The organism is Roseateles sp., assembly GCF_039929605.1.
Lineage (GTDB): Bacteria > Pseudomonadota > Gammaproteobacteria > Burkholderiales > Burkholderiaceae_C > Pelomonas.
Genome location: NZ_JBDSQX010000191.1, coordinates 1 through 47372 on the forward strand (window position 1 = coordinate 1; position 47372 = coordinate 47372).

Genomic DNA, 47372 nt, shown 5'->3' on the forward strand with positions numbered 1-47372 from the left:
TGCCCGACAAGCCCAAGGCGCGCAAGGCCGCCAAGCCGGACCTGGAGGCGCTGGCGCAGTTGCCGCCGTTTGCAGCTTGCCCGCATGGCGCGTTGCTGGCGCTGGGCTCGGGGTCCAAGCCGCAGCGTCACCGGGCGGCGCTGCTGGCGCATGACGAGGCGGGCGGGCTTGAGCCTACGGTGTGCGAGATCGACCTGGCGCTCTTGTACGAACGGCTGCACGCGCAGTACGACAAACTCAACATCGAAGGCGCCTTTGTCAGCGCTGGCAGCTTCTGCCTGCTGCAGCGGGGCAACAAGGGCGACGCATCCAATGCGTTGATCCAGTTCGATTGGCCGGCGGTCCAAGCCTGGTTGAGCGACACCGGCCCGGCACCGCAGCCGGTTTCCAGCACGCCGTATGTGCTTGGCGACATCGACGGCGTGCCGCTGTGCTTCACCGATGGCGCTGCGTTGCCTGGCGGCGGCTGGGTGTTCTGCGCTGCGGCGGAGGCGACCGATGACAGCTACCTGGACGGGCCTTGCCGGGGCTCGGCCGTCGGTGTCGTGGCGGCCGATGGTCGGCTGCTCGGCTTGCTGCCGCTGTCTTTGCCGTGCAAGGCCGAAGGCATCGCCGTGACCGTGGTGAACGGCGCGCTGCATCTGCTGCTCGTGACCGACCCGGATGACCGCGACGAGCCGGCTCTGCTGCTCTCGGCGACGCTGGCCGTTGACTAGGATCGCAGCGCCCCACTCCACGCTTCAATCATGGCCTCCAAGAACGCTCTCGTTGCCGCCACGCTGGCCGCCGCCTGCCTCACCGCCTCCGCCCAACTCCAGCCCGTCGACGCAGCCGACCCGGTCGCCCCGCTCGTCAACCAGCTCGACCTGGACAAGTACAAGGCCACCATCAAGGGCCTGACGCAGTTTGGCGACCGGCGCCAGGGCACGGCGCGCAACCGGGCGGCGCTGGACTGGATCGAGGCGCAGCTGAAAAGCTATGGCTGCATGAACACCGAGCGGCTGCGCTATGACTTCACCGAGCCGGTCAAGCGCGGGCCGGTGCAGTTGCAGCCGGTGCGCGCGGGTGGGCCGGCGGCGCAGGGCGGCGGCACGCTGTTCGGCAAGCGCGCGCCGATCGGCGTGAACACCGACCCGATGGCCCAGCCCGACGAAAAGCTGCGCTCTCTCAACACTGAGCAAACGCCGCCGGGCACGTCGCCGCGCGAGAGCGTCTATTGCACGAAGGTGGGCACGACGCGGCCGGACGAGATGTTCATCGTCTCCGCCCACATGGACGGCATCGGCTTCGGCGAGGCGGCCAATGACGACGGCTCGGGCACGGCGCTGGTGATGGAGCTGGCGCGTGTGTTCAACGCGCCGGGCGTGGCGACGGAGCGGTCCATCCGCTTCATCCTCTGGAACAACGAGGAGACCGGCCTGAACGGTGCTTATGCCTACGTGGCCCAGCGCAAGGACCTGCAAGGCATCGAGTCGCCCAAGGGCTCGGGCCGGTATCCCGAGCCGACCTGGCTGGGCATGATCCAGCACGACATGCTGCTGTTCGACCACGGCATGCCGGTGCCCAAGCTGGACGCCGCCGGAAAGCCGGTGCTCGACGCGCGCGGCCAGCCGGTCTACACGGCGCCGAAGGACCAGCGTGCCGAGGCCGACGTGAACATCGAGTTCCAGGTCAACGCCAAGCAGGCCGACGGCGCGGCCAAGCTGGCCTGGGCCCTGCGCGCGGCCAACGAGAAGTACGCGACGGACTACCCGGCCGCCGTGGGCAATCGCATGACCAACACCGACTCGACACCCTTCATGGATTGGGTGCCGGCGGTGTCGCTGCGCGAGAACGAGCGCGGCATGCAGATCGGCGCCGGCTGGAACCCGCATTGGCACCAGCCGACGGACCTGTATTCGACCTATTCGGACAAGGATTTCCTGCTCGGGCTGAACGCCGCGCAGACCACGCTGGCCGCCGTTGCACAGCTGACAGGAGCCAAGGGCAAGCCCTGACCCCAGCGACCTGCGCACTACTTCACGAACTGCTCACGGCGATCCCGTGTTTTCCCGCATTCGCGGGGATGTGGGTAAGTTTCACCTCGATACAGTTGCGTTCACTGCACGGTGCTAACGGCTTCCGGCGCAGGCCAGAGATGACGCGGGGCTTAAGGCAACGCTGAACAAGTCCCTCGCGCGCAGCGCATCCCTGCTTTGGGCGGCCTGCAGCGTTGCAAATCCTCGCCATAGCCAAGCTATGGCAGCGGTTTGCGCCTTGCAGTCCATCCCAAACCAGGGCGCGCTGCATCGCGGGGACTTATTCAGCGTCGCCTCAGGCCCACAGCGCACGCAGGGGGAGCGAGGCCGTTGGGACATTGCGTCCATTGGCCGTTTCAAGGGTCCATCTCGGTGGGCTTATCCAAGTTCCTGATGTCGTGCGGACACGCCGGTGCCATTGCTCCAAGCAGCGGTGCCGCAGCCGTCGCGGTGTCCTTTCGCCTACCGCCTGCCGACTACTGCCGCCCCGTGGAAACAAACACTGCTCTTGCCCCTTTCTATGCCGAAGCGCCCGACTCGGCGCGCGAACCCGCCGCCCGTGATGCGGCAGACATGCTCGTCGAAGCGCTTGAAGCCCTCGGCGTGGAATACGTCTTCGGTGTGCCCGGCGGCGCCATCGAGCCGCTGTACAACGCCCTCGCACGCAGTGGCCGGCGCGGTGGCCCGCAGGCCGTCGTGGCCCGCAACGAGCAGGGTGCCGCCTACATGGCCGACGGCTATGCCCGCGAGACCGGCAAGATCGGCGTGTGCATCGCCACCTCGGGGCCGGGCGCCACCAACCTGATCACCGGCGTGGCCTGCGCCTACGACAACAACGTGCCGATGCTGGTCATCACCGGCCAGCCGCCGATCAAGAACTTCGGCAAGGGCGCGCTGCAGGAGTCCAGCTGCACGGGCATCAACACGATGGCGATGTTCCGCCCGTGCACGCGCTACAACTCGCTGGTCTCGCACGCCGAGCAGCTGCCCATCAAGCTCTTCAACGCGCTGATGCATGCCCAGCGCACGCCGAGCGGCCCGAGCCATTTGTCCATTCCCGTAGACATCCTGCGCCAGCCGCTGCCCGACGATCTGGAGACGCCCGACTTCGCCGGCCTGCTGCGCCGCGCGCCCGCGCTGGTGGACCTGCCCGCCGTGCGCCAGCTCGCGCGCCTGCTGTTCTCGGCCCAACAGCCGGTCTGGCTGATTGGCGACGGCTGCGGCGAGGCTGCCAGCGAGCTGATGCAGTTGGTGCAGCTCACCGATGGCCACTTCATTGCTACGCCGGACGGCAAGGGCTTCATCAACCCGCGCCACCCGCGCTTTCGCGGCGTGTTCGGCTTTGGTGGCCATTCAAGCGCGGCGGAGTTGTTGTCCAGCCAGCCCGATCTCGTCATCGCCCTGGGCACGGGCTTTGGCGAGTTCAACAGCGGTGGCTGGTCCACCAACCTGCTGAACAGCCGCCTCGTGCACGTGGACGACAGCGACGAGAACCTGATGCGTTCGCCGACGGCGCGGCTGCATGTGCGCGGCCACATCAAGTCGGTGTGCGAGCAGCTGATCGCGCTGCTCGCGCCGTCCAACAACGGGCAGGACGCCACGGTGCTGCCCTTCCTGCATCCGCAGGTGGCGCGCCAGGCCTACGAGGCCATGGTGGACAGCCCGCAGGCCATTCGCAGCGACAGCGCGCCCGTGAAGCCGCAGCGCCTGCTCGCCACGCTGGGCGAGCGCTGCCCGCCGCAGACGCGCTTTGTGGCCGACGCCGGCAACAGCGCCGCCTGGGCCGTGCACTACCTGGCCCCGCACGACAAGCGCAGCGGCCGCCTGCCGGGCACCTCGTATCTACCGGCGGGGCAGGAGCGGCGCACGCGCCCCTCCAGCTGGCTGCGCGTGACGATGGACTTTGCGCCCATGGGCTGGGCCATCGGGTCGGCCGTGGGCATCGCGCTGGCCAACCGCCGCTGCCCGGTCGTCTGTCTGACGGGCGACGGCAGCTACCTGATGAACGGGCAAGAGATCACCGTGGCCGCCGAACTGGGCCTGCCGGTGCTCTATGTCGTGCTCAACGACGGCGCCTTAGGCATGGTCAAGCACGGCCAACGCCTGGCCGGCGCCGAGCCGATCGGCTTCGCGCTGCCCAAGGTCGACTTCGCCATGATGGCCGCCGCCATGGGCATCCCGGGCCATGTGATCCGCTCGCCGGCTGACCTCGATGCGCTGGATTTCAAAGCGATGTTGTCGCGCGGCGGGCCGACGCTGCTGGACGTGCGCATCGACGGCGAGGAAGTGCCGCCAATGAATCTTCGAATGAAAACCCTCGGGACTGCGAAATGAGCGAAATGACGAACATGGGATCACTGCTGGGCAAGACGGCCCTCATCACCGGTGGCAACAGCGGCATCGGCCTGGCCACGGCCAAGCTCTTCATGGCGCAGGGCGCCAGCGTGATGATCACGGGCCGCGACGAAGCGACGCTGGCGGCGGCGCGCGATTCGCTGGGGCACGACCTGCTGGCCGAGCGCAGCGACGCCGGCAAGCTGGACGACATCGACCGCCTGATGGCGCAGGTGAAAGCCAAGTTCGGCCATCTGGACGTGCTGGTGCTGAACGCCACGGGCGGCTCGCCGATGCCCATCGAGTTCATGAGCGAAGACCAGTTCGACGCGATGAACAACGTCGCCTTCAAGGGCGTGTTCTTCGCCATCCAGCGCGCGCTGCCGCTGCTGCGCCCGGGCGCGTCCATCGTCGTGACGACCTCCATCGCCAACCAGGTTGGCGCGCCGGGTTTCTCGGCCTACGCGGCCTGCAAGGCGGCGGCGCGTTCGCTGGTGCGCAGCGCGAGCCTGGAGCTGGCCGCGCGCGGCATCCGCGTCAATGCCGTCAGCCCCGGCCCCATCGCCACGCCCGGCTTCGGCCGTTGGGACGGCGTACCCCGCGAGGCAGTGAACGCCGCGCGCGCCGACCTGACGCAGCGCTCGCCCAGCCAGCGCTTCGGCACCGCCGAAGAGGTCGCCAACGCGGTGCTGTACCTCGCCTCGCCGGCATCGTCGTATGTCGTCGGCACCGAACTGGTGGTGGACGGTGGCTTCAGCCAGCTGATGTGATGGAGCAGGTCCGCACCCGCATCTGGCGCGAGGAGGCCGAGCCCGCCGACCGCTTTGCCACGCGCTCCGCGCACTGCCGTGGCTACGACGTCTACGGCGACATGCTAGGCCGCGCCCGCTGGGTCGACATGCTGTGGCTGCTGTTCCGCGAGGAGGCGCCGACCGAGGCGCAGGCCCGCCTGCTGGAGGCGCTGGCCGTGGCCCTGGCCAACGCCGGCCCGCGCGATGCGGCGGTGCATGCGGCGATGTGCTCGGGGCTGGGCCGCTCGCCGGCTGCAGCCGCCTTGATGGCCGCGCTGGCCGTGGGCGCCGGCCGCCATGGCGGTGCGCAGGAGGTGGCTGCGGCCATCACGCTGTGGACCGACGCGCCAGGGGACGCTGAATCCTTCGCCACGCATTGGGTGTCGTCTGCGGCGCCGGTTGCGGCGATCTGGCCGGAGGCCGACCACCCGCCGGGCTTCGAGCCCAATGGTGTGGTGACTGCGGGCATCGTCTGCGCGGCCTTGCAGCGGCTGGCGGACATCGGCGATGGCCCGCGCTTGAGCTGGCTGGCTTCGCAGCGCGCCGCAGTCGAGGCCGCTGTGGGCTTGCCGCTGGCCATGTCGGGCGTCGCTGCGGCGGCGCTGGCAGACCTCGGCTTCAGCCCGGAGCAGGGCGAGATGCTGCACCTGCTGCTGCGCCTGCCCGGTGCGGCGGCCCATGCGCTGGAACAGCGCGCCGGCAGCTACAAGGACTTTCCGTTCTTTGCGCTGGACCTGCAGGACGATCCGTTGACGGAGGCGGCATGACCCGCATCTCTCCGCTTGAAGAACACGCCGGCCGCTTGCGCACCCGCATGGGCGGCGCGTTCGTGGGCCAGCGCGCCGTGTTCCGCGGCCACGACCTGCATGCCGAGCTGGCCGACATGGACTGGCTGGCGCTGTATGTCTTCGGCATCACCGGCCAGCGCTACACGCCGGCGCAGATCAAGGTGCTGCATGCCATCTGGGTTTGCACCAGCTACCCGGACGCGCGCATCTGGAACAACCGCGTGGCCGCGCTGGCCGGCAGCGCGCGCAGCTCGGGCACGCTGGCCGTGGCGGCGGCGCTGGCCGTGTCTGAGGCCGAGATCTACGGTCGCGGCATCGACATCCGCGCAGCCAGCTTCATCCAGCGGGCGCAGCAGGTGATCGCCTCGGGGTCAAGCCTTGACGACTGCGTGCGCGACGAGCTCAAGCGCCACCGCGCCATCGCCGGCTACGGCCGGCCCATCGCGGCGGGCGACGAGCGCATCGCGCCCATGCTGCGCTTGGTCGAGCGGGAAGGCCTGGCGGGCGGCGCTCACGTGCAGGCGGCGCTGGCCGTCGAGAAGCACCTGCAGGAGGGCCGCTGGCGGCTGCGTATGAACTACGCCGCGCTGACGGCCGCGCTGACGTCGGACATGGGCTTCACGCCGCGCCAGCACTACCAGTACGGCTTCCCCGCCTTCCTGGCCGGCATGCAGCCCTGCTACATCGAGGCGAGCGAGCAGCCGGCCGGCGCGCTGCTGCCGCTGGCCTGCGACAACGTGACGTACGAAGGCCACGCGCCCCGAACCTGGGGCGAGGGCCTGGTGGTACCAGGGCAGTAGGCCCTAGAACCGGTAGACCAACTGCACGTCCACCGCACGGCCCGCCATCGGCAGGTCGTAGGGCACGCCGGTGCTGGCCAGGCTGGGTTCGCGCACATCGGCGTCCAGCAGGTTGCGCACCGACAAGGCCAGGTCCCAGCCCGACTGGCGCAATGAGGTGCGCAGCGTCACGTCGGCGCTGGTGTAGTCGGGCAAGGGCGGCCGGGCGTCGCCCGCCGCGCGCAGGCGGCCCGCCACGCGCTTGACCTGGCCGCTCAAGGCCCAGCCCTTGTCGAAATGCCAGTCGGCGCGCACAAAGGCCATCTGGTGCGGCGCATAGCCCGCGTCATGGCCGGTGCTCTCGTCGACGGCGCGCTGGTAGGCGTAGTGGCCCGCCAGGCGCAGGTTGCGCGCCACATCGGCCACGAGTTCCAGCTCGACGCCATGGCCGCGTTGCGTGCCCAGGTTGGTGTATTCGCTCGTGCCGCCGCCGATGCTGGCCGCCCGGATGATGTCGGTCATCGTGTAGCGGAAGGCGCTGGCCTGCAGCTGCACCTGGGCGCTCAACTGCCAGCTGAAGGAGGCCTCGGCCGTGCGGATGCGCTCCGGCTTCAGCGCGGGGTTGCCGCGGATGACCGGGTTGTTGATGCTGTATTCCTCCGAGAACGACGGCGCCCGGAAGGCGTGGCCAATCAGCAGCTTGGCGGTCATGTCCAGGCTGGCGTCCCACACCAGCGCCAGGCGCGGGTTGGTGGTGGCGCCGAAGTCGCTGTACTCGTCGCGCCGCACGCCGGCCGTGAGCGTCCAGTCCGGCGCGACGCTCCATTCGTCCTGCACATAGGCATAGCTCACACGGCGCCGCTGCGGCGTCGCAAAGGACATGTCGACCGGGAACTCGACCAGCTGCCCGCCCGGCGTCGGCAGCGGCAACCCCTTGGCCGGCCCGGAATCAATGATGGTGAAGTTCTTCAACTCCTGGGTGCGGTACATGTCCAGGTCGTCATGGCCCACGCCGAAGCGCAGCTGGTGGCCGGCCCAGCCGGTGTAGCCCAGCACGGCGGCCACGCGCGTCTGCCGCTCCCAGGTGTTGGGCGCGCCGAACATGCCCTGCGGGAAGCTGCCGCCAAACGCGCCGGGCGGAAAGATCTGCAGGATTTGGGTGAACTGATTGACCAACTGGAAATAGCTGCCGGTGAGGTTGAGCAGCAGCTTGGGCGCGAGCTCGAGCTCGGACAGCGACACGCTGGCGTTCCAGCGCTGGTTGCGACCCTTGCCGACCGGGTCGAGCGCGCCACCGGCCCCGGCGCCGGTGCCGACGTCATCCCTGAGCGTGTAGCCGGCACGCATGCGCAGCTTGCCGTAGTTGCCCTCGACGTGCGCGTCCACCGCGTCGTGCCCGGTGTTCACCGGCCCCGGGGCCAGGCTGGCGTGGGTGCCGAACAGCGCATCGAGGCCGGTCTGCGCGTCGGCCTCGACGGTCTCCTTGAATCCGTCGGTGCGGCCGGTGCGCAGGTAGGCGGCCACGGCCAGCGGGCCCAACGCGCCGCCGTATTGCATCCAGGCATCGCGGGCGCCGAACGAGCCGGCACGCAGGCCCAGCTCCAGCCCCTGCAGGTCCGCCGGACCCTTGGTGACGATGTTGATGACGCCGGCATAGGCGTCGGCGCCATACAGGGCCGAGCCCGGGCCGCGGATGACCTCGATGCGCGCGATGTTGGCCACCGGCATGCCCGCCCAGATCGTGCCGCGGTTGCCGATGAACATGGTTGTCATCGGCACGCCGTTGTAGAGCACCAGCGTCTGCGCATTGAACTCGCTGTAGATGCCGCGAACGATGTACAGCGGGTTGTAGCCCTGGTTGTTGCGGCCCACATGGATGCCGGGCACCGTGGCCAGCACCTGGTCGATGTCCGTCGCGCCCATCATGGCGATGTCCTGCGCCGTGATCACCGTGGCCACCGCAGGCGCGCGGCGCAGCGACTGCGCGGCGCCCGTGGCGATGCTGACGGTCGCCTTGTCGCCGTAGACCTGGGCGAGCTCCTCTTCTTCGCTCGGCGCTTGCGCAAGGGCAACGGGCAGCCCGGCTGTCGAGAACACGCTGCCCAGAAGCATCAGGCCAAGGATTGGTCTCATTGACAGCTTCTCCGAGTGGGCGGTGACGGGCGTGTATTGTGCTGTCGCCCCGGTGCCGCCAAAAGGAGTGAAAACGGCGGGCGAGGTGCCAATTCGTGAACTAGTTCCACCGCTCGGGCACAGACGCGATGGGGTTGACCAGAACCGGTAGGCCGCCTGCACATTGAGGGAGCGCCTCGCCGGCGGGATGTCCTTGGGCAGCCCAGCCTCGCCGGGGGCGGCATCGTGCACGACCTCCCGTTGCATCCGCGCGCCGCGTATCTGCAAGCCAGGTACCGTTGCTGACCCGGCTCCTTTGCATAATGCCGCCCACCCGTCCTGGCCTACCCCGGCCCTTTTACGCAGCACTCCCCACTTGACTGAGCCCGGTTGCCCCACGCACGCCACGCGCCGCGCCTTGTTGCGACAGGCCTTGGGCGGTGCCGTGGCGCTGGCGGCGGGCGGGGTTGCTGCGGCCGAGCTGGGCCGCTCGCTGGCCGTCGTCTACCCGGAGCTGGGCGAACCCTTTCGCCAGGTGTTCGCCAGCATCCTCGAAGGCATCGAGGACAAGCTCGGCGGCTCGGTGGCCAGCTTTGCAATGGCCAGCAACGCCAACCCGGCCCAGGTGGCCGAGGACATCCGCAAACGCGACCCGCAGGTGCTCATCGGCCTGGGCCGTGGCGGCATGCGCATCGCCAGCGCGATGGCCGGCGAGATGGCCGTGATGGTGGGCTGTGTCGTGTCGGTGCAGGAGGCCGAGGCGCGCAGCTTCCCCGTGCACACGCTGGCGCCAGACCCGGCCCTGATGCTGGCCCGTCTGAAACGCCTGCGGCCCGGCACACGGCGCGTGCACCTGGTGTACGACCCGCGCGTGAACGCATGGCTCGTCAAGCTGGCGCGTGAAGCCGCACGCGCTGAAGGCCTGGAGCTGCTGGCCCAGGAGGCCACCGACCCGGCCGAGGCCTTGCGCGCCTACACGCTGCTGCTCACCGCCGTCGACCCGGCCCGCGACGCCCTCTGGCTGCCGCAAGACCCGACCACCGTGGACGACAACGCCGTGCTCTCGCTGGTGCTCAGGGAGGGTTGGAATCGCAACATCGCCGTGTTCTCCAGCCATGTCGCCCACGTGAAGCGCGGCGCGCTGTTCTCGCTCTACCCCGACAACCGCGAACTCGGCCGCTCGCTGGCCACGGCGGCCCAGCGCCTGGCTGCCGCGCCCAAGGCGGCCGTGGCCGGGGTGTTCCCGTTGCGCCAGGCCCTGGCCGCCATCAACATCCGCACCGCGGCGCATCTGGGTATCGATGTGGCTACCGTGCAGCCGAGTTTCGACCTGGTCTATCCCTCGAACTGATGAAAATGCCCCCACGCTCGCATTCGCTCGCTGCCCCCCGAGGGGGCGCTCAGCGGCTTCGGACGGCCGGGCGCCACTGAAATGCCCAACCACCCCATCGACAGCCAATCGCCGGTCAGCATCCTGCCCGGTGAAGTGCCGGCGCCGCCTGCGCCGCTGCCGCGGCCGTGGTTGCTGCGTGTCTATGTGCGCTGGTTGCGTGAGACCTCATTTCGCCGCCACCTGAGCATGGCCGTCGCCTTGGGCGGGCTGACCCTGGCGCTGCTGATGGCCGCCGTCAACGCCTGGCAGGGCGGCCGCCAGGTGCGCGCGATGCTGCTGGATCAAGGCGGGCGCGTGGCGGGCACGCTGGCTTCCAACAGCTCTCTGGCGCTGATCTATGCGGCCGCCGACAACGCCGAGGAAGCCGTGCGCGCGTCGCTGAGCTTCCCCGACGTGACCGGCATCGAGATCCGCGACACCAGCGGCCGGCTGCTGCTGGCACTCGGGGCCGGGCGCGACGGCCTGCCCGCAGCCTTGCCCCCGGCCCGCGCCGCCAGCGAGCCCTGGCTGGACGAGGAGACCGAAGACAGCTGGGCCTTCGCCGCACCGGTCTGGACGCGGCCCGAGCCCTCGCCCTTCGACGTCACGCTGCGCCCGGCCCAGTTGCTGGGCCATGTGCGTGTCATCCAGAGCAAGGCGACGCTGCACCGCACCCAGACTTCGCTCTTCATCGCCAACTTCGGCGTGGCCTTGCTGTTCGCAGCGCTCTTCCTGCTCGCCATGCGCTACCTGGCGCTGCGGCTGACGCGGCCGCTGGCGGCGCTGTCCGACGCGATGGACAAGGTCGAGGGTGGTGACAGCGACGCCCGCGCGCCGGCCGGCGGCCCACGCGACATCGCGGCCATGGCCCACACCTTCAACCGCATGATCAGCGCGCTGCAGGAGCGCGAGACCGAACTGGGTGCTCACCGCGACCATCTGGAAGAGCTGGTGCACGCGCGTACGCTGGAGCTCAGTGACGCCAAGGAGCGCGCCGAGGTGGCCAACGGGGCCAAGAGCCAGTTCCTGGCGCGCATGAGCCACGAGCTGCGCACGCCGCTGAACGCCGTCATGGGCTATGCGCAGATCCTGAAGATGGACGCCGGGCTCACGCCGAAGCAGCGCAACGGGCTGGACATCATCCACAGCAGCGGCCAGCACCTGCTGACACTGATCGTCGACATCCTGGACCTGTCCCGCATCGAGGCCGGCAAGGCGGAGTTGCGCCTCGGGCCGGTCAAGCTGGCCACGCGCATGAACGCCGTGGCGGACATCGTGCGCGTGATGGCCGTTGACAAGCAGATCTCGCTGGACCTGCATCTCGATCCAGCGCTGCCCGCTGTGGTGCTTGCCGACGACAAACGGCTGAGCCAGATCCTGCTCAACCTGCTGGGCAATGCGGTGAAGTTCACCCACGTCGGCGGCGTCACGCTGCGGGCGCTGACGCTGCCGTCGGTCGAGACGCTGCCGAGCCACGTGATGCTGCGCTTCGAGGTGGAAGACACCGGTGTCGGCATCGCAGACGACCAGGGCGACCGCCTGTTCGAGCCCTTCGAGCAGGCCGGCAACGCCGAGCAGCGCGTGGGCGGCACGGGCCTGGGCCTGGCCATCAGCCGCCAGCTCGTGCGCATGATGGGCGGCGAGATCCGGCTGGAGAGCCGGCTGGGGGAGGGCAGCCGCTTCTGGTTCGACCTCAGCGTGCCGACGCAGGACGCCGTGTAGCCAACGCGCGCAGTCGCTGTCCTACAAACGCACGCGCCTCGTTACACCTGCCACGCACCCGCCGGGCCTACACCGGGCCCTGCTTGCAGGGCGCAAAGTGACAGCCATGTTGTCGTCACTCTCAGTGGAGGTCGCGATGTTCTCGATACCGAACCCAACCGCTTCCCGTGCCAATGCCGCCAAGCCGACGCACCTGCTGCACTTCGAACCGCTGACGGTTGGCGATGCCGGGCTGGACGTCCCGTGTGACCCGCAAGGCCGCGTCGGCCTGGATGCACTGGGCGACAAGCTGCGCAACGACTACTTCTTTGCGCGCACGCTGATCGGTCGCCTGTTCGCCGCACCGACCGTGCGCCACGCGCGCTAGCGCGCAACACCACACTTGCGGCCCCGTCCTACGCTCGCGTGGCGACGCGCCTTATCACGGTTGTCACATGAGCTTTGCATGATTGCGCCCCATGTCCAAGAACCCGCCTTCCTTCATGCTGCCGCTGCAAAACCTGCCGGTGGCCTTCGATGACATCGTCGACGCCGACCTTGATGTGCGCCTCACCACCCCGTCCACCGTCGTGGTGAATGCCCGGCTGGAAGTCGAGGCTGCCGATGCCAGCGGCCCGAGCAGCCTCGATCTCGCCCTCGTCATCCCGCGCTCGCACTGCCGGGGTGACCGGCCCAGCCGGACCGCGCTGCTCGATGCCGCCCGCGCCGCCGTGGACCGCGCGCTTCACACCGGCACGACGCCGTTGCTGTTCCTGCCAAGGCGTGTCGTCACGCTGGTGGCCGGCCGGCCTCATCTGATCCCTGTGTTCGGCTAGTCCTTGTTCAACCGTAGCGCCCGCGCCAGCGGCGCCAACGTCGGCCCCTGGATCAGCAGCGACAGCAGCACCACCAGGAAGGCCACGTCGAACAATCGCCATGCGCCCGGCACGCCGGCCAGCACCGGGTAGGCCGCGAGCACGATGGGCACGCCGCCGCGCAGGCCCGACCAGGCCACAAAGCACTGCGAGCGCCAGTCGAAACCCAGCGGCGCCAGGCACAGCACGACGGCCGCCGGCCGCGCCAGCAGCATGAGCCCAGCGGCCACCGCAAGACCTGGCCCCGCCAGCTGCCACACCTCATGCGGCGTGACGAGCAAGCCCAGCAACAGGAAGAGTGCCGCCTGGGCCAGCCAGGTGTAGCCGTTCAGCCCCGGCAGGCTCATCACCGTGGCGCGCTCGGCGCGATGGCGCACCAGCAGCCCGGCGAGGTAGACGGCCAGGAAACCCGAGCCGCCGAAGCTGTTGGTTGTGGAGAACAGCAGCAGCCCGACCGCCGCCATCAGCAGCGCGGCCAGGCCGTCGTGGTCGTCCGTGATGGGCAGGCGGCGCAGCCAGGCCGAGACCAGCAGCCCGCCGCCCATGCCGGCCACCAGGCCCAGGCCGAGCTGCCGGCCCAGCAGCGGCACCAGCATGGCCAAGCCTGAAACGGTCTGGGCGGCGGGAGCGGCATGCGCGGCCTCGGTGCCTTCGCCGCTCATCCAGGCGATCAGGCCCACTGTCAGCACCAGGGCCACCGGGTCGTTCATGCCCGACTCGACCTCGATGGTCGCCGCCAGGCGCGGTTCCAGCTTGAGCTTGCTGGCGCTGAACTGCGCGAATACAGCGGCCGCGTCGGTCGACGACACGGCGGCGCCTAGCAGCAGGCCCTGCGCCCAGGGCACCTCTAGCACGACGTGCGCGAGCGTGGCCACCAGGCAGGCCGTGGCGGCCACGCCGACGGTGGCCAGCAGCCCGGCCGCGAGCATGCCGTCGCGCACCATGCCCCAGCGCGTGCGCAGGCCGCCGTCGAACAGGATCAGCGCCAGCGCCAGGTTGCCGACGTGAACGGCCAGGGAGTAGTTGTTGAAGGGCAGGCCGAGCGGCCCGTCGACACCGGCCAGCATGCCGACGACCAGGAACACCAACAGGTGCGACAGGCCGAAGCGGTGCGTGTAGAGCGCGCCAGCGATGGCGACCAGCACCAGCGCGGCGACGGCGGCTGTGAGCAGGTCAGCGCCGGCCGTGCCGTGCACGATGGGCCTCAGCCGGCCGCGATGTGCGGATAGGGTCGGCGGTCGTGTCATGGCCGTCATCCAGCGAGGTGTTGGTGCGCCGTGACAGCACGCGCAGCCGCTGCACGGTCAGTCCGAGGCCGACCTTGCTGACGAGGATGGTGACGATGCCTGCGAGCACGGCCGGCAGCACGTCGGTCCAGCCCACGTTCGGCCAGAAGGCGGCGGCGCGGTCGATCAATTCGTTCCAAGTCATCTCAAAACTACCAAGGCGGTACCCAACGAAGGTAGCCGCCCGCCTGGCAAGCGTCTGTCAGCCGGCGGCGCGTCGGCCTTGTGGGCTTGGGCCGACAGAGCCGCCCCGGGCGCGGCTACGCAGGCGGTCCCGCAACTGCAGGCAGGGGCGCTCCACGGCGTAGTGCAAGGCCGCGCCGACAAGCGCGATGGCCACCACGTACACGGCGAACAGGCCCAGGCCCTGCAGCGGCAGCGCCGGCGCCAGCCATTCCTGCACCGCGTGCATGACGAGCTTGTGGCTCAGGTAGAGGCTGTACGACGCGGCGGCGAGCCAGCCCGCGCCCGGCACCGCCCAGCGCCCCAGCCAGCCGCGCGGCGCGGTGGCCGACAGCACCAGCAGCCCGAAGCCGAACGACAGCAGCGGCCAGCCCACGGCATTGGCCACCAGGCCGGTACGGTTGCGGAACAGAAACAAGGCCAGGCCTGCGGCGGCGACGCCGCCCAGCAGCAGCCACGTCGAGCGCGCCTGCAGCCGCGCCCACAGCGCCGGCCGGTAGACGCACAGCGCAGCCAGCACGACGCCCATCAGCAGGCCGTCCAGCCGCATCCACGTCGGGTAGTAGATGTCTTCGATGTACCAGTTGCGCGGCGGCTGCGCGGCGTCGTTGTGCAGCCAGACGCCGCTGCGCAGCGCGATGCCGAGCAGCACCAGGGCCGCGCACAGGCCGAGGAAGCGCGCCGTTGATGGCCGCCGTGTCACCCACCAGGCGAGCAGCGGGAACAGCAGGTAGAAGTGCTCCTCCACGCAGAGCGACCAGGCATGCGAGAAGGCTTGGTTGTGGCCGTAGTCGACCAACAGGTTCAGCGTGAACGTGGCGAACTGCCACCACGGCGCCAGCCCGGGTGCCTCGCGCAGCACGGGGAAGGCCACATACACCGTCAGCATCACGGCGAAGGCCGGCAGGATGCGCCAGGCCCGGCGCCAGTAGAAGTCACGCAGCGACAGCGGCTCGCCGCGCTGCAGCGTGCGCAGCAACTGCGAGCCGATCAGGAAGCCGCTGAGCACGAAGAAGATGTCCACGCCCGCCCAGCCGAAGCGCGACAGCCACGCAAAGTCCGGCCCGAGGCCACCGACGAGAAAGGAGTGGAAGAGCATCACCCAGACGATGGCGATGCTGCGCAGCAGGTCGAGGCCGGGGAGGCGGTGCATGAGGGCGGGGTGGGACAAGGAGATTTCGCAGTGTGGGCGGCGAGGGGGCTCCAAACAATGGAGGTCGTCGGTCTCGGCTGCCGCCCGTTTCCGCTTGAGGCCGGGTGCAGTCAATTGTCATGCGCGCGCGACAGGCGCTTGCCGACCCACAGGGTTCAGGGCGAGAACTCGTAGGCCAGCGAGGTGAGGTTGCCGACGAAGTAGGGCTTGCGCCCTTGCGGGCGCAGCCAGGCGGCCTCGCCGACGGTCGGCACCATCATCCCGTCGCGCAGCTGGTAGCTGCAAACGCTGCAGTCCCAGGGGAGCATGACCATGTCCTTGCCCACCCCGGCGCCACGCGCATCGGCGTGCACTGATGCGATCAGCCCGGCCTCGTCGAACTTGAACAGCAAGGTCAGCGTGATGGGCCCGTCCACCAGCGTGGCCTTGGCCGAGCGATCGTCCACCGCTGCCCAGCGCACGCCCTGGCTGGGCAGCAGTGCGGTGGGGTACCAGGCCATCTCGGCGAAGTAGCGCATCAGTTCGCCGCGGGCGATCTCGCCGCCACCCTGCACCTCGGCCACTGTGACCAGGCCCAGCACGGCCGCGTGCAGCGCGCCCACCCCGGCGATGTAGCTGTCGTGCACATGTGCGGCCAGGGCCGGCAGCATGGCCACGCGGCCGTTCCACAGGAAGCCCGGGCGGTGGGTGACGGCCCGCTGCGTCGACGTGAAGGGCTTCCATTGCTCAGCGGTGGCCGACAGATTGATCGTGCCGGCGAGCTCGAAGGTTGCGGCGGCGACGAAGCGCTGACCGTCCTTCAGCGCCGCGCGGAAGTAGCGCTGAACCGGTGCGGGCAGAGCGTCGATCTCACGCGCGTCGTAGCGGCCCGCAGGCGCCCGCACCCGGGTGGCTTCGAGCCGCGCCATCTGCGCGCGTGTCGACGCCCGCCAGCGCAAGCTTCCGAGCGCGATCAGCCCGATGCCGGTGACCACCACGAAGCCCACGCCCCATGCCGCCCAGGCCGCCCATGCCAAGCCGTTCACCGGGGCGTCACTCTCAACGCCGCAGCCACAAACAGTCCCACCGGGTGGCGCATGGGGGTAGCCCCGGCCGTCAGGCAACGACTGCCTGCACCGGCCGCCGCATCGACAAGGGCATGGCGGGGCCACGCCCGAAGCGCACCACCAGATCGGGCCGCTGGTGGCTTGCGATGCCCAGCCACGCAGCGAACTGCGGCCGGATCGCGGCGACCTCGACGGGCTGGTTCAGGAACGCATTGCGGATGCCCAACGCGGTGGCCTGCAGCGCGAATCGCTCGTAGCAGCGGCCCGCCTCGACCCAATGCGCCTTGTCACTGCGCTCGGAGACGAATACCGCGATGCCGGCCGAATTGCGGATCTGCCGCGCGTAGCGCTCGTTCTCGGACTTTGGGGTGAAGAACAAGCCCATCATCCGGCTGCCCAGCCACCGCGGCAGTGCGGGGTTGCCCGTGGCGCCGGCGAACAGGCCGTCACGGGTGCGAAGCGCCTCGTCGGCGCCGAAGCGGATCCATGCCTTGAGTTCTTCGACGAACGCGGCGTCGTTCATCTGGGCCGTGTTGGCCGCGACGACGTATTCCAGGACACCCTCCAGGGCCGGGCGAGCGGTCAGCAGGCGCACGTGGACGCCATCTCCTGTGCCGGCCTGTTCCAGCTGCAGCAGCTCGGCCGGTGAAATCGATTGGCCGTCGTAGTCGCCGCGGGTGCATTGCCGCTCGGCGATCGCCTGAGACAACGGCGAGATGCGCTTGCGTGTCGCCTCGAGGTTGACCGTGATGACCCCGTCGCCGCTGGGATCGAAGCGTGGGTCGGCGTGGAGCCCGGCGGCCAGCGCGGCGTGCACCATGTTTTCCGCCGCGCAACCGAGCGAGACGAACAGATGATGGTCGTCGGGATCGACAACGGGGCATCGACGCTTCAGGTCGGGCGCGATGGAGATCGACTTCTCGGCGATCTGGAAGCGCCAGCATTGCGTGTTGTGGCTCGACGGCGCCAGGACGGCCTGCCGCACCAGGTCATGCATGGGGAAGTTGGCCGTGCCCGAAGACGGCAGCCCCGGCGTTCTCAGGGCGCGAGCGGCGCTTTGCTCGGCGTCGCCTGATGAACAAGCCGTCAATGAGGGCGAGGCCGTGACACAGGCAGCCGCCAGAAGCAGTTGCCTTCGGGATGGGGCTTTGGGTTTGGCCGTTGAGCTGTTCACATCGTGTATCGCAGTGCGTCACACCATGCACGATCCGTCCAAACCAGTCTGTTCGCTTCCGAACGCAGCACCAAGGCATTCCGTCGCTTCGTGTCCGCCGATCACGCCGCCAGCAGCTGCCGCAACACGAACGGCAGGATGCCGCCGTGGAAGTAGTAGTCCACCTCGATGGCGGTGTCGATGCGCAGCGTCAGCTTGACGGCGATCTGCGAGCCGTCCGCGCGCGTGATCGTCATCACCGCGTCGTCCTGCGGCTTGATCTCGTCGGCGAGCGTGATGTCGATGGTTTCCGCGCCCGTCAGGCCCAGGTTCTCCCAGCTGAAGCCCGTCTTGAACTGCAGCGGCAGCACGCCCATGCCGATCAGGTTGCTGCGGTGGATGCGCTCGAAGCTCTTGGCGATGACGGCCTTGATGCCCAGCAGTTGCGTCCCCTTGGCGGCCCAGTCACGACTTGACCCGGTGCCGTACTCCTCGCCCGCAAAGATGACGGTCGGCGTGCCCTCGGCGATGTAGGCCATGGCGGCGTCGTAGATGGTGGTCTGCTCGCCGTTCTTCAGCGTGTAGCCGCCTTCCGGCCGCGAGCCGTCGGTGCCGGCGGGCAGCATCAGGTTCTTCACGCGCACGTTGGCGAAGGTGCCGCGCATCATCACGTCGTGGTTGCCACGGCGGGCGCCGTAGGAGTTGAAGTCGGCCTTGTGCACGCCATTGGCGATGAGGAACTTGCCGGCTGGCGTCGTCTCCTTGAAGGAGCCGGCCGGGCTGATGTGGTCCGTCGTGATCGAGTCGCCGAACAGCGCCATGACCTTGGCGCCCTTGACGCCGGACACCAGCGTCTTCGGCTCCATCGTGAAGTTTTCGAAGAAGGGCGGCTGGGCGATGTAGGTGCTTTTGGGCCAGTCGTAGACCTGGCCCTTCGTACCCTTGATCGCCTTCCACAGCTTGCCGGGCTCCGTGGCCACCTTGTCGTAATTGGCCTTGAAGGCGTCGCCGTCCATCGCGTACTTCATGAGCGCGTAGATCTCGTCGCTGGTCGGCCAGATGTCGCCCAGGTAGACCGGCTGGCCTTGCTTGCCAAAGCCGACCGGCTCGGTCATCAGGTCGCGCGTCACGTTGCCGGCAATAGCGTAGGCCACCACCAGCGGCGGGCTGGCCAGGAAGTTGGCCTTCAGGTTGGGATGAATGCGCGCCTCGAAATTGCGATTGCCCGACAGCACCGCCGCGCAGACGAGGTCGTTGTCCTGGATGAGGCGGTTCAGCTCAGGTGTCAGGTCGCCCGCGTTGCCGATGCAGGTCGTGCAGCCGTAGGCGGCGACGTTGAAGCCGAGCTTCTCCAGATAGGGCAGCAGGCCGGCCTTCTGCAGGTACTCGGTGACGATGCGCGAGCCCGGCGCGAGCGAGGTCTTGATGTGGGGCGCCACCTTGAGCCCCGCCTCGACCGCCTTCTTGGCTAGCAGGTCGGCGGCCAGCAGCACGCCGGGGTTGCTGGTGTTGGTGCAGGAGGTGATGGCGGCGATCAGCACGTCGCCGTTCTTGACCGGCAGGCCGGAGTCGGTGACGTAGGGCCGGGTCAGCTTTTCGGCCGGCTGGTTGAAGCCGTTCTCGGCGATGGGCTTGCTGAACAGCTCGCCAAACTTGGCTGACAGGTCGTTGATGGCGATGCGGTCCTGCGGGCGCTTGGGGCCGGCGAGGCTGGGCACGACGGTGCCGAGGTCCAACGTGACGACCGAGGTGTAGTCGATGTCGCCGGCCTTGGGCACGCCGAACATCGCTTGTGCCCGCCAGTAGCCCTCGAAGGCATCGATCTCGGCCTTGCTGCGGCCCGTGCCCTTGAAGTAGTCGATGGTCTTCTCGTCCACCGGGAAGAAGCCCATCGTCGCGCCGTACTCCGGCGCCATGTTGGCGATGGTGGCACGGTCGGGCAGGGCGAGGCTGGCCGTGCCCTCGCCGAAGAACTCGACGAACTTGCCCACCACCTTGTGCTTGCGCAGGATCTCGGTGACGGTCAGCACCAGGTCGGTGGCCGTCACGCCTTCGCGCAGCTGGCCGGTCAGCTCGAAGCCGACCACGTCGGGCGTCAGCATGTAGACCGGCTGGCCCAGCATGCCGGCCTCGGCCTCGATGCCGCCTACGCCCCAGCCGACGACGCCGATGCCGTTGATCATGGTGGTGTGGCTGTCGGTGCCGACCAGCGAGTCAGGATAGAAGACGCCGTCCTTGTTCTTGTGCACGCCGCGCGCCAGGTATTCCAGGTTCACCTGGTGGACGATGCCGAAGCCCGGGGGCACGACGCCGAAGGTGTCGAAGGCCTGCATGCCCCACTTCATGAACTCGTAGCGCTCGCGGTTGCGCTCGAACTCCAGCTTCATGTTGAGGTCCAGCGCCTGCTTGGTGCCGTAGTAATCGATCATCACGCTGTGGTCGACGACGAGGTCGACCGGCACCAGCGGCTCGATGGCCTTGGGGTTCTTGCCCATCGCCGCAGCCACGTTGCGCATCGCGGCCAGGTCGGCCAGCAGCGGCACGCCGGTGAAGTCCTGCAGCACGACGCGCGCGACGACGAAGGGGATCTCGTCCACGCGTGCGGCCACCGGCTTCCAGTTCGCGAGCTGCTCCACATGCTCGGCCGTCACCTTCTTGCCGTCGCAGTTGCGCAGCACGCTCTCCAGCACGATGCGCATGGAGATGGGCATGCGCAAGACGTTCGGGAAGGACTTGGCCAGTTCAGGCAGCGAGAAGAGCCGGCCCGACTTGGTAGACGCGATCTTGAAGGGGACTTGGGTCTGTGCAAACGCATGAGCGGCGTGTTTCAGCATGGTTACTCCTTTACGATTCCGGCCCATTCTGGCGAGCTTGTCTTGACTTGTGTGAATACCGGCCTTAGGACCTCGCCATGACTGCCTCGTCCGCGCGCCCGCGCCTGTTTCCGCTGACCTGGCCGCTGCTGCTTGAACTGCTGCTGGGCATCGGCGTCGGCATCATCGGCACGGCGCTGGCCGCCCGGCTGTCGGATGACAGCGGCGCCGCCTTCGGCCTGTCCAATCAGGTGTTCTCGGCCCTCTTTGTGCTCTTCCGCGTCGTCGGTGCCGGCGTCAGCGTGGCCGTGACCCAGGCGCTGGGCGCCGGCCGTCGTAACCAGGCCGACGCCGTGGCCCGCGCCACCGTGGGCGCCAGCACCTGGCTGGGCTTGGGCGGTGCCACCGTGGCACTGCTGGCGGCGGGGCCGCTGCTGCGGTTGGTGAACGCGCCGCCCGAGGTGGCCCCGCTGGCCAGCACGCTGCTGCAAGCCCTGGCCCCGGCGCTGCTGATCGACGCGCTGAACGCAACGATGTCCAGCGTCATGCGCGCCCATCTGCGCAGCCGCGAGGCGTTGGCGGTGGTGGTGGTCATCCAGGTCGTCACGCTGGTCGTGGCCTTGCTGGCCATGCCTCATCTCGGGCTGGTCGGCTTCGCGTTGGCCTGCCTGTGCGGCCGTGGCATGGGGCTGGCGCTGCACATCGTGCTGTGGCGCAGCCGGCTCAACCTGCGGCTGCGCGCCACGGACTGGTGGCGGCTGGAGCGCGCCCCGCTGGCCACGGTGCTGCACATCGGCGTTCCGGGCGCGGCCGAGAACATCTCCTGGCGCCTGGCCTTCATGACCAGCCTGGCCGCCGTGGCCCAACTTGGTGCGCTCGCACTGGCCACGCACGCCTACACGATGCAGTTTCTGCACGTCATCCTGATGTTCGGCCTCGCCGTAGCCTTCGCGGTGGAGATCCTCGTCGGGCACATGGTCGGCGCCGGCCAGTTGCACGCGGCGCACAAGCTGGTGCGCAAGTCGCTCGGGCTGGGCTTGGTGGTCGCGCTGGTCGTCTCCACCAGTTTTGCTCTGGCCGGGCCGTGGTTGCTACGGCAGTTCACGTCGGACCCGGCCATCATCAAGCTGGGCTGCACGCTGCTGTGGTGGACGGTGCTGGTGGAGCCGGGGCGGGTTTTCAACATGGTGGTCATCAACGCGCTGCGCGCCACGGGCGACGCCCGCTACCCGGTCATTGCGGGCTCGGCTTCCATGGCCATCGTGCTGGCCGGGGGCAGCTGGTTTCTGGGCGTGCACCTGGGCTGGGGCCTGGTTGGCGTGTGGATTGCTTATGCAGCGGACGAGTGGATTCGAGGCCTGTTGATGTGGCGCCGTTGGGCGACACTGGGCTGGCTGCCCCATGCCCGTGCGGCCCATCGCAGGTTGCGCCTCACCAAGGCAGGGTGAATCCGTCAGGCCGAGCGCCGGGCCGCTACTGGGCGGCCGAAGGTCGGTGTTTTCCTGGTTAGTAAAAATTCAGCGATGTTTTCTACAATGCGCCCCTTTCGCCAAGCCACACGCCATCCCATGAACCTCGTGCTGCCTCGACTCTCCCTGGCCCTGATGCTTGCCTGCGGCGCAGCCCAAGCGGCCCAGCAGCCCGCAGTCATCTTCGACATGGGCGGCAAGTTCGACAAATCCTTCAACCAAGCCGGCTACCAAGGGGCCGAGCAGTGGAAGAAGGAGAGCGGCAAGGACTATCTCCAGTTCGAGATCAGCAACGACACCCAGCGTGTGCAGGCCATCCGCCGCATGGCCGAGAAGGGCGCCAGCCCCATCATCAGCATCGGCTTCGCGCAGGCGTCTGCCCTGCAGCAGGTGGCCAAGGAGTTCCCGAAGCTTCAGTTCGCCATCATTGACGCCAAGGTCGACCTGCCCAATGTGCAGTCCCTGCTGTTCAAGGAGCATGAAGGCAGCTACGTCGTCGGCGCCATGGCGGCGCTGGTCAGCAAGACCGGCAAGGTCGGTTTCGTCGGCGGCATGGACATACCGCTGATCCGCAAGTTCCAGTGCGGCTACGAGCAGGGCGCCAAGGCGACCAACGCCAAGGTCGAGGTGTTCTCCAACATGACGGGCACCACGTCCAGCGCCTGGAACGACCCGACGCGCGGTGGTGAGCTGGCCAAAGCCCAGTTCGCCAAGGGCTCTGACGTTGTGTTCGCCGCTGCCGGCGGCACCGGCGTGGGCGTCTACCAGGCCGCCAAGGACGCTGGCAAGCTCGCCATCGGCGTGGACAGCAACCAGAACCACCTGCAACCCGGCACCATGCTGACCTCCATGGTCAAGCGCGTGGACGTGGCCGTCTACAACGTGCTGAAGGCCTGGAAGCCCGGCGTCAGCGTGCTGGGCCTGAAGGAAGGCGGCGTGGACTATTCGGCCGACGTCGACAACGCCAAGCTGCTGAACCCGGCGCTGAAGGCCAAGGTCGACGCGGTCAAGGCGGACATCATCAGCGGCAAGATCAAGGTCGCTGACTACATGGCGGACAACGCCTGCAAGTACTGAGGGGGCGGGCGCATGAAGAAGTTCTTTCTCGCGGTGCTTCGTGTTGAAGTCCTCCTTGGGCTGGGGGCGCTCATTGGCGCGTCGCTGTTTGCCGCCGCCGATGTGCTCGCGTCCTTTGCCGGGCGCTTGCTTCCGTCAATGGATGCGGTTGCACTGCAATGGCTTGCCGGCCTGAGCGTGCTGGTGGCGGTGGGCTTGGTTGCGGTGATCGCGCTGGGGCGGCGGGCAGGCCGAGGCCTGGCAAACGAATGACTGCGCAGCCAGCCGCCCATGCGGCGGTTCGCTTGCAGGGCATCTCCAAGCGCTTCGGCGCCGTGCAGGCCAACCGCGACGTGTCGTTCGACATCGCCGCCGGCAGCGTGCACGGCCTCGTCGGCGAGAACGGTGCCGGCAAGAGCACGCTGATGGCCATCCTGTACGGCTACTACCACGCCGATTCGGGCCACATCGAGGTCAACGGCCAGCAGGCCCACATCGCCAACTCGCAGCAGGCGATTGCGCTGGGCATCGGCATGGTCCACCAGCACTTCATGCTGGTCGACACGCTGACCTGCCTTGAAAACATCATGCTGGGCGCGGAGGGCGGTTTTTTCCTGACGCCGTCGAAGGCCGCCGTGCGCGCCAAGCTGCAGACGCTGATGCAGGAGACCGGCCTGACTGTGCAGCTTGACGCGGTGGTGGCCGATCTGCCCGTGGGCGAGCTGCAGCGGCTGGAGATCCTGAAGGCGCTGTACCGCGGCGCCCGCATCCTCATCCTGGACGAGCCCACGGCGGTGCTGACGCCGCAGGAGACCGACCAGCTCTTCATCACGCTGCGCCGCTTGAAGGAGCGCGGCACCACGCTCATCCTCATCACGCACAAACTGCGCGAGGTGATGAGCCTGTGCGGTGCCGTGACGGTGATGCGCGCGGGTCAGGTCGTCGAGACGCGGCCCATCGCCGAGTGGAGCGAAGAGGCGCTGGCCGAATCCATGGTTGGCCGCAAGGTCACGCTGGGGCGGCCCGAGGGCACGGAAGTGCGTGCCGGCGAGGTTCGCTTGACGGCATCCGGCTTGAGCCTGAAGCATGCCAACGGCGTGCCGGCGCTGAAGGATGTGAGCCTGACGCTGAAGGCCGGCGAGATCGTCGGCGTGGCCGGCGTGTCGGGCAATGGTCAGAGCGAGTTGCTGGAGGTGCTGTCCGGCCTGCGCGCGCCAGAAGGCGGCCGCATGGAGCTGGGCGGCACGAGCTTCTCGCCCGACGCCTGGCTGGACACCGCGCAAGCCCGCACGCAGCGCCTGGCCCACGTGCCGGAGGACCGGCATGCGGTGGGCATGGTCATGAGTTTTCCCGCCTGGGAGTCGGCGGTGCTCGGCTACCAGAACCTGCCCAAGTACCGCCGTGGCGCGAGCATGGACCACGCCGCGATGCGCGACGCGACGCGCCAGATGCAGGAGCGCTTCGACGTGCGCCCGCGCGACGAGACGCTGGGGTCGAGCAAGTTCTCTGGCGGCAACCAGCAGAAGCTCATCCTCGCCCGCGAGATCGGCGAGCAGCCGACGGTGCTGCTCGTGGGCCAGCCGACACGCGGCGTCGACATCGGCGCCATCGAGTTCATCCACGGCCAGTTGCGCGCGCTGCGTGACGCCGGCTGTGCGGTGCTGCTGGTCAGCAGCGAGCTGGACGAGATCCTGGCGTTGGCCGACCGTGTCGTCGTCATGAACTGTGGCCGCATCACCGGTGAGCTGGCGATTGAAGACTGCGATGAGAAACGTCTTGGCCTCTTGATGGCCGCACAAGAAGAACGAGCTGCGGCATGAGCCAACCTTTGACCCTCCCTCGTTGGATCGACCTCGGCCTGCTGCCGCTGTGGAACCTCGCCATCGCCCTGCTGGTGGCCGGCCTGGTCGTCATGGTCATCGGCCACAGCCCCTGGCAGGCGCTGACCGTTCTGCTGAACGGCGCCCTCGGCAGCGTGCGCGGCCTGGGCTATTCGCTTTACTACGCGACCACCTTCATCTTCACCGGCCTCGCCGTCGCCGTGGCCATCCACGCCGGCCTGTTCAACATCGGCGGCGAAGGCCAGGCGACGCTGGGCGGCGTGGGCGTGGCGCTGGTGGCGCTGTGGCTGGGCGCCAAGCTGCCGGCCGTCGTCATGCTGCCGCTGCTGGTCATCGCCGCGGCGCTGTTCGGCATGCTGTGGGCAGCGCTGCCGGCCTATCTGCAGGCCTGGCGCGGCAGCCACATCGTCATCACGACGATCATGTTCAATTTCCTCGCGGCGGGCCTGAACGGCTATCTGCTGGTCAACTGGCTGCGCCCGGCCGGAAGCATGTCGGTCGAGTCCGCCGAGTTCGCCGAGAGTGCCCGCATGCCGGCCCTGCACCAGATCGCTGCGGCGCTGGGTTATGAGCTGCCCTCGTCACCGCTGAACCTCAGCCTCGTCGTCGCCCTCGTCGCCTGCGTCTTCGTCGGCTGGTTCCTGTGGCGCAGCGCCGCCGGCTACGCGGTCCGCGCCGTCGGCAGCGCACCGCGCGCGGCCCACTACGGCGGCATCCGCCCGCGTGCCCAGGTCCTGATTGCGATGGCCATCTCCGGCGCGCTCGCCGGCATGGTCGGCATCAACGAGATCTCGGGCGTGCAGGGCAAGCTGACGCTGGACTTCGTCGCCGGCGCCGGCTTCACCGGCATCGCCGTGTCGCTGATGGGTCGCAACCATCCGGTCGGCATCGTGCTGGCGTCGCTGCTGTTCGGCGTGCTCTACCAGGGCGGCGTCGAGGTGTCGTTCGAGCTGCAGGGCTTCAGCCGTGAGATGGTCGTCACCGCCCAAGGGCTGATCGTGCTGTTCTCCGGCGCCATGGCGACCGTCAGCGCGCCGCTGTTCGCACGTGTCTACGCCGCCATGAAAAAGGGAGGCCGCTGATGGATGAAGTCCTGATCGCCTCGGTGCTCGCGTCTACGCTGCGCGTCAGCGCGCCGCTGCTGCTGTGCGCAATGGCGGGCGTGTTGTCCGAGCGCGCCGGCGTCATCGACCTGGGCCTGGAGGGCAAGATGCTGTTCGCCGCCTTTGCGGCTGCCGCAGCAGCTTCGGTCACGCACTCCACCGGATGGGGCCTGATGGCGGCCATCGCCGTGGGCTGCGCCGCCTCGCTTCTGCACGGCTTTGCCTGCGTGACGAATCGCGGCGACCAGGTCGTCTCCGGCGTTGCGCTGAACATGATTGCCGCCGGCCTCACGGTCGTGCTCGGCATTGCCTGGTTCCAGCAAGGCGGCCAGACGCCGCCCATCGAGCCCGACGTGCGCCTGACGGCCATCACCAAGGGCTTTGCCGAACCGCAGCCGGGCAACTGGTTCGCGTCCGTCATCGGTCATGGCCTGCTGAGCCACAACGTGCTGGTCTACGTCTCCTTCCTGATGGTGGCGGCCGTGTGGTTCTTCCTGGAGCGCACCCGCCCCGGCCTGCGCCTGCGCGCCGTCGGCGAGAACCCGGCGATGGTCGAAGCCGCCGGCATGTCCGTGCAAAGCCTGCGCTACCAGGCGCTGCTGATGAACGGCGTGCTCTGCGGCCTGGCGGGCGCCTACCTGACGCTGGCGCAGAACGCGTCCTTCTCGCCCAATATGACGGCCGGCCGCGGCTTCATCGCGCTGGCCGCGATGATCTTCGGCAAATGGAAGCCGCTGCCGACGATGGGCGCCTGCCTGCTGTTTGGCTTCCTGGACGCGATGGCTATCCGCATGCAGGGCGTGCAATTGCCTGGCATCGGCGAAGTACCCGTGCAGCTGATCCAGGCATTGCCCTACATCTTGACGGTCGTCCTGTTGGCTGGCTTCATTGGCTCGGCCATCGCCCCCAAGGCCCTCGGCCGACCCTACGTCAAAGAACGGTGAAGGAGCGCTGAGATGGAACTGACCCAAGACCTGCTGAACCAACTACTCGCCGAGTCCCTGCGCGCCCGCGAGTTCTCGCATTCGCCGTACTCCAAATACAAAGTCGGCGCGGCCATCCTCGACGAGCAGGGCCGCATCCACATCGGCGCCAACATCGAGAACGCCTCCTACCCGCAAGGCTGGTGCGCCGAGCCCTCGGCGCTGACGGCCATGCTGATGGCCGGCGGCAAGCGCGCTGTGGCCGTGCTCGTGACGGGCCCCGGTCCGGACGTCATCACCCCCTGCGGAGGCTGCCGCCAGAAGCTGCGTGAGTTCTCCGTTCCGGAAGAGCTTGTCATCATTGCCGGCGATCCTGGCGGCATCCGCCAACGCTGGACCCTGGCCGAACTGCTGCCCTACAGCTTCGGCCCCGAACATCTCAAGACCTAAGGTTCCCATGATCGACAACCAAAAGCTCGACGTCGCCATCACCGCGACCGTCGAGAAGCTGCAATCCCTGTTCGGTGACGCGCCCGCTGTCGCCGTCGTGCTCGGCTCGGGCTGGGCCGGTGCCGTCAGCCATATCCAGGACGCGAAGGCGCTGCCCTACACCGAGCTGCCGGCCTTCCCGCAGCCCAAGGTCGAGGGCCATGTCAACGAGATCGTCGTTGGCCAGATCGGCGCCCAGCGCGTCGTCATGCTGCGCGGCCGCGCCCACACTTATGAGAGCGGCGAATGCACCGGCATGGCCGGCGCGCTGCGCACCCTCAAGCGCTGGGGCGTGAAGCTGCTGCTGCAGACGAACGCCTCCGGCTCGCTGCGCGCCCACATGCCGGCCGGCAGCCTGATGTTGATCTCTGACCACATCAATGCACCGCAGCGCAGCCCGCTGGTGGGCGAGCAGGGCAACCATCGCTTCGTCGACATGAGCACTGCCTACGACGCCGAGCTGCGCAAACACACGCTCGCGCTGGCCAAACGCGAGAACCTCATGCTGGGCGAGGGCACCTACGTCTGGGCGTTAGGCCCGCAGTTCGAGACGCCCGCCGAAATCCGCATGTTTGCCGCCTGGGGCGCTGACGCCGTCGGCATGAGCACCGTGCCCGAGACCATCCTGGCCCGCCACTGCGGCCTGCGCGTGATGGGCCTGGCGCTGATGACGAACATGGCCGCCGGCCTGTCGGCCGAAGTGCTGACGCATGAGCTGACGATGAAGCAGGCGCAGCTGTCCGGCGAGCGCGCCGCCGCCTTTCTCGCGGCGCTGATTGCGAGCTTGGCCGAGTTGACGCTATGACGACGCCGATGAAGGCAGTGGCCCGCACCGCGCTGGCCTGCCTGGACCTGACCAGCCTGAACGACGCCGACACCTCCGTCGACATCGACGCGCTGTGCGCCCGCGCGCAGACGCCGCACGGCCCCGTCGCTGCGGTCTGCGTCTGGCCGCGCTTCGTGGCCCAGGCGCGCGCTGCCTTGCCCGCCTCGATCAAGGTCGCCGCCGTCGCGAACTTCCCCGATGGCGCCCCGGACCTGGCCCGCGCGCTGGCCGATGTCGAAACCATCGCGCAGGCCGGTGGCGATGAAGTCGATGTCGTGCTGCCCTGGCGCGCGCTGCTGGCTGGCAAGACCACCGAGGTCGCCGAGTTCCTGTCTGAAGTCCGTTTCGCCAGCCGCCCGCTGACGCTCAAGGTCATCATCGAATCCGGCGAACTTGCCACGCCCGAGCGCATCGCTCAGGCCACGCGCCTGGCCCTCGCAGCAGGCGCGGACTTCGTCAAGACGAGCACCGGCAAGACCAAGATCGGCGCCACGCCCGCCGCCGCCGCGGTCATGCTTAAAGAGATCGCGGCGAGCGGCCTGTCCAATGCCGGCTTCAAGGCCTCCGGCGGCGTGCGCTCTGTTGCCGACGCGGCTGGCTACATCGCCCAGGCTGAAGCCGCCCTCGGCGCCGACGCCCTGAATCCCCGGCGCCTGCGCTTCGGCGCCAGCGGTTTGCTGACTGACATCGAAGCGGTCTTGACAGGTGCCGAATCGCCCGCCGTAACCGCTGCTTATTGATCCCCATGCTTGCTCAAGAAATCATCCGCGCCAAGCGCGACGGCCACGCGCTGAATGAAGCGCAGATCCAGAACTTCGTCGACGGCCTGACGCACAACTCCTGGAGCGAAGGCCAGGTGGCCGCGCTCGGCATGGCCGTCTTCCTGCGCGGCATGGGCCGCGACGAAGCCGTGCTGCTGACGCGCGCCATGATGAACTCCGGCCGCGTCATGCGCTGGCCCGACATGCCCGGCCCGGTGCTCGACAAACACAGCAGCGGCGGCGTCGGCGACAAGGTCAGCCTGATGCTCGCGCCCATGGTGGCGGCCTGCGGCGGCTACGTGCCGATGATTGCCGGCCGGGGCCTCGGCCACACCGGCGGCACGGTCGACAAGCTCGAAGCCATCCCTGGCTATACAACCGCACCCGACCCGGCGCGCTTCGATCAGTTGGTCCGTTCGCTCGGCTGCGCCATCATCGGCCAGACGGCCGACCTGGCTCCCGCCGACAAGCGCTTCTACGCCACGCGCGACGTGACCGCCACCGTTGAGAGCGTGCCGCTGATCACCGCCAGCATCCTGTCCAAGAAGCTGGCCGCCGGCCTCGAAGGGCTAGCGATGGACATCAAGTGCGGCAACGGCGCCTTCGCGTCCACGCCCGAGTTCGCGCGTGAGCTGGCCGAGAGCATCGTCGCCGTCGCGGGCGGCGCGGGCCTGAAGACGCGCGCGCTGATCACCGACATGAACCAGATCCTCGGCAGCGATGTCGGCAACTCGCTGGAGGTCATCGAGACCATCCGCTACCTGACTGGTGAGTACCGCGACCCGCGCCTGCATGAGGTGACGCTGGCGCTGTGCGCCGAGATGCTCGTGCTGGGCAACCTGGCCGCTGACACGGCCGCTGCACGCGTGAAGCTGCAGGCCGCGCTCGACTCCGGCGCCGCTGCCGAGAAGTTCGCCAAGATGGTTGTGGCGCTCGGTGGCCCGGCCGATTTGATGGAGCGCCCGCATGCCTACCTGACCGCCGCGCCGGTCGTGAAGCACGTGCCCGCGCCGCGTGCCGGCGTGCTCGCGACCATGTCGACCCGCGACCTCGGCGTCGCCATCGTCGAGCTGGGCGGCGGCCGCCGCAAGGCTGGCGATGCCATCGACATGCGCGTCGGTTTCTCCGAAGTGAAGGCTGTCGGTACCCGTCTTGCCGCTGGCGAACCGCTGGCGCTGATCCACGCCGCTGACGATGCCGCCGCCGACCGCGCCATCGCGTCCTACCTCGCCGCCTGCACCCTCGGCGATGCCGACATCGCCGCCACGCCCCTGGTCATGGCGGAGGTGGGCTGATGAGCGAGGACGAGGTCAAGCAGGATCCGCGACCGCGCCGCGAGATCAAGAGCTTCGTCACCCGGCCCGGCCGCATGGGCACGGGCCAGATCAAGGCACTGGCCGAGCTGGGTCCCAGGTTCGTGCTGCCCTACCAGGTCGAGCGGATCGACCCCGCCGCGACCTTCGGCCGCAGCGCGCCGCTGGTGCTGGAGATCGGCTTCGGCATGGGCGGCGCCACCGCCGACATCGCCGCCACGCTGCCCGACCATGACTTCATCGGCTGCGAAGTGCACGAGCCCGGCGTCGGTGCGCTGCTGAAGCTGATCGGCGAGCGCGAGCTGGGCAATATCCGCATCGTCCAGCACGACGCCGTCGAGGTGCTGCGCGACATGGTCGGCGAAGCTGCGCTGGACGGCGTGCACATCTTCTTCCCCGACCCCTGGCACAAGACGCGCCACAACAAGCGCCGCCTGATCCAGCCGCCCTTTGTGGCCAACCTCGTGCGGCACATCAAGCCCAGCGGCTACCTGCATCTCGCCACCGACTGGCAGCCCTACGCCGAGCAGATGCTGGACGTGCTGACCGCCGAGCCGACGCTCCTGAATACCGCCGCCGGCTATGCTGACAAGCCCGCCTACCGGCCCCTCACAAAGTTCGAAGCCCGCGGCCTGCGGCTCGGGCACGGCGTCTGGGATCTGGTGTTCAGGAAGCGTTGATGACGACAAGTCCACTGCACGGCAAACACATCCTCCTCGCGATGACCGGCGGTATCGCGGGCTACAAGATTGCCGAGCTGACGCGCCTGTTGGTGAAGGCCGGCGCGACGGTGCAGGTCATGATGACCGAGGGCGCGCAGCAGTTCATCACGCCGGTGACGATGCAGGCCTTGTCCAACCGTCCCGTCTACACCGATCAGTGGGACGCGCGGCCAGACAACAACATGGCCCACATCAACCTCAGCCGCGAGGCTGACCTCATGCTGGTGGCGCCAGCCAGCGCCGACGCCATCGCGGCCCTGGCGCAGGGCCGCGCGGACGACCTCGTCAGCCTCACCGCGCTGGCACGCCGCATTCACGACTGCCCGCTGCTCGTCGTGCCCGCGATGAACCGCGAGATGTGGGCCCACCCTGCCACGCAGCGCAACATCGCCCAGCTCCGGGCCGATGGCGCCACCGTCCTCGGCCCGGTCAGCGGCGACCAGGCCTGCGGCGAAATCGGTGACGGCCGCATGCTGGAGGCGCTGGAGATATTCGAGGAGCTCGGCGTCTTCCTTGCGCCCAAGGCCTTGGCCGGCAAGCGCGTGCTGGTCACCGCCGGCCCCACGTTCGAGCCCATCGACCCCGTGCGTGGCATCACCAACCACAGCAGCGGCAAGATGGGCTTCGCCGTCGCCCGCGCGGCTGCCGAGGCCGGTGCCGAGGTGACCCTGGTGGCCGGCCCTGTCCACCTCGACACGCCGCCCGGTGTGAAGCGCATCGACGTGCAGACGGCCCAGCAGATGTTCAAGGCCGTGCTGCCGCTGGCGACCCAGCACGAGGTTTTCATCGCGACTGCGGCGGTGGCCGATTGGCGGCCCACCACCACGCACGACCAGAAGCTCAAGAAGGTCGAAGGCCAGGCGGGGGCGCCAACCATCGAGATGGTCGAGAACCCCGACATCCTGGCCACGGTGGCCGCGCTGGCACGGCCGCCGTACTGCGTCGGCTTTGCGGCCGAGAGCGAGAAGCTGGCCGAGCATGCCGAGGCCAAGCGCCTGCGCAAGAAGCTGCCGCTGATCGTTGCCAACCTCGGCCCGTCCACCTTCGGTCGCGATGACAACGCGCTGCTGCTGATCGACGACCAGGGCCAGCGCGAACTGCCCCGTGCCGACAAGCTGAGCCTCGCCCGCGAGCTGATCGCCGAACTCTCAAAACGACTCCGATGACCCCCATTGACCTGCAAGTGCTCGACGCCCGCATGGCCGAGCAGATCCCCGCCTACGCCACGCCCGGCAGCGCGGGCCTCGACCTGCGCGCCTGCCTCGACGAAGCCATCACGCTGCAGCCCGGCCAGACGACGCTGATCCCCACCGGCCTGGCCATCCACATCGCCGACCCGGGCCTCGCCGCCATCATCCTGCCGCGCTCCGGCCTGGGTCACAAACACGGCATCGTGCTCGGCAACCTTGTCGGCCTGATCGACAGCGACTACCAGGGCCAGCTGATGGTCAGCTGCTGGAACCGCGGCCAGACGGAGTTCACCGTCCAACCCTTCGAGCGCATCGCCCAGCTCGTCATCGTGCCGGTCGTGCAAGCGCAGTTCCGACGTGTGGACAGCTTCGACACGTCGGCGCGCGGCGCGGGCGGTTTCGGCTCTACCGGCAAGGCATAAAAAAGGCGCCGTGAGGCGCCAGGGTTTCAGTGGATGGGTTGGTCCGGCGGCGCGCCGGTCTGCACCATGAACATCGCCTCGCCGACTGAGCCGGCCTCGACTTCCTGCTCGGTGGCCACGCGCACATCCAGCAGCTTCAGGTGCATGCGCAGGCCGATGCCGGCCAGCGGATGGTTGCCGTCCAGCACGACGTGCTGCGGATAGACCTCCGTGACCGTGTAGACCGCGTCCCCGGTCATGCCCTCGGTGGCGGTGCCTTCGGGCAGCCCTTCGAACTGCATGCCCGGTTCGACATCCTCCGGGAAAAGGCTGCGCGCCTCGAAGCAGACGAGACCGGAGTCGTAGTCCCCGAAGGCTTCCTCGGGCTGCAGGGCGATGTCGGTCTCGAAACCGACCTCCTGGCCCTCCAGCGCCTCCTCGACCTTGGCAAATAGGTCGTCCCCGCCGTGCAGGAACTCCATGGATTCGGCCAGCTCGTCGATGAGCTGGCCCTGGGCATCTTCAAGTCTCCAACGCAGGGAGACGACACAGGGGCGGGTCACTTGCATGGCTCAGATTTTCGCACGCAGCTCTCGGCACAATTGCCGGATGCAGATCGACCTCCCGACTCCCTTGCTCGCCGGCCTGAGCCCGGCGCAGTTCATGCGCAAGCACTGGCAAAAAAAGCCGCTGCTCGTTCGCCAGGCCTTTGCCAATGCCGCGCCACCGGCTTCGCTGAAAGAGCTGGCTGCGCTTGCGGCTCGCGACGATGTCGAGAGCCGCCTCGTCACGGCCTTCGACGGCGACTGGAAGCTCAAGCAAGGGCCCATCGCCCGCCTGCCGGCCATGAGCAAACCGGGCTGGACGCTGCTGGTACAGGGGCTGGACCAGCACCTCGCCGAAGCCCGCGCGCTGCTTGACCAGTTCCGCTTCGTGCCCGATGCGCGGCTTGACGACCTGATGCTGTCCGTCGCCAGCGATGGCGGCGGCGTCGGCCCGCATTTCGATTCCTACGACGTCTTCCTGATCCAGCTTGCCGGCAAGCGGCAATGGCGCATCGGTGCGCAACGCGACGCGGTGCTGCGCGACGACGTGCCGCTGAAGATCATTGCCAACTTCAAGCCCGAGGAAGAGTTCGTGCTGGAGCCCGGCGACATGCTCTATCTGCCGCCGGGTTGGGCGCATGACGGCACGGCAGTCGGTGGCGGATGCGTGACGGGCTCCGTCGGCTTTCGCGCCTCGACGGCGGATGCGCTGGCGGCTGAGCTGCTGCCGCGTTTGTTCGACGAGATCGACACGGCCGGCAAGCTCTATGCCGATCCGCGCCAGGAGGCATCGAGCGAGCCGGGCCGCGTGCCGCCTGCGTTGCTGGACTTCGCTCGCCGCGCCGTCGAGGCGGCCGTGCAGCGCCCGCAGGCGCTGGAGCGCGCTTTAGGCGAGGCGCTGACGGAGCCCAAGGCCAAGATCTGGTTCGAGCCGGGTGAGCCCTTGCCGCCGGGGCAGGGCGCAACGCTCGACCGCCGCAGCCGCATGCTTTACGACACGGCTCATGTCTTCCTGAACGGCGAGAGCTTTCGTGCCGGTGGCCGCGACGCGGCGCTGATGCGGCGTCTGGCAGACCGCCGAGAGCTCACGGCGGCCGAGGTGGCGCGTCTGTCGCCTGAGGCGCGCGGACTGCTCGACCAGTGGACCGAGGACGGCTGGCTGCAGCCTCAAACGTCGCAAACGCCATGAACGCACAACACTTTGAGGGCCGGGCCGACTTCCAACGTCTGCTCATCGAGACCCTGGCGTGGGCAGCGGAGCAAGGCTGCCGTGAAGTGCATGCCTGGGACGCCACATTTTTCGACTGGCCGCTGTCCGACGCTGGCGCCCTGACCGCACTGACCGCTTGGGCCGGGCACGGCCGCCAACTGAACCTGTTGGCATTGCAATATGACGACGTGGTGCGCCGCCATCCGCGCTTCATGCGCTGGCGGCGCGACTACTCGCACTGCGTGACCGCGCGTGCTGTTGACCCTGAACTGAAGCTGGGGGGCGCGCCTGAAAGCCTGTTCCTGGCAATTGGCGCCGACGGCCCCTTGAGCCTGCGCCTCTTTGATCGCCATCTCTGGCGCGGCGAGCTCAGCCGTGACGTGGCCGAGAGGCTGCGTGGCCTGGAGTGGTTTGATGCCCTGGCGCAACGCTCCGGCGACTCATTTGCGCCCACGACTTTGGGGCTATGAAACTTCGTGACATTTGCACCCCTATAATTGCGGGCTAGGCGAGGGAAGCGCTCGAGGTTTTCCGCGTCTTTTCTGTCGGGGTCGGCAATCAGCTTTCAAACGCTGGCGCACGATCCCAAAATTATGGTGTGCACCGTCGTTTAAACGTTTGAGGACAAGTAATGAACAAGTCGATCCTGTTGGCTTCCCTGCTGGCTGTTGCCGCTCTGACCGCTTGCAGCAAGAAGGAAGAACCCAAGGTTGAAGTGGCTCCGGCTCCGGTCGTGATGCCGGCTCCTGAAGCCGCTTCTGCCGCTGCCAGCGCCGTGGCCGATGCAGCTTCCGACGTTGCCGACGCTGCTGCGTCCGCCGCTTCGAAGTAATCGCTTCGTCCCCATGAAAAAAGCCGTCGCTGCGTATGCAGCGGCGGCTTTTTTCTTGATCGAGTCTTGAATCGAACTGTCAAGGCGCTCAGCCGCCTGAATTTCAAGACTTTGCTGTGTGGCTCGGCATTCAGCCGACAGTCAGCCAATCAAAGCCCGATGCTGGGTCGGCGACGCGAATATCTTCGGCCGCGCAAGCCAGTACCTGTGCCAGCGCGCCACGTACCAGGGCCGGCGAGTTGTTCTTTTCGCTCAGATGAGCGGCGACGACGACATTCAGTGCCGCATGCCGGCAGCGTGACAGCAGGTCCGCAGCGGATTTGTTGGACAAATGGCCGTGCGTGCCCAGGATGCGCCGTTGCAACGACGGCGGGTAGGGCCCCGACCTCAGCATCGCTTCGTCGTGATTGCATTCCAGCAGCAGCGCATGGCAGCCTCGCAGCGCCTCGGCCACGGTGGCCGGCGCGCTGCCCAGGTCGGTGACGATGCCCAGCCGCACGGCGCCATCACTCAGGCACAGTTGCAGCGGCTCATGTGCGTCGTGAGGCACGGCGAAGGGCTGCAGTTCCAGATCACCCAGCGCGATGGCTTCGCCACTGCGGGCGATGCAGAGCAGGCTGGCCTCGAAGTCTTCGCAACCGATGGCGCGCCAGGTGCCTCGGCTCGTGATCAGCGGGATGCGATGACGACGCGTGAATGCGACGGACCGACCGACATGGTCGCCATGCTCGTGCGTGATGAAGATGGCATCGATATCGGCCGGCGTGCAGCCGGTCAGCGCCAGGCGCCGTGTCAGCTCGCGTTCGCTGAAGCCCGCGTCGATGAGGACGCGGGTGGTCGTGATGCCCTGGCTGGCCTCGACGAGCGTCGAGTTGCCGCCGCTGCCACTGCCCAGGTTGCGAAATCGCATGGCGGCAGTCCTTCGCCGCAGGGAATCTTACTTGAGGTCGTCCATCAGCAGGCCGAGGATGCGCTTGGCGTTGTCATCGGTGATGGCCTGGCCGCGGTCATCGAGGATGCGCACGGTGCTCTTCTCGCCTTCGGCCTTGACGGACACGCGGTAGCGCACCGGCGTGGCACCCTTGGCGCCGAACAGGCGCTGGAAGAAGTTGGGTTCTTCCTGGCCAGCCTTCTCGGGGTCGGCATAGCGCAGGTAGAACAGGCCGGCGGCGCGGTCGCGGTCTTCGATGGTGAAGCCGTGGCGGTCCAGCGACAGGCCGACGCGGCGCCAGGCGCGCTCGAAGCCGTCGTTGACGGCAAGGCTTTCAGGCACTTCGGACAGTGGGCGGCGGGTGCGCGGGCCTTCGCCAGCCGTGGCCAGCGGCGAGGGCGTGGCGGCCGGCGCCGGTGCGTCGGCGACGATGGCCTTGGCGGCGGTTTCCTGGCCGCCAAGCTTGAGCATCAGGCGCGACAGCATTTCGGCTTCCAGCGATGGGTCGCTGGGGCGAGGCTGCCAGGCGGTGGAGTCTTTTGCGGAGGTTGTGTAGACCTCCTGCATGCCGCGGTGGCTGATGAAGATGTCGGTGCCGTTGGCGCCGCGCTCGACGCGCGTGCGATACATGTCGCGCTCGCCCGTCGAGTAGAGGCCGTCAAAGACTTTGCCGATGGCTGAGCGGATGAAATCCTGCGGCAGCTTGGCGCGGTTCTCGGCCCAGTTGGTTTCCATGATGCCGACTTCCGGCTGCTCCTTCGTGACCGAGAGGCCTCGGTCCTGCCAGAAGGTGCGTAGCTGGGGCCAGATCTGCTCCGGCGTGAGCGAGGTGTGCAGCCAGCGTTCGGAGCCGCTGCGCTCCAGCCGGATGTCGCCCGCCGCGTTCGGCGCGACGCTGTTGGTGGCCATGGTCGAAATCGCGGTCGCGTTGGCGGGCCGGGTGGCGGACAGCGCCGAGGCGGTGATGGAGCCGCCCTGCACCTGAGCGCGGTTGTCCTTGGCGAGCTGGGTCAGATCGGGCGGAACGTCCAGGCCTGTTGTCTGGCGCGACTGGGTCTTGTAGTCGACCTTGTCCGTCGAGAACATGCCGTCGAGGGTGCTGCAGCCGGTGAGGGACAGGACAAAGGCCGTGCAGGCCAGGCGGGTCGCCGTGGGGCGATGCGAGAAAAGGGACGTCACGCTGGAGATCTCCGAGGGAACTGTTTGCCCGCTTTCGGCGGGCAGCCGCGCATTAGACCAGAGGCTTAGAGCAGTCCAGCCTCATTCATGGCCTGGCCGACGCTGGCCTGCCCGGCAGCCGTCAGCGGCGTGATGGGCAGCCGCAGTGCGGCACCGCATCGGCCCAGTTGCGAGAGTGCCCACTTGGCTGGGCCGGGGCTGGGTTCGCAGAACATCTGCTTGTGCAGGCCGAGCAGCTGCAAGTGAATCTTGCGGGCTTCGATGGCATTGCCTTCGAGGGCCAGGCGGCACAACTCGGCCATCTGGCGCGGCGCGACGTTGGCCGTCACGCTGACGTTGCCGTGGCCGCCGAGCAGCATCAGCGCGATGGCGGTGCCGTCGTCGCCCGAGTAGATGTGGAAGCCTTCGGGCGCGTGCTTGATGAGGGTGGCGGCGCGCTCGATGTTGCCGGTGGCCTCCTTGATGCCGAAGACGCCGGGCAGCGTGGCGCAGCGCAGCGTGGTCTCGGGCAGCAGATCGGCAACGGTGCGGCCGGGCACGTTGTAGAGCATCATGGGGATGTCCACGGCCTCGGCGATCGCCTTGAAGTGCTGGTAGATGCCCTCCTGCGAGGGCTTGTTGTAGTAGGGCACGACGGACAGCGTGCAGTCCGCGCCGACTTCCATGGCGTAGCGGCTCAGCTCGATGGCTTCGGCGGTGGAGTTGGCGCCTGTGCCGGCCAGGATGGGCACGCGGCCCTTGGCATGCTCGACCGCGACGCGAATGATTTCGCGGTTCTCCTCCATGCTGACCGTGGGCGACTCGCCGGTGGTGCCGACGACGCCGATGCAGGCCGTGCCTTCCTCGACATGCCAGTCGATCAGGCGGCGCAGGGCGGGGTAGTCGATGCTGCCGTCCTCGTTCATGGGCGTGACGAGGGCGACGATGCTGCCGAGGATGGGCTTCATAGGGGGAGTGTCTTTGGGGATCCGACGATTTTAGGCCGCCAGCGGTGGCCGGATGGCGCCAACGCGCTGGACGAAGCGTGGGTTGACCCCGCTCTCGAACAGATCTTCGTAAGCCACGATGTGCCAGCCCTCGCAGACGCGCAGCAACTCGCCTCGTTGCAGCAGGAAATCGGGCCGCGACGGCCGGCCGATGGCCTGCTGGCCGTCTGCGAACGTTTCCCAGATCAACGAGCCACCCGGTTTCACGGCGGCGCGGATCTCGTCGAACAGCGGCCGCCAGAGATAGTTGCAGACGACAACCAAATCGAACTGCTGCTGCGACAAGGGCCAGGGGGCGTTCTCAATGTCGGCATCGACGATCTTTGCAAGGCTCTGCAGCGCTGATGTGGCGGCGGTGTCACGGTCGACACCAGTGACCTGCCAGCCGGCCTGCGCCAGCCAGCGCAGGTTGCGGCCGGAGCCGCAGGCCACGTCCAGCGCCGTGCCGGGCGTCGGCGGTGCAAAGCGCTGCAGCCAGGCGGAGGGCGCGCCCGTCATCCGAAGCAGGACCAGATCTGTTCGCTGAGCTGGATCATGACCGTCGGGTGGCGGTAGGCCGCCACCGTTGCCACCAGCGCGGCGACGAACAGCAGGGGCCAGATCCAACGGCGCAGCTTCATGCCGGCTGCACTCTGAGGATGGGCGTTTCGCGCACCGGCAGGTTGGCCAGCATCGCCATGACACCCAGCGCGATGGCGAGGTACCAGACCACGTCGTAGCTGCCGGTCGCGTCGTAGAGCTTGCCGCCCAGCCAGACGCCGAGGAAGCTGCCCACCTGATGGCTCAGGAAGACGAAGCCGCCCAGCATGGACAGGTGTTGGGCGCCGAAGATCTGTGCGACCACGGCATTCGTCGGCGGCACGGTGGACAGCCACAGGAAGCCGATGACGGCGGCGAAGACGTAGACGCTCATCGGCGTCAGCGGCACGGCGATGAAGATGCCAATGGCCACGGCGCGCAGGCCGTAGATGCCAGACAGCAGGTAGCGCTTGGGGACGCGCTGGCCCAGCATGCCGGCGGCGTACGTGCCGAAGATGTTGAACAGGCCGATCAGCATCAGCGCGCCGGTGGACACCTCGATGCCCAGGCCGTGGTCGCGCAGGTAGCTGGGCAGGTGCACGCCGATGAAGACGACCTGGAAGCCGCAGACGAAATAGCCCAGCATCAGCAACTGGAAGCTGCGGTAGCCGAAGGCCTCGCGCAGCGCCTGGGCAATGCTCTGGTGAGCGCCGCCCGTGCTTGTGGCCTGACGCTCACGCACGCCCAGCGCCAGCGGCAGGATGAGGAGCGCCGCGCCGGCCAACAGGTACAGGGCGTTCTGCCAGCCGACCTGGCTGATCAGCCAGGTCTCGATGGGGATCATGACGAACTGGCCAAAGGAGCCCGCCGCCGCCGCCACGCCGAAGGCCCACGAGCGCTTCTCGGGCGACACGGTGCGGCCCAACACGCCGTAGATGACGGCGTAGGTGGAGCCCGACTGGGCGAGGCCGATCACCACACCGGCGCCGAGCGTGAAAGTCAGCGGGTGGCTGGTGACGGCCATCAGCACCAAGCCCAGCGCGTAGAGCAGGCCGCCGCCGATGAGCACCTTCCACGCGCCGAAGCGGTCGGCCAGCATGCCGGCGACGGGCCCGGCGACGCCCCAGGCCAGGTTCTGGATGGCCAGGGCAAAGGAGAAGGTTTCGCGCGTCCAGCCCCGCTCCGTGATGATGGGCTGCAGCCAGAATCCGAAGCCGTGGCGGATGCCCATCGACAGCGTGACGATCATGGCGCCGCAGAGCAGCACCTGCTGGACGGACAGGCCGGGGGCGGCGGGGCGGGCAGAGTTCATCGGGCGACTTTAATCAGCGCTGCTTGGCCTTGCTTGTCGCCTTGGTTTGGGCCTTGGCTTGCGCCTTGGGTTGCGCTTTGGCCTTGCCGGTCTTCTTTTTGGCGGAGGCCTTCTTCGCGGCCTTGGGCGGATCGGCCGTCGAGGCGCTGGCTTGCGAGCTGGACGCGGCGACGTCGGCCAAGCGGGTCAGCAGCCGGCCTTGCTTGACGCGCAGCATCGGTATGTCGACCTGGGCCAAGTCGGCGATCGGGTCGCCGCCCAGCACCAGGAAGCTCGCTTCGCAGCCAGGCTCGAAGCAGCCGAGCTTGCGGCCCGGGAAGAGAGCGCGCGGCGTGTCCTGCGTGGCCATGCGCAGCAGCGTGGCGCGGTCCAGGCCAAGTTCGTCCAGCGCGTGGAGCTCGGCGCGGGCGGTGCCGATGAAGACGTCGGAGCCCACCAGCAGCGGCACGCCGGCAGCCTGCAGCTTGGCGAGGTTGGCGCGCTGCACCTCGCGCAGCGCGGCCAGCTGCGCGGCGTCGAGCTTGAAGAGCTGGGTCGCCGCTGTCGTCGTGATGACGGAGGTGCGCTGGCTCGCGGCCCGCGCCACGGCAGCGTCGCTGAGGGCGAAAACGTCCGGCGCTTCGTCCAGCATGTTGGCGTAGCCGGGCAGGTGGCCGATGGCGTCGACACCGGCGGCCAGGGCGGCGTCGAAATCGGCCGCCGTTTCGACGTGGGCGACGACGCGGCGGCCGTCGGCGTGGGCCAGGCGGGTCAGCGCAGCGGCCGTCTCGGGGCGCAGGCCCAGGCGGCCGAAGTGCTCCGGCCGGCCACGCAGCTCGGGCCGCTCGCTGTGGGATAGAACGATGCGCAGCCAGCTACCGCCGCGTGCCTTGATGGCCGGCCATTGCTGGGACGCCTGCTCGGGGCTGTCGACGAGGACGATCTGTTTCTGTGCCGCAGCGGCTTCGGCGCTGGGCTCGGGCAACACGGCGGCCAGCGGGTAGCCGTCCGGCGAGGTGATGCAGGCCGTGACGAAGCTGACCTCGGGCGCTGCCGGCGCGGCGGCCAATGGCCCGACCTCGGCCACGCCGGCCGGGTCGCCGCAGAGCATGGCGGCGTAGAAAACGCCTTGGTCGATGTAGCTGTCGGCGAACTGGCCCCAGCCCCAGGCCGTCTGCAGGTTGTGGTTGTGCGCCTCGGCCAGTGGGTTGATGAGCACCTGCCCGCGCATGTCCATCTTACGGTTGACCTTGGCCGGCTTCTTCGCGACGAAGACGCCGTTCTCGACGTAGAGGTTGCCGCGCTGGATGGCCCGGCCGTCGAACCAGCGGGCGTTCTTCAGTTCCCAGGACAGCGGTGCGCTGGCCTGGTAGGGCTGTTGCTGAGGGGGTGGCGTCTGAGCCTGTGAAAAAATACAGGTCAGCGCCAAGCAAACGATCAGGAATCTCAAGCGATGGAACTCGGTCTTCGAGGGCCGCGAATCCTACTTCTTAGAATCGCGCCCCTATGTCCAGCCGTCCCCCTACGAATCCTGCCGCCAAACCGACCGAGTACGGCGAAGCCTCCATCCGCGTCTTGAAGGGTCTGGAGCCCGTCAAGCAACGGCCGGGCATGTACACCCGCACCGAGAACCCGCTGCACTGCATCCAGGAGGTCATCGACAACGCGGCCGACGAGGCGCTGGGTGGCTTTGGCAAGCGCATCGACGTGACCATGCATGTTGATGGCTCGGTATCGGTCGCCGACGACGGCCGAGGCATTCCCTTCGGGCTGCACCCGGAGGAAGGCGTGCCGGTCGTCGAGATCGTCTTCACGCGGCTGCATGCCGGCGGCAAGTTCGACAAGGGCTCGGGCGGCGCCTACAGCTTCTCCGGCGGCCTGCACGGCGTGGGCGTGTCGGTAACGAACGCGCTGGCCAAGCGGCTGGAAGTGGCCGTCTGGCGCGACAAGCAGGTGGCCGGCATCGCCTTCGAGCACGGCGACGTGGTGCAGCAGGTCGTCAGCCGCCCCGCCGCCAGCGGCGACCGCAAGCAGGGCACGACGGTGCGCGTCTGGCCCGAGGCCAAATACTTCGAGAGCGCCGAGTTGCCCAAGCATGAGCTGGTGCACCTGTTGCGGTCGAAAGCCGTGCTGATGCCGGGCGTGACGGTCACGCTCAAGATCGAGAAGACCGGTGAGCTCACGACCTGGCTCTACAAGGCCGGCCTGCGCGACTACCTGGCGCAAGCACTGCACGCCGACCCGATCATTCCGCTGTTCGAGGGCGAGGGCTTTGCGACCGCCGGCGAGAGCGAGAACTTCGCCGAAGGCGAGGGCGCCGCCTGGTGCGTGGCCTTCACCGAAGACGGTTCGCCGCTGCGCGAGAGCTACGTGAACCTGATCCCGACGGTGGCCGGCGGCACGCACGAGTCGGGGCTGAAGGACGGCCTGTTCGGCGCCGTCAAGGGCTTCATCGAGATGCACTCTCTGCTGCCCAAGGGTGTCAAGCTGATGCCCGACGACGTGTTCTCGCGCGCCAGCTTCGTGCTGAGCGCCAAGGTGCTGGACCCGCAGTTCCAGGGCCAGACCAAGGAGCGCCTGAACTCGCGCGACGCGCTGCGGCTGGTGACGGCCTACGTGAAGCCGGCCTTCGAGCTGTGGTTGAACCACCATGTGGACCACGGCAAGAAGCTGGCCGAACTGGTCATCAAGCAGGCACAAACGCGGCAACGCGCCAGCCAGAAGGTCGAGAAGCGCAAGGGCTCCGGCGTGGCCGTGCTGCCGGGCAAGCTGACCGACTGCGAAAGCCGCGACCTGCTGCACAACGAGGTCTTCCTCGTCGAAGGCGACTCGGCCGGCGGCAGTGCCAAGATGGGCCGCGACAAGGAGACGCAGGCCATCCTGCCGCTGCGCGGCAAGGTGCTGAACTCCTGGGAAGTCGAGCGCGACCTGCTGTTCAAGAACAACGAGATCCACGACATTTCGGTCGCGCTGGGCGTGGACCCGCACGGGCCTAACGACACGCCGGATTTGAGCGGCCTGCGCTACGGCAAGGTCTGCATCCTGTCGGACGCCGACGTCGACGGCTCGCACATCCAGGTGCTGCTGCTGACGCTCTTTTTCCGCCACTTCCCCAAGCTGGTCGAGACCGGCCACGTCTACGTCGCCCGCCCGCCGCTCTACCGCGTCGACGCGCCGGCCCGTGGAAAGAAGCCCGCCACCAAGCTCTACGCGCTGGACGACGGCGAGCTGACCGCGACGCTGGACAAACTGCGCAAGGAAGGCGCGCGGGAAGGTTCGTGGAGCATCAGTCGCTTCAAGGGCCTGGGCGAGATGAACGCCGAGCAACTCTGGGACACGACGCTGAACCCGGACACGCGGCGCCTGTCGCGCGTGGAGTACGGGCTGCTCGACTTTGCCGCGACGGTGGAGTCGTTCAACAAGCTGATGGGCAAGGGCGAGGCCGCCTCGCGCCGCGAGCTGATGGAGCTGCACGGCGACTCGGTCGAGATCGACGTCTGAGGTCATAGATATACAATTTTCAATCCGTATATCAGGAGCTCGACCATGAAAGTCGCGAAATGGGGCAACAGCCTGGCCGTGCGGCTGCCGGCTTCGGTCGTCGAGGCCATGAAGCTCAGCGAAGGCGATGAGATCGACATCGAGATCCTTGGCGAGCGGCAGTTGCAGGTAAGCAAATCGCCCACCACGGAAGACTTGCTCGTCCGCTTGCGCAAGTACCGAGGCTGCCTGCCCGACGGCTTCAAGTTCGACCGCATGGAAGCCAATGCACGCGACTGAGGCGCGGGAGGCCCATGAGGCCGGCGTGGCCTATGCGGTGCCGCGCATCTTCCTGGACACCAACGTCCTGATCTATGCGCTGGATCGCGACCCGGGGCGCGGAGATCGCGCCGAGGCCTTGCTGGCCCAGCGTCCGTTCATCAGCGTGCAAGCGCTCAACGAGGTGGTGAACGTGCTGCGCCGCCGTCGGCTGCTGCCGTGGGACGCTGTGGCCGATGTCGCCACCCAGATGGCGTCGCTCTGCGAAGTCGTCCATCAGACGCTGCAGACACACCGGCAGGCACTGGCCCTGATGTCCCGCCATTCGCTGTCGTGGTGGGACGCCCTCATGCTGGCTGCGGCACTGGGCACCAGCGCCGAGACCTTTTTCAGCGAAGACCTGCAGGACGGCCTGCTGATCCAGGGGCGGTTGCGCATCGTCAACCCCTTCGCCGCATGACCGCCCCGCGCCTGCGCCCGACGATGCTGTCCGACCTCGACTGGGTCGTCTCGGTCGAGCGCGATGGCGCCAACTTGCCTTTCATCACGCCGTGGGAGCGGCCGCAGCACGAGGGCGCCATCCGCTTCCCTGACTCGCGGCATTTCATCGTTGAAGAAGGCGATGAGCTGACACGCATCGGCTTCGTCATCCTGCAGGGCTGCCGCAACCCTAACAGCTCCGTCGAGCTGAAGCGTCTGGTGCTGCAGGCCAAGGGCCGTGGGCTCGGCCGGGCAGCGGTGCGCCAGCTCAAGGCCATGGCCTTCAATCAGCTGAGGGCGCATCGCTTCTGGCTCGACGTGAAGGCGCTGAACACCCGCGCGCTCAAGCTCTACCAGAACGAAGGCTTTGTCGAGGAAGGTCGCCTGCGGGAGAGCGTGCGCGTGACGACGGACGGCGTCGATGGCTACGACTCGCTGATCGTCATGTCTCTGCTCGACCGCGAGTACCAGGCGCGCGTGGCGCTGGGGCTGGACGCCGCATGAAAGCCTGGCCGCTCCTGCTGCTCATCCTCGCGCTGCCGGTGCGGGCGGAGCTGTGGGGCTATGTCGACGTTGCGGGCATGGCGCACTTCTCGCCTCGGCAGCTTGACGCGCATTACAACCTTGTGCTCGGCGGCGTCGGCATGCAGCGCGTGCCGGGCAAGACCGATGCGGGCCTGGCGCTGCTGAGCTGGCTGGAGATCGCCCCTGAAGTCAAGGCCGTCCAGCCCTGGCTGCGCGAGGCCGCCGCCCAGCACGGCGTGGACGCTGACCTGCTGAAGGCCGTCATCGCCGTCGAGTCCGGCTACCAACGTGCTGCCGTCTCGCCACGCGGTGCGCTGGGCCTGATGCAGATCACGCCCGAGGCGGCCAGCCGCTACGCCACGCCGGCCGACGCCGCACGCCTCATCGAGCCGCGCATCAACATCCACACTGGCGCACGCATGCTGGCCGACCTGATCCGCCGCTTCCGATCCATCGACGTGGCCCTGGCCGCCTGGAACGCCGGCGAGGGTGCAGTGCGCCGCGCCGGCAACCGCGTGCCCGATATTGACGAAACCCAGGCCCACGTGCAGCTCGTCCTCGAGCTGTACTGGGCTCTGCTGCAGCAGAGCCAACCGGCCCGCGCGCAGCGATTGACCTTGCACCCATGAGCACCCAGACCCCGATCGACTTCACCGCCCCGACCGACGGCGGAAACAGCGGCAATGGCGGCGACAGCAACGCGCTGACGCTCGCCGCCTACGCCCAGCAGGCCTATCTCGAATACGCCCTCAGCGTCGTCAAGGGCCGCGCACTGCCGTCGTACTCTGACGGCCAGAAGCCCGTGCAACGCCGCATCCTTTACGCGATGCACCGCCTCGGCCTGGGCTGGAGCGGCAACTCCGGCGCCAAACCGGTCAAGGGCGCCAAGGTCGTCGGCGACGTGCTTGGCAACTTCCATCCGCACGGTGATCAGTCGGTCTACGACGCGCTGGTGCGCATGGCGCAGGACTTCTCGCTGCGCTACCCGCTGATCGACGGCCACGGCAACTTCGGCAGCCGGGACGGCGACGGCGCTGCGGCGATGCGCTACACGGAAGCGCGCCTCGCTCCAATTGCCCGCCTGGTGATGGACGAGATCGACGAAGGCACGGTGGACTTCCGCGCCAACTACGACGGCACGACGCAGGAGCCCATCGAGCTGCCGGCGCGCCTTCCCTTTGTGCTGTTGAATGGCGCGAGCGGCATCGCCGTGGGTCTGGCGACCGAGATCCCCAGCCACAACCTGCGGGAGATCGCCGCCGCCGCAGTCGCGCTGCTGAAGGACGAGCAACTCTCCGACGACGCGCTGTTCGACCTGGTGCCCGGCCCGGACTTCCCGGGCGGCGGGCAACTGATCAGCGCGCCGGAGGAAATCCGCGCCGCCTACCTGTCGGGCCGTGGCAGCCTCAAGGTGCGCGCGCGCTGGAAGATCGAGGACCTGGCGCGCGGCCAGTGGCAGCTGGTCGTCACCGAACTGCCACCGGGGGCGAGCACGCAGAAGGTGCTCGAGGAGATCGAGGAACTGACGAATCCGAAAGTCAAGGCCGGCAAGAAGACGCTGCTCGCCGAACAGGCGCAGCTGAAGGCCACCCTGCTCGCGCTGACCAGCCTCGAGAGCTCGACCCCGATCAATCTCACGATGATCGGCAGCGACGGCCGGCCGACGCAGAAGGGCCTGCGCGAGATCCTCGCCGAATGGATCGCGTTCCGACTCGCCACGGTGCAGCGCCGCACGGCGCACCGGCTCGGCAAGGTGCGCGAGCGCATTCATGTGCTCGAAGGCCGGCAGATCGTCCTGCTGAACATCGACGAGGTGATCCGCATCATCCGCGCGGCCGACGAGCCCAAGCCGGCGCTGATGGAGCGCTTCGGGCTCAGCGCAGTGCAGGCCGACGACATCCTCGAGATCCGGCTGCGCCAGCTCGCCCGGCTCGAGGCCATCCGCATCGCGCAGGAGCAGATTCAGCTGAAGGCGGCCTTGCTGGCGGTGCTGGACGCGGTGCGCGACGAATCCAACAAGGACGCCCCGGTGCGGCTGGTGTTCGAGCCGCGCAGCCGCACGGTGGAGCAGGGCGAGATGATCGCGCTGCTGCTGGCGCACACCAGCCTCGAAACCAGCGTGCCGCTCAACCTGACGATGGTCGGCCACGATGGACGGCCGATGCAGAAGAGCCTGCGCCAGATGCTGGTGGAGTGGATCGAGTTCCGCCGCGCGACGGTGCAGCGCCGCACGCGCCACCGGCTCGACAAGGTGCTCGAGCGCATCCATGTGCTCGAAGGCCGCCAGCTGGTGCTGCTGAACATCGACGAGGTGATCCGCATCATCCGCGCCGCCGACGAGCCGAAGCCGGCGCTGATCGAGCGTTTCGCGTTGAGCGAGCGCCAGGCCGACGACATCCTCGACATCCGGCTGCGGCAGTTGGCGCGGCTCGAGGCGATCCGCATCGAGCAAGAACTGCAACGCCTGCGCGAAGACCAGGCCCGGCTGGAAGAGATCTTGGGCAACCCGGCGACGCTGAAGCGCACGTTGATTCGTGAGATCGAGGCCGACGCGAAGCAGCACGGTGACGAGCGCCGCACGCTGGTGCTGGAAGAAAAGCGCGCCGTGGTCGAAGTG

The 47372-nt window shown here is 68.3% G+C and carries 47 protein-coding genes; 32 read left to right on the forward strand and 15 right to left on the reverse strand.

The features are described from left to right. From ABIS05_RS25765 to ABIS05_RS25790, 6 genes are all read left to right on the forward strand, one after another. Window positions 1–716, forward strand: a 716-nt coding sequence (locus ABIS05_RS25765) for a DUF6910 family protein (RefSeq protein WP_348012433.1), incomplete at its 5' end; no start/stop codon positions are given. Between the two features lie 30 nt (window positions 717–746). Further along, a complete protein-coding gene (locus ABIS05_RS25770; RefSeq protein ID WP_348012434.1) occupies window positions 747–1997 on the forward strand; it encodes a M28 family peptidase in 1251 nt (416 codons plus the stop codon). Between the two features lie 510 nt (window positions 1998–2507). Beyond that, entirely contained in the window at window positions 2508–4352 is a 1845-nt protein-coding gene (locus ABIS05_RS25775) for a thiamine pyrophosphate-binding protein (protein ID WP_348012435.1), read from the forward strand. Next, on the forward strand, window positions 4349–5122 hold the full coding sequence (locus ABIS05_RS25780; RefSeq protein WP_348063361.1) for an SDR family oxidoreductase: 774 nt from the start codon (window positions 4349–4351) through the stop codon (window positions 5120–5122). Before ABIS05_RS25775 ends, ABIS05_RS25780 begins: the two co-directional genes overlap by 4 nt. Further along, window positions 5122–5910, forward strand: coding sequence for a citryl-CoA lyase (locus tag ABIS05_RS25785; RefSeq protein WP_348012437.1), 789 nt, complete (start codon window positions 5122–5124; stop codon window positions 5908–5910). Before ABIS05_RS25780 ends, ABIS05_RS25785 begins: the two co-directional genes overlap by 1 nt. Further along, window positions 5907–6731, forward strand: coding sequence for a hypothetical protein (locus tag ABIS05_RS25790; protein ID WP_348012438.1), 825 nt, complete (start codon window positions 5907–5909; stop codon window positions 6729–6731). Before ABIS05_RS25785 ends, ABIS05_RS25790 begins: the two co-directional genes overlap by 4 nt. Before the next feature lie 3 nt (window positions 6732–6734). Here ABIS05_RS25790 and ABIS05_RS25795 read toward each other — a convergent pair whose 3' ends face one another. Next, the gene (locus ABIS05_RS25795; protein WP_348012439.1) at window positions 6735–8843 is read right to left on the reverse strand and encodes a TonB-dependent receptor; all 2109 of its coding nucleotides are present in this window, start codon (window positions 8841–8843) and stop codon (window positions 6735–6737) included. A 355-nt stretch (window positions 8844–9198) separates the two neighbouring features. Here ABIS05_RS25795 and ABIS05_RS25800 point away from each other — a divergent pair, with 355 nt between their 5' ends. The 4 genes from ABIS05_RS25800 (at window position 9199) to ABIS05_RS25815 (ending at window position 12731) form a co-directional block, all read left to right on the forward strand. Continuing rightward, the gene (locus ABIS05_RS25800; RefSeq protein ID WP_348012440.1) at window positions 9199–10173 is read left to right on the forward strand and encodes an ABC transporter substrate binding protein; all 975 of its coding nucleotides are present in this window, start codon (window positions 9199–9201) and stop codon (window positions 10171–10173) included. Window positions 10174–10254: 81 nt separating this feature from the next. Next, window positions 10255–11916 carry an ATP-binding protein gene (locus ABIS05_RS25805; protein WP_348012441.1) on the forward strand — a complete coding sequence of 554 codons (1662 nt, stop codon included), beginning with the start codon at window positions 10255–10257 and terminating at the stop codon, window positions 11914–11916. Between the two features lie 106 nt (window positions 11917–12022). Further along, window positions 12023–12283: a hypothetical protein gene (locus ABIS05_RS25810; RefSeq protein ID WP_348063363.1), complete on the forward strand. Its 261-nt coding sequence runs from the start codon at window positions 12023–12025 to the stop codon at window positions 12281–12283. 91 nt (window positions 12284–12374) lie between these two features. Beyond that, the gene (locus tag ABIS05_RS25815; protein ID WP_348012443.1) at window positions 12375–12731 is read left to right on the forward strand and encodes a hypothetical protein; all 357 of its coding nucleotides are present in this window, start codon (window positions 12375–12377) and stop codon (window positions 12729–12731) included. On the opposite strand, the gene ABIS05_RS25820 is transcribed toward ABIS05_RS25815, so the two are convergent. The 6 genes from ABIS05_RS25820 to acnA form a co-directional block, all read right to left on the reverse strand. Then, window positions 12728–14017 (reverse strand): potassium/proton antiporter, encoded by a 1290-nt coding sequence (locus ABIS05_RS25820; RefSeq protein WP_348012444.1) that lies wholly within the window; start codon window positions 14015–14017, stop codon window positions 12728–12730. The genes ABIS05_RS25815 and ABIS05_RS25820 overlap by 4 nt on opposite strands. Then, window positions 13944–14201: a hypothetical protein gene (locus ABIS05_RS25825; RefSeq protein WP_348012445.1), complete on the reverse strand. Its 258-nt coding sequence runs from the start codon at window positions 14199–14201 to the stop codon at window positions 13944–13946. Before ABIS05_RS25825 ends, ABIS05_RS25820 begins: the two co-directional genes overlap by 74 nt. A 57-nt stretch (window positions 14202–14258) precedes the next feature. Then, window positions 14259–15392, reverse strand: coding sequence for an acyltransferase (locus tag ABIS05_RS25830; protein WP_348012446.1), 1134 nt, complete (start codon window positions 15390–15392; stop codon window positions 14259–14261). A gap of 155 nt (window positions 15393–15547) precedes the next feature. Further along, complete coding sequence (locus ABIS05_RS25835; RefSeq protein WP_348012447.1) at window positions 15548–16417, reverse strand: DUF6920 family protein; 870 nt, start codon at window positions 16415–16417, stop codon at window positions 15548–15550. Between the two features lie 70 nt (window positions 16418–16487). Continuing rightward, window positions 16488–17435 carry an Acg family FMN-binding oxidoreductase gene (locus tag ABIS05_RS25840; protein ID WP_348012448.1) on the reverse strand — a complete coding sequence of 316 codons (948 nt, stop codon included), beginning with the start codon at window positions 17433–17435 and terminating at the stop codon, window positions 16488–16490. 278 nt (window positions 17436–17713) lie between these two features. Further along, window positions 17714–20425: an aconitate hydratase AcnA gene (gene acnA, locus ABIS05_RS25845; protein WP_348012449.1), complete on the reverse strand. Its 2712-nt coding sequence runs from the start codon at window positions 20423–20425 to the stop codon at window positions 17714–17716. Window positions 20426–20502: 77 nt separating this feature from the next. Here acnA and ABIS05_RS25850 point away from each other — a divergent pair, with 77 nt between their 5' ends. The 13 genes from ABIS05_RS25850 (at window position 20503) to dut (ending at window position 32519) form a co-directional block, all read left to right on the forward strand. Continuing rightward, on the forward strand, window positions 20503–21852 hold the full coding sequence (locus tag ABIS05_RS25850) for an MATE family efflux transporter (RefSeq protein WP_348012450.1): 1350 nt from the start codon (window positions 20503–20505) through the stop codon (window positions 21850–21852). A gap of 120 nt (window positions 21853–21972) precedes the next feature. After that, window positions 21973–22950: a BMP family ABC transporter substrate-binding protein gene (locus tag ABIS05_RS25855; protein WP_348012451.1), complete on the forward strand. Its 978-nt coding sequence runs from the start codon at window positions 21973–21975 to the stop codon at window positions 22948–22950. A 12-nt stretch (window positions 22951–22962) separates the two neighbouring features. After that, entirely contained in the window at window positions 22963–23202 is a 240-nt protein-coding gene (locus ABIS05_RS25860; protein WP_348012452.1) for a hypothetical protein, read from the forward strand. Continuing rightward, window positions 23199–24749 carry an ABC transporter ATP-binding protein gene (locus tag ABIS05_RS25865; protein WP_348012453.1) on the forward strand — a complete coding sequence of 517 codons (1551 nt, stop codon included), beginning with the start codon at window positions 23199–23201 and terminating at the stop codon, window positions 24747–24749. Before ABIS05_RS25860 ends, ABIS05_RS25865 begins: the two co-directional genes overlap by 4 nt. After that, window positions 24746–25852 (forward strand): ABC transporter permease, encoded by a 1107-nt coding sequence (locus ABIS05_RS25870; RefSeq protein ID WP_348012454.1) that lies wholly within the window; start codon window positions 24746–24748, stop codon window positions 25850–25852. Before ABIS05_RS25865 ends, ABIS05_RS25870 begins: the two co-directional genes overlap by 4 nt. Beyond that, window positions 25852–26817: an ABC transporter permease gene (locus ABIS05_RS25875; protein WP_348012455.1), complete on the forward strand. Its 966-nt coding sequence runs from the start codon at window positions 25852–25854 to the stop codon at window positions 26815–26817. The genes ABIS05_RS25870 and ABIS05_RS25875 overlap by 1 nt, the downstream gene beginning before the upstream one ends. A 12-nt stretch (window positions 26818–26829) precedes the next feature. After that, window positions 26830–27246 carry a cytidine deaminase gene (gene cdd, locus ABIS05_RS25880; protein WP_348012456.1) on the forward strand — a complete coding sequence of 139 codons (417 nt, stop codon included), beginning with the start codon at window positions 26830–26832 and terminating at the stop codon, window positions 27244–27246. Between the two features lie 7 nt (window positions 27247–27253). Beyond that, window positions 27254–28090: a purine-nucleoside phosphorylase gene (locus ABIS05_RS25885; protein ID WP_348012457.1), complete on the forward strand. Its 837-nt coding sequence runs from the start codon at window positions 27254–27256 to the stop codon at window positions 28088–28090. Continuing rightward, window positions 28087–28851 carry a deoxyribose-phosphate aldolase gene (deoC, locus tag ABIS05_RS25890; RefSeq protein WP_348012458.1) on the forward strand — a complete coding sequence of 255 codons (765 nt, stop codon included), beginning with the start codon at window positions 28087–28089 and terminating at the stop codon, window positions 28849–28851. Before ABIS05_RS25885 ends, deoC begins: the two co-directional genes overlap by 4 nt. Window positions 28852–28856: 5 nt before the next feature. Beyond that, window positions 28857–30167: a thymidine phosphorylase gene (deoA, locus tag ABIS05_RS25895; RefSeq protein ID WP_348012459.1), complete on the forward strand. Its 1311-nt coding sequence runs from the start codon at window positions 28857–28859 to the stop codon at window positions 30165–30167. Then, window positions 30167–30865 (forward strand): tRNA (guanosine(46)-N7)-methyltransferase TrmB, encoded by a 699-nt coding sequence (gene trmB / locus ABIS05_RS25900; protein WP_348012460.1) that lies wholly within the window; start codon window positions 30167–30169, stop codon window positions 30863–30865. Before deoA ends, trmB begins: the two co-directional genes overlap by 1 nt. Further along, the gene (gene coaBC / locus ABIS05_RS25905) at window positions 30865–32073 is read left to right on the forward strand and encodes a bifunctional phosphopantothenoylcysteine decarboxylase/phosphopantothenate--cysteine ligase CoaBC (RefSeq protein ID WP_348012461.1); all 1209 of its coding nucleotides are present in this window, start codon (window positions 30865–30867) and stop codon (window positions 32071–32073) included. The genes trmB and coaBC overlap by 1 nt, the downstream gene beginning before the upstream one ends. Further along, the gene (gene dut, locus ABIS05_RS25910) at window positions 32070–32519 is read left to right on the forward strand and encodes a dUTP diphosphatase (protein WP_348012462.1); all 450 of its coding nucleotides are present in this window, start codon (window positions 32070–32072) and stop codon (window positions 32517–32519) included. Before coaBC ends, dut begins: the two co-directional genes overlap by 4 nt. A 26-nt stretch (window positions 32520–32545) precedes the next feature. Here dut and ABIS05_RS25915 read toward each other — a convergent pair whose 3' ends face one another. Continuing rightward, window positions 32546–33067, reverse strand: coding sequence for a peptidylprolyl isomerase (locus ABIS05_RS25915; RefSeq protein ID WP_348012463.1), 522 nt, complete (start codon window positions 33065–33067; stop codon window positions 32546–32548). Window positions 33068–33107: 40 nt separating this feature from the next. Here ABIS05_RS25915 and ABIS05_RS25920 point away from each other — a divergent pair, with 40 nt between their 5' ends. The 3 genes from ABIS05_RS25920 to ABIS05_RS25930 all read left to right on the forward strand — a co-directional run bounded on the left by ABIS05_RS25920 (window position 33108) and on the right by ABIS05_RS25930 (window position 35085). Further along, a complete protein-coding gene (locus tag ABIS05_RS25920; RefSeq protein WP_348012464.1) occupies window positions 33108–34232 on the forward strand; it encodes a JmjC domain-containing protein in 1125 nt (374 codons plus the stop codon). Further along, complete coding sequence (locus ABIS05_RS25925; RefSeq protein ID WP_348012465.1) at window positions 34229–34723, forward strand: hypothetical protein; 495 nt, start codon at window positions 34229–34231, stop codon at window positions 34721–34723. The genes ABIS05_RS25920 and ABIS05_RS25925 overlap by 4 nt, the downstream gene beginning before the upstream one ends. A 161-nt stretch (window positions 34724–34884) precedes the next feature. Continuing rightward, the gene (locus ABIS05_RS25930) at window positions 34885–35085 is read left to right on the forward strand and encodes a hypothetical protein (RefSeq protein ID WP_348012466.1); all 201 of its coding nucleotides are present in this window, start codon (window positions 34885–34887) and stop codon (window positions 35083–35085) included. A 130-nt stretch (window positions 35086–35215) separates the two neighbouring features. Here ABIS05_RS25930 and ABIS05_RS25935 read toward each other — a convergent pair whose 3' ends face one another. The 7 genes from ABIS05_RS25935 to ABIS05_RS25965 all read right to left on the reverse strand — a co-directional run bounded on the left by ABIS05_RS25935 (window position 35216) and on the right by ABIS05_RS25965 (window position 41420). After that, on the reverse strand, window positions 35216–35995 hold the full coding sequence (locus ABIS05_RS25935) for an MBL fold metallo-hydrolase (protein WP_348012467.1): 780 nt from the start codon (window positions 35993–35995) through the stop codon (window positions 35216–35218). Between the two features lie 27 nt (window positions 35996–36022). After that, window positions 36023–37195 carry an outer membrane protein assembly factor BamC gene (gene bamC / locus ABIS05_RS25940; protein ID WP_348012468.1) on the reverse strand — a complete coding sequence of 391 codons (1173 nt, stop codon included), beginning with the start codon at window positions 37193–37195 and terminating at the stop codon, window positions 36023–36025. A gap of 65 nt (window positions 37196–37260) precedes the next feature. Next, window positions 37261–38142, reverse strand: a complete 882-nt coding sequence (gene dapA / locus ABIS05_RS25945; RefSeq protein ID WP_348012469.1) for a 4-hydroxy-tetrahydrodipicolinate synthase — start codon at window positions 38140–38142, stop codon at window positions 37261–37263. A 30-nt stretch (window positions 38143–38172) separates the two neighbouring features. Further along, window positions 38173–38679 (reverse strand): class I SAM-dependent methyltransferase, encoded by a 507-nt coding sequence (locus ABIS05_RS25950; RefSeq protein ID WP_348012470.1) that lies wholly within the window; start codon window positions 38677–38679, stop codon window positions 38173–38175. Beyond that, complete coding sequence (locus tag ABIS05_RS25955; RefSeq protein ID WP_348012471.1) at window positions 38676–38801, reverse strand: hypothetical protein; 126 nt, start codon at window positions 38799–38801, stop codon at window positions 38676–38678. The genes ABIS05_RS25950 and ABIS05_RS25955 overlap by 4 nt, the downstream gene beginning before the upstream one ends. Next, window positions 38798–40012, reverse strand: coding sequence for an MFS transporter (locus tag ABIS05_RS25960; protein WP_348012472.1), 1215 nt, complete (start codon window positions 40010–40012; stop codon window positions 38798–38800). The genes ABIS05_RS25955 and ABIS05_RS25960 overlap by 4 nt, the downstream gene beginning before the upstream one ends. Before the next feature lie 13 nt (window positions 40013–40025). Next, window positions 40026–41420, reverse strand: a complete 1395-nt coding sequence (locus tag ABIS05_RS25965) for an amidohydrolase family protein (RefSeq protein WP_348063364.1) — start codon at window positions 41418–41420, stop codon at window positions 40026–40028. Between the two features lie 77 nt (window positions 41421–41497). On the opposite strand from ABIS05_RS25965, the gene ABIS05_RS25970 reads away from it, so the two are divergent. The 6 genes from ABIS05_RS25970 to ABIS05_RS25995 all read left to right on the forward strand — a co-directional run. Continuing rightward, the gene (locus ABIS05_RS25970) at window positions 41498–43492 is read left to right on the forward strand and encodes a DNA topoisomerase IV subunit B (RefSeq protein ID WP_348012474.1); all 1995 of its coding nucleotides are present in this window, start codon (window positions 41498–41500) and stop codon (window positions 43490–43492) included. Between the two features lie 45 nt (window positions 43493–43537). Beyond that, a complete protein-coding gene (locus tag ABIS05_RS25975; protein ID WP_348012475.1) occupies window positions 43538–43771 on the forward strand; it encodes an AbrB/MazE/SpoVT family DNA-binding domain-containing protein in 234 nt (77 codons plus the stop codon). Next, window positions 43758–44210: a PIN domain-containing protein gene (locus tag ABIS05_RS25980; protein ID WP_348012476.1), complete on the forward strand. Its 453-nt coding sequence runs from the start codon at window positions 43758–43760 to the stop codon at window positions 44208–44210. Before ABIS05_RS25975 ends, ABIS05_RS25980 begins: the two co-directional genes overlap by 14 nt. Continuing rightward, window positions 44207–44734: a GNAT family protein gene (locus ABIS05_RS25985; protein WP_348012477.1), complete on the forward strand. Its 528-nt coding sequence runs from the start codon at window positions 44207–44209 to the stop codon at window positions 44732–44734. Before ABIS05_RS25980 ends, ABIS05_RS25985 begins: the two co-directional genes overlap by 4 nt. Beyond that, window positions 44731–45384, forward strand: coding sequence for a lytic transglycosylase domain-containing protein (locus tag ABIS05_RS25990; RefSeq protein WP_348012478.1), 654 nt, complete (start codon window positions 44731–44733; stop codon window positions 45382–45384). Before ABIS05_RS25985 ends, ABIS05_RS25990 begins: the two co-directional genes overlap by 4 nt. Next, window positions 45381–47372, forward strand: a 1992-nt coding sequence (locus tag ABIS05_RS25995; RefSeq protein ID WP_348012479.1) for a DNA gyrase subunit A, incomplete at its 3' end; no start/stop codon positions are given. The genes ABIS05_RS25990 and ABIS05_RS25995, both read left to right, overlap by 4 nt.

Coding starts and splice junctions, on each gene's coding strand:
- ABIS05_RS25770 (WP_348012434.1), top strand. CDS start 747: ATGGCCTCCAAGAACGCTCTCGTTGCCGCCACGCTGGCCGCCGCCTGC.
- ABIS05_RS25780 (WP_348063361.1), top strand. CDS start 4,349: ATGAGCGAAATGACGAACATGGGATCACTGCTGGGCAAGACGGCCCTC.
- ABIS05_RS25785 (WP_348012437.1), top strand. CDS start 5,122: ATGGAGCAGGTCCGCACCCGCATCTGGCGCGAGGAGGCCGAGCCCGCC.
- ABIS05_RS25790 (WP_348012438.1), top strand. CDS start 5,907: ATGACCCGCATCTCTCCGCTTGAAGAACACGCCGGCCGCTTGCGCACC.
- ABIS05_RS25795 (WP_348012439.1), bottom strand. CDS start 8,843: ATGAGACCAATCCTTGGCCTGATGCTTCTGGGCAGCGTGTTCTCGACA.
- ABIS05_RS25805 (WP_348012441.1), top strand. CDS start 10,255: ATGCCCAACCACCCCATCGACAGCCAATCGCCGGTCAGCATCCTGCCC.
- ABIS05_RS25810 (WP_348063363.1), top strand. CDS start 12,023: ATGTTGTCGTCACTCTCAGTGGAGGTCGCGATGTTCTCGATACCGAAC.
- ABIS05_RS25815 (WP_348012443.1), top strand. CDS start 12,375: ATGTCCAAGAACCCGCCTTCCTTCATGCTGCCGCTGCAAAACCTGCCG.
- ABIS05_RS25820 (WP_348012444.1), bottom strand. CDS start 14,017: ATGACACGACCGCCGACCCTATCCGCACATCGCGGCCGGCTGAGGCCC.
- ABIS05_RS25825 (WP_348012445.1), bottom strand. CDS start 14,201: ATGACTTGGAACGAATTGATCGACCGCGCCGCCGCCTTCTGGCCGAAC.
- ABIS05_RS25830 (WP_348012446.1), bottom strand. CDS start 15,392: ATGCACCGCCTCCCCGGCCTCGACCTGCTGCGCAGCATCGCCATCGTC.
- ABIS05_RS25840 (WP_348012448.1), bottom strand. CDS start 17,435: ATGCATGACCTGGTGCGGCAGGCCGTCCTGGCGCCGTCGAGCCACAAC.
- acnA (WP_348012449.1), bottom strand. CDS start 20,425: ATGCTGAAACACGCCGCTCATGCGTTTGCACAGACCCAAGTCCCCTTC.
- ABIS05_RS25850 (WP_348012450.1), top strand. CDS start 20,503: ATGACTGCCTCGTCCGCGCGCCCGCGCCTGTTTCCGCTGACCTGGCCG.
- ABIS05_RS25855 (WP_348012451.1), top strand. CDS start 21,973: ATGAACCTCGTGCTGCCTCGACTCTCCCTGGCCCTGATGCTTGCCTGC.
- ABIS05_RS25860 (WP_348012452.1), top strand. CDS start 22,963: ATGAAGAAGTTCTTTCTCGCGGTGCTTCGTGTTGAAGTCCTCCTTGGG.
- ABIS05_RS25865 (WP_348012453.1), top strand. CDS start 23,199: ATGACTGCGCAGCCAGCCGCCCATGCGGCGGTTCGCTTGCAGGGCATC.
- ABIS05_RS25870 (WP_348012454.1), top strand. CDS start 24,746: ATGAGCCAACCTTTGACCCTCCCTCGTTGGATCGACCTCGGCCTGCTG.
- ABIS05_RS25875 (WP_348012455.1), top strand. CDS start 25,852: ATGGATGAAGTCCTGATCGCCTCGGTGCTCGCGTCTACGCTGCGCGTC.
- cdd (WP_348012456.1), top strand. CDS start 26,830: ATGGAACTGACCCAAGACCTGCTGAACCAACTACTCGCCGAGTCCCTG.
- ABIS05_RS25885 (WP_348012457.1), top strand. CDS start 27,254: ATGATCGACAACCAAAAGCTCGACGTCGCCATCACCGCGACCGTCGAG.
- deoC (WP_348012458.1), top strand. CDS start 28,087: ATGACGACGCCGATGAAGGCAGTGGCCCGCACCGCGCTGGCCTGCCTG.
- deoA (WP_348012459.1), top strand. CDS start 28,857: ATGCTTGCTCAAGAAATCATCCGCGCCAAGCGCGACGGCCACGCGCTG.
- trmB (WP_348012460.1), top strand. CDS start 30,167: ATGAGCGAGGACGAGGTCAAGCAGGATCCGCGACCGCGCCGCGAGATC.
- coaBC (WP_348012461.1), top strand. CDS start 30,865: ATGACGACAAGTCCACTGCACGGCAAACACATCCTCCTCGCGATGACC.
- dut (WP_348012462.1), top strand. CDS start 32,070: ATGACCCCCATTGACCTGCAAGTGCTCGACGCCCGCATGGCCGAGCAG.
- ABIS05_RS25915 (WP_348012463.1), bottom strand. CDS start 33,067: ATGCAAGTGACCCGCCCCTGTGTCGTCTCCCTGCGTTGGAGACTTGAA.
- ABIS05_RS25920 (WP_348012464.1), top strand. CDS start 33,108: ATGCAGATCGACCTCCCGACTCCCTTGCTCGCCGGCCTGAGCCCGGCG.
- ABIS05_RS25925 (WP_348012465.1), top strand. CDS start 34,229: ATGAACGCACAACACTTTGAGGGCCGGGCCGACTTCCAACGTCTGCTC.
- ABIS05_RS25930 (WP_348012466.1), top strand. CDS start 34,885: ATGAACAAGTCGATCCTGTTGGCTTCCCTGCTGGCTGTTGCCGCTCTG.
- ABIS05_RS25935 (WP_348012467.1), bottom strand. CDS start 35,995: ATGCGATTTCGCAACCTGGGCAGTGGCAGCGGCGGCAACTCGACGCTC.
- dapA (WP_348012469.1), bottom strand. CDS start 38,142: ATGAAGCCCATCCTCGGCAGCATCGTCGCCCTCGTCACGCCCATGAAC.
- ABIS05_RS25950 (WP_348012470.1), bottom strand. CDS start 38,679: ATGACGGGCGCGCCCTCCGCCTGGCTGCAGCGCTTTGCACCGCCGACG.
- ABIS05_RS25955 (WP_348012471.1), bottom strand. CDS start 38,801: ATGAAGCTGCGCCGTTGGATCTGGCCCCTGCTGTTCGTCGCCGCGCTG.
- ABIS05_RS25960 (WP_348012472.1), bottom strand. CDS start 40,012: ATGAACTCTGCCCGCCCCGCCGCCCCCGGCCTGTCCGTCCAGCAGGTG.
- ABIS05_RS25970 (WP_348012474.1), top strand. CDS start 41,498: ATGTCCAGCCGTCCCCCTACGAATCCTGCCGCCAAACCGACCGAGTAC.
- ABIS05_RS25975 (WP_348012475.1), top strand. CDS start 43,538: ATGAAAGTCGCGAAATGGGGCAACAGCCTGGCCGTGCGGCTGCCGGCT.
- ABIS05_RS25980 (WP_348012476.1), top strand. CDS start 43,758: ATGCACGCGACTGAGGCGCGGGAGGCCCATGAGGCCGGCGTGGCCTAT.
- ABIS05_RS25985 (WP_348012477.1), top strand. CDS start 44,207: ATGACCGCCCCGCGCCTGCGCCCGACGATGCTGTCCGACCTCGACTGG.
- ABIS05_RS25990 (WP_348012478.1), top strand. CDS start 44,731: ATGAAAGCCTGGCCGCTCCTGCTGCTCATCCTCGCGCTGCCGGTGCGG.